This is a genomic window from Micromonospora globbae, assembly GCF_036184225.1.
In the GTDB taxonomy this organism is placed as follows: domain Bacteria; phylum Actinomycetota; class Actinomycetes; order Mycobacteriales; family Micromonosporaceae; genus Micromonospora; species Micromonospora globbae.
The window spans coordinates 6,117,460-6,173,315 of record NZ_CP108084.1 but is presented as its reverse complement, the minus strand read 5'-3'; the positions used below and the strand labels follow the sequence as shown (position 1 = coordinate 6,173,315).

Genomic DNA, 55,856 nt, shown 5'->3' with positions numbered 1-55,856 from the left:
CTGGTGGGTAACCCCGGTCCGCAACCGGGCTCACCACAAGCCCCTCTACTACCTCGTCTTCCTGACTCGCCACCGCGACGGATTCAGCGAGTTCGCCGAAGCACTGTCTCTTGGCCTCGGCCAGTGGCGCAAGGCCGTGTACGACATCGAGAACGTCGACACCCTGTTCGCGGACGAGGCGAGCTTCCTGGCGAGTGAACGGGCGCTAGAGGATGGCTGGATCAACGAGATTGAGGCGAACCTACGTCGACTGCTAGCCCAGGGTAAACCCTTTGTGATCAGCAAGCGGTACGAAGAGGTCTACGGTGAGGCCGCCGGGCAGGCCCGCCAAACCCACCTACGCAAGGCATGGACCCGGCTCTACCCTGAAGCCACCAAGACCAGCCCTAAGGGCAAGAACAAGCTGCTCCAGACACTCATCGAGCCGGCGTAAGTTCCCTCGACGGCATCTCGTCCCACGTCTGGCCGTCCAGCAGCCGGCCACCCGCCTTCGGCGTCCTCCCGCCCCACTGCTTAAAGAAGAAGGCCGTCCCTGCCTTGACGCACTCGTCCCGTAGGCCGCGGACCCAAGCGGGGTCTACAGGACGGGCGCCCTGCCCAGACTCGCCGCCAGCAATCAGCCAATGGATGTCGGTGAGATCGATGCCGTCCAGGGGGCCAAGCAGTGGTTCTGCGGAGATGAATCGGACCGCTGCTGGGACATTGCGGAGGTGATCCACTCTTGGCAGCTCCTGCTCCGTCTCCACACTGACGCCCACCCACACGTTCGGCGGCCAGTCGAGCTGGTCCGCGATCCGCGCCAACCGTGATGCCCGCTTCGTGAGCACCTGGTAGGTGTGGCGTGGGGTGTCAGCCATGACCTGAAACACCCGGCGCACGTAGTCGATCGGCACGCGAGCATGGAACAGGTCGCTCATGGAGTTGACGAACACCGTTCGCGGTTCCCGCCAACGTGTAGGGATAGTCAGCGCGTCTTCGTGGAGCGTGACACCAAAGCCAGGTCCAGAGGTACGTGGGTCGCCGTCGTTCTGATACTTCGCAGACCCCATCGCCTTCAGGCGCTTCGCCAGGCTCAGGGCATAGCAGTTGTCGCAGCCCGCGGAGATCCGGTCGCAGCCTGTCGTGGGGTTCCAGGTCGCTTCGGTCCACTCGATGGCGCTCTTATCTGCCATGACCACTCCCTGGGTAGGCTATGTCAATAATGTCGAACATGCGTACGGATTGAAAGATGCGCAGACGATCTTTCTTGTCGATCAGCCGACGCAGGGGGCAGTTGCCCATGCCTTTCCCAACCAACGGGCGCAGGGCGCAAGTTGACTCGGCCAGGCCGTCGCCAGGCCGTCGGAGGCCGATCGTGAGCGACCAACAACGACCACTGGTGACGATGTCTGCCCAGGTGACGAGGCGTGGTCGGCCCGGTGACCAGGCCGGCCGGAGCCGCATTGCCCGTAGTTGGTGAACCGGCCCTGCGGTGCTTTGAGCGAGGCGTCAGGCTGCGACGGGCCAACGCTCGCGGCGTGCGACCGGGCCGTCAGCGAGGGCCACGCCGGCAATCGGTGGTCCAGGGCCGGGCACAGATCCGGCACAACCGAGCGCGAGTAACGGCGGAAGACGCCGGAAGCCGACGGAAGTCATTTCAGCAGGTCACGAGCCGTGCCGAGGATCGGATGGGAGGTCGGCATCCCGGCGCTCTTACTTCCAGCGGAAGTGCACGAAGAGGCGGCCGAAGTTCTTCGAGTCCTTCTCCACCCGGTGGTAGAGCTGCTTGACGTCCTTCTGGTCGAGGAAGCGCAGCACGCGCTTCTTCAGCTGGCCGGAGCCCTTGCCGGGGATGATCTCCACGAGGGTGGCCTTCTTCGCCACGGCCTCGTCCATGATCCCGCGGAGCGCACGGTCGATGTCGTGGCCCTTGTTGAAGATGTCGTGGAGATCGAGCTTGAGCTTCACCCGTTCATCGTAGGCGCGCGCGAGCGCCGGGCCCGGACACGACGAAGGGCAGCCCCGAGGGCTGCCCTTCGTCCGTTTTCCGCTTCTGATCGTCAGCGGGCGCCGCTGACCCGCGTCTCCACCCGGCGCAGCGCCGTGCGGTAGTCGTCGTTGCCGCTGTGCATGGCGGCGGCGATCCGCAGGTGCCGCAGCGCGTCCGTGTGCCGGTTCATCCGCTCCAGCGTCCGGCCCAGCACGTGGTGCGCGTAGTGGTCGCTCGGGTCCCGGTCGACCAGCTCCCGCAGCTGCTCCTCGGCCCGGTTGAGCTGGGCGGACTGGAAGTACGCCCGGGCCAGCAGCTGCCGCACCGACGCGTTGCCCGGCTCCGCCTCGACGATCGGCTCGAGCAGCCGGGCCGCTCCGGTCGGGTCACCGGCTTCGAAGAACATGGTCGCCCGCCGGTACTCGGCCAGAAGATCCATTCGACCCACCCCCTCGTGTCGCATCGTCCCTGCCCCGACGCTGACACAACACCGCCCCGGCCGCGACTGTTCCCGCGCCCCTCGCGGCCGGTCGGCCCAGACGGCGCGGCCGGTCGGCTCAGGCGGGGCGGGCGGTCGGCTCAGGCGGGGCGGGCGGTCGGCTCAGGCGGGGCGGGCGGCGGCGAGGTCCCAGGCGCGGACGCCGCCGAGGATGCCGGCCGTGTTCGGCACGACGACCACGTCGTCACCCATCCGGGCCAGCTGCTCGGGCCGGATGAGCCGGGAGTTGCCCCCGCCCAGGTAGAGGCGGTCCCAGCGGAACACCGGGCGGAGCCCCTCGACGACCCCGCGGACCCGCCGCGACCAGAACGCGTCGCCGAGCCGCCGCCGTTCCGGCTCGCCGATGTACGTGTCGTAGGTCATCCCCCAGCGCACCGGCGCGTGTGACAGCTCCAGGTGCGGGGCGAGCACCCCACCGTCGAAGAGGGCCGAGCCCAGCCCGGTCCCCAGGGTGAGCACCAGCTCCAGCCCCGTGCCGGCCACGACGCCCGCCCCGTGCACCTCGGCATCGTTGAGGACCAGCACCGGCACGCCGAACGCCTCCGCGAGCGCGGACCGCGCGTCCCAGCCGGACCACTCGGCGAGCAGGTCGGGGTCGACCTTCGTCCGCGGCCCGGCCCGGGTGACGTAGTGCGGAGTGGCCACCACCACGCCGTGCCGGAGCATGCCGGGCATCCCCACCGTCACGCGGTCGGCCGCGGGGAGCTGGGCGCCGAGGTCCAGCAGGGTCTTGACGAAGAGCGAGGTCGGCAACGGGTACGGCGTGGGCACCCGCAGCGGCCGCGTCCGCATCGTGCCCGCCGCGTCGAGGACCGAGGCCTTGATGCCGCCGCCCCCGCAGTCGATCGCCAGAGTGGTCACCACCCGAGCAGTGTGCCTCCTCCTCCGCGCGAAATGCACCGTCGGGGCGGATAGGCTCGCCTCCTCATGAGCGCCACGTTGATCGTCAAGGACCTCGCGGCCGGCCACGGCGACCGTCCGCTCTTCACCGGGCTGGACCTGGTGGTCGCACCCGGCGACGTGGTCGGGCTGGTCGGGGCGAACGGGGCCGGCAAGTCGACGCTGCTGCGTACGCTCGCCGGCCTGCTGCCCGTGGAGGCCGGCAGCGTCACGCTCAACCCGCCCACGGCGAGCGTCGGGCACCTGCCGCAGGAGCCGGAGCGGCGCCCCGGCGAGACGGTGCGCGCCTTCCTGGCCCGCCGCACCGGGGTCGCCGCCGCGCAGGTCGCCCTCGACGCCGCCACCGAGGCGCTCACCGCGGGCCGGGCAGGGGCCGACGACGCGTACGCCGAGGCGTTGGAGCGCTGGCTCGCCCTCGGCGGCGCCGACCTGGACGAGCGGGCCGAGCAGGTCGCCGCGGAGCTGGGGCTCGCGGTCGACCTCGACCAGGAGATGACCGGGCTGTCCGGCGGCCAGGCCGCCCGGGCCGGGCTGGCCTCGCTGCTGCTCAGCCGGTACGACGTCTTCCTGCTCGACGAGCCCACCAACGACCTGGACCTGGCCGGGCTGGAGCGGTTGGAGGAGTTCGTCACCGGGCTGCGGGCGGGCACGGTGCTGGTCAGCCACGACCGGGAGTTCCTGACCCGGACGGTGAACCGGGTCCTCGAACTGGACCTGCCCCAGCAGCAGGTCAACCACTTCGGCGGCGGCTACGCGGCCTACCTGGAGGAGCGCGAGGTCGCGCGCCGCCACGCCCGCGCCGACTACGAGGAGTACGCCGAGACGCGCGCCACGCTGGAGGCCCGTGCGCGAGCGCAGCGGGCCTGGATGGAGAAGGGCGTCCGCAATGCCCGGCGCAAGGCCACCGACAACGACAAGATCGGCCGGAAGTTCCGGGCGGAGGCCACCGAGAAGCAGGCGGCGAAGGCCCGGCAGACCGAACGGCTCATCGAGCGGCTGGAGGTGGTCGAGGAGCCCCGCAAGGAGTGGGAGCTGCGCATGGAGATCGCGGCCGCGCCCCGCGCCGGCGCCGTCGTGGCCGCGCTCCGCGACGCCGTCGTACGCCGGGGCAGCTTCACGCTCGGGCCCGTGAACCTGCAGATCGACTGGGCCGACCGGGTGGCCGTCACCGGCGCCAACGGCTCCGGCAAGTCCACCCTGCTGGCCGCCCTCCTCGGCCGGCTGCCGCTGGACGCCGGCCACGCCACCCTGGGCCCCGGGGTGGTCGTCGGCGAGGTCGACCAGGCGCGGGGGCTCTTCCTCGGCGACGCGCCGCTCATCGACGCGTTCCGGGCCGCCGTGCCCGACATGTCGCCGGCGGACGCGCGGACCCTGCTGGCCAAGTTCGGGCTCCGCGCCGGGCACGTGCTGCGGCCGGCCGCCACCCTCTCCCCCGGCGAGCGGACGCGCGCGGCGCTGGCCCTGTTGCAGGGGCGCGGCGTGAACCTGCTGGTGCTCGACGAGCCGACGAACCACCTGGACCTGCCGGCCATCGAGCAGCTGGAGTCGGCGCTCGCGAGCTACCCGGGAACGCTGCTGCTGGTGACCCACGACCGGCGGATGCTCGACGCGGTGGCCACGAACCGGCGCCTGCGGGTGGACGCGGGGCGGATCGCCGAGGATTGATCCGTGCCGGCACGACGGCGCCGGGTGAGAATGACCGCATGCTCAAGTGGGAGTACGCGCTGCTGGTCCGGCGACGCCAGGCCGCCACGAACGACCTCGGCTGGGAGGTCGTGTTCGTCTGGTACGGCCCGGACGGCTCCATGGTCGACGTCACCGCGTACGGGGACACGGCGCTGGCCCACCTCAACCGGGCGGGTGACCAGGGCTGGGAACTGGTCGCGATGAGCGAGGACCCGTCCCTGCCGGGCAACAACGAGCTGCACCGCTACCACCTCAAGCGACCGAAGCCCGCGGCTCCCCCACCCCGCCAACGCATGCGGACCCGCCCCCGCCGCACGATCACCGGCTGACGCGCCTCCCGTCGCCCGCGTCGCCTCCTGTCGCCCGGGCCGCCTCCCGTCGCCTCCCGTCGCCCCGTCGATCATGGAGTTATTGCCAACCTGCACGGCGTGTCGCGACGACAACTTCATGATCAACCGCGGTCGACCCGGCCCGCGCATGGCGGCACAGGCGCGGCACAGGCGCGGCCCAGGCATATCGGACGGGGATGCGGGTAACGGGCGGCCGGAGGTGACGATGGTCGCGTTGGCACAGACCCCGCCGTCGGCCGAGCGGCTGCGGGCGCTCGACGGCTTCCTCGCCGAGGCGTGGGCGGACCAGAAGGCGCACGACGACCGGCTGCGCGGGCTCGCCGTCGAGGTGCGCTTCGACCGGGGCGTCGGCCACGTGACCGGCGAGGTCGCCGACCCGGAGGAGCTGCGGCTGGTCCGGGACCGGATCGGCCGGCTGGCCGGGGTGTTCGGCGTCTGGTGCCGCGTACGGGTCGGCGGCCGTGACCCGGTCGTGGTGGACCTGGGCTGCGGGGCCACCAAGCAGTGGCCCGGCAACCTGGGACTGGACATCTTCCCGGCCCCGGGGGTGGACGCCGTGGCCGACCTGTCCGGCTCGCTGCCGCTGGCCGACGACTCCGTGGACGTCTTCTTCGCGGTGCACATCCTCGAGCACCTGATCGACTTCCTGCCGCTGCTCGACGAGTGCCACCGCGTGCTGCGGCCGGGCGGCGTGCTGCACGTGATGAGCCCCTGGTGGGGGCACGTGAACGCGGTGGCCGACCCGACGCACGTACGGCTGCTCGACGTACAGACGATCAAGGGGGTCTGCCTGCAGCGACCGCCGGGGACGCCGCGCTGGTACCCGCTGCACGCCGGCTGCGACGGCGCCTCGATCTTCGCGGACCTCACCCCGGTCCCGCCCGACGCCGACCCGCCCCCGCCCAGCCACCTGGCCCGCTTCTTCGACTGACCACCCCGACCACCCCGACCCATCCCAACCGACCCCGACCCACCCACCGCCCCCCGGCTCCCCCGAGCCCGGTGATCATGAGGTTGGCGGGGTCGTTGGAGATCGAAAAGCCCGCTAACCTCATGATCAACGGGGAGGGGCCGGGCCGGGCCGGGCCGGCGGAAGCCGGGTCAGCGGCCCAGGGTGCTTTCGCGGGGTTCCAGTCGGTAGGGGGCGGACAGTTCGCGGGCCGGTGCCGAACGGTCGCCGTCGATCCGGTTCGCCAGCAGTTCGACGGCGAGCCGGGCGATGCGTTCCTTGTCGGGCGCGATCGTCGTGAGGGTCGGCACCGAGAAGCGGCCGTCCTCGATCCCGTCGAAGCCGGCGACGGCCACGTCCTCGGGCACCCGCAGGCCCGCCTCGTACAGCGCCCGCAGCGCCCCGAGCGCAAGGGTGTCGTTGAAGCAGAAGACCGCGTCGGGGCGTACGCCCGAGTCGAGCAGGTGGCGCATGGCGACCGCGCCGTCCGCGCGGTGCCAGACCGGCGCGGGCGCCACGAGGGCCTCGTCGTAGCCGAGGCCGGCCTGCTCCAGCGCGGCCCGGTAGCCGTCCAGCCGAAGGCGGGCGCTGGCGCCCTCGGGGGTGCGCTGCGAACCGATGGCGGCGACGCGGCGCCGGCCGAGGCCGATCAGGTGGGTGGTGATCTCGCGGGCGGCGGCCACGTTGTCGATGACGACGTGGTCGGCGGGGCCGTGGTCGACGCGTTCGCCGAGCAGCACCATGGGCGTGCCGTCGAGGTTGACCAGGTCGTCGGCGGTGAGCGCCAGCGGGCTGAAGATCAGGCCGTCGATGAGGTGGTCGGTGATGCCGGAGGCGACGACCCGTTCCTGCTCCCGGGCGCCGCCGGTCTGGTCGATGAGCACCGTCCAGCCGAGTTCGGCGGCGGCGGTGACGACGTGCCGGGCCAGTTCGGCGAAGTACGGGATGTCGAGTTCCGGCACGGCGAGAGCGATCACCCCCGTACGCCCCTTGCGGAGGTTGCGGGCGGAGAGGTTGGGTCGGTAGTTGAGGGCGGCGATCGCCTCCTCGACCCGGGCCCGGGTGTCCGGCCGGACGTGCGCGTACCCGTTGACCACGTTGGAGACGGTCTTGACCGACACACCGGCCCGTTCAGCAACGTCCTTGAGCCTGTGCCGCACTCCCCAACCTCCCCGCGGTAACCAGGGGCACTGTACCTCTTCACCAACCCTTTACAACGTTGACTACAACGTTGTACAAACCAGGGACACCGGTCGGCGGTGACTCCCGTCACCGGTAACAGAAATGACGAAAGGTGACATTCGTGCGGACCGCGCAGCTCACGATCGACCCCGCTTTCGCGATCGGGCCGGCCGACCGTCGACTCTTCGGCTCCTTCGTCGAGCACATGGGTCGGTGCGTCTACGGCGGGATCTACGAGCCCGGCCACCCGAATGCCGACGCCCGCGGGCTCCGGCGCGACGTGCTGGAGCTGACCCGGGAACTGGGCGTGTCCGTGGTGCGCTACCCGGGCGGGAACTTCGTCTCCGGCTACCGCTGGGAGGACGGCGTCGGCCCGGCCGGCGACCGCCCCCGCCGGCTCGACCTGGCCTGGAAGACCATCGAGACCAACGCCTTCGGCCTCCACGAGTTCATGACCTGGGCGGGCGAGGCCGGCGTCGAGCCCATGATGGCCGTCAACCTCGGCACCCGGGGGGTCCAGGAGGCGCTGGACCTGCTGGAGTACGCCAACCACCCGGGCGGCACCCACCTGTCCGACCTGCGGCGCAAGAACGGCGCGGAGGAGCCGTTCGGCGTACGGCTCTGGTGCCTCGGCAACGAGATGGACGGCCCGTGGCAGGTCGGGCACAAGACCGCCGACGAGTACGGCCGGCTCGCCGCCGAGGCCGCCCGCGCCATGAAGATGATCGACCCCTCGATCAGCCTGGTCGCCTGCGGCAGCTCGAACCGGCGGATGCCGACGTTCGCCTCCTGGGAGGCGACGGTGCTCGAGCACACGTACGAGCACGTCGACTACATCTCCGCGCACACCTACTACGACCCGTCCGACGGCGACCGGGCCAGCATCCTCGCCTCCGCCGTCGACATGGACAACTTCATCAGCGAGGTGGTCGCCACCGCCGACCACGTGGCCGCCAAGCAGCGGCACACGCGGAAGCTGAAGATCTCCTTCGACGAGTGGAACGTCTGGTACGAGTCCCGCCTCCAGGCGGACCTGGACCGGCGCGGCTGGGTCGAGGCGCCCGCGCTCATCGAGGACGACTTCACGGCGGTCGACGCGGTGGTGGTCGGCGACCTGCTGATCACGCTGCTCCGGCACGCCGACCGGGTCGGGGTGGCCTGCCAGGCGCAGCTCGCCAACGTGATCGCCCCGATCCGGACGCGCAACGGCGGTCCGGCCTGGCGGCAGACCATCTTCCACCCGTTCGCGCTGACCGCCCGGTACGCGCGCGGCACGGTCCTGCGGACCGAGCCGGTGTCGCCGCGGTACGAGACGAAGAAGTACGGGGACGTCCCGGTGCTGGACACCGTGGCCGTGCACGACGAGGAGACCGGCGAGCTGACCGTGTTCGCCGTCAACCGCGGCGGCGAGGACCTGCCGCTGGACCTCGACCTGCGCGGGCTGCCCGGTATGTCCGCCCTGTCCCACGTGAGCCTCGCCGCCGGAGACGACCCGGAGGCGACGAACACCGAGGCCGAACCGGACACGGTGACGCCTCGGGAGATGAACACCCCCACCCTCGACGGCGGCCGGTGCTCGGTGCGCCTGCCGGCCGTCTCCTGGAACGTGCTCCGCTTCGGTAACCGGCTCTGACCAGGCACACTTCATCCCGTCCCCCAAGGAGAGATACGCATGATCCACAATGAGATGAGCCGGCGTCGGCTCCTCGGCCTCGGCCTCGGGCTCGGCGCCGCGGCCACGCTGACGCTGGCCGGCTGTGGCGGCGGCGACGACTCGTCCGGCCCGGCGGCGGCCGGCAACGGCGGTAAGGACTACACCGGTCCGAAGGTGGACCTGAAGCTCTGGAACGGGTTCACCGGCGGCGACGGTGAGATCTTCAAGACGCTCGTGAACCAGTTCAACTCCGAGCACCAGAACATCGCGGTGTCGGTGGCCACGTACCAGTGGGAGGACTACTACAACAAGCTCCCCGGCGCGGCCTCCAGCGGCAACGGCCCGGACATCGCCGTCATGCACATGGACCAGCTCGCCACGTTCGCCGCCCGCGGCGTCATCACCGAGCTGGACGACGTGGCCAGCGCCCTGGAGCTGAGCGAGGGCGACTTCGCGCCCACGGTGTGGAAGGGCGGCATCTACAACGACAAGCGGTACGGCATCCCGCTGGACATGCACCCGCTGGGCTTCTACTACAACAAGGCGGTCATGGAGAAGGCGGGCCTGGACCCGAACAAGCCGCCGACGACCCGCGACGAGTACATGGCCGCGCTCACCGAGCTGAAGAAGTCCGGTGTGCAGGGCTTCTGGGTGAGCCCGTTCCAGTTCACCGGCGGCATGACGTTCTACTCGCTGGTCTACCAGTTCGGCGGCAGCCTCTTCGACGCCGAGGTCAACAAGGCCACGTTCAACTCCGACCAGGCCGTCGAGGCGTGCACCTGGCTCGTCGACATGATCAAGCAGGGCTTCTCGCCGGCCAACGTCGGCCAGGACGCCGACTACCTGGCGTTCAAGAGCGGCAAGAACGCCTTCAACTGGAACGGCATCTGGCAGGTCAACGACCTGAAGAAGAGCGCCGACATCCAGTGGGGCGTGGCGCCCCTGCCGCAGATCGGCAGCACCCAGGCGGCCTGGGCCAACTCGCACAACTTCACGATCGTCAAGCAGCGGTCCCAGAACGCCAACAAGGTCTCCGCGTCCAAGGTCTTCATCAACTGGCTCAGCCAGCACTCACTCGACTGGGCCAAGGGCGGCCAGGTGCCGGCCCGCAAGACCGTCCGGGACAGCGCCGAGTTCAAGGCGCTCACCGAGGTGAACGCGCTCGCCCCCGAGCTGGAGTACGCGGCCTTCCCGCCGGCCGCGCCCGGCCTGGGCGAGGTCATGACCACCTTCTACAACGCGTTCAACGAGGCCGCGCTGGGCAAGAAGTCGCCCAAGCAGGCGCTCGACGACGGGGTGGCCAAGGCCAACAAGCAGCTCGAGGACAACCGCAAGAAGTACGGGAGCTGATCCCCCGTGGCGGACGTGATCGAGGTCGGGGCGGCGCGCGGTGACGCGCCGCCCCCGGCGGCCAGCGCTGCCCGCCGCGGCGCCTCGGCGGGCCGGGCGGGTCGGGCGACCCCGTACCTCTTCCTCGCCCCGTACCTGGTCCTGTTCACGGTGTTCGGCCTGCTGCCGATCCTGCTCGGGATCTGGCTGAGCCTGCACCAGTGGGACTTCCAGCTGCCGAACCGTCCGTTCGTCGGCCTGGACAACTACAAGGAGCTGTTCTCCAGCGACTCGGCCGTCTACGGCGACTGGTGGCAGAGCGTCCGCGCCACGGCGATCTTCACGGTCCTCTCGGTGCCGCTGCTCGTGGTGATCCCGCTCGGGCTGGCGCTGCTGCTGAACCGCTCGTTCCCCGGCCGGACGTTCTTCCGCGCGGTCTACTTCGCGCCGTACGTCCTGGGTGTCGCGGTCATCGGCCTGCTCTGGCGCTTCCTGCTCGACGCGAACCTGGGCCTGGTCAACCGCCTGCTCGGCGTGGTCGGCCTGCCCTCGGACACCCCGTGGGTGACGGACGTGCCGTGGGCGTGGATCTCGCTGGTCGGCGTGACGGTGTGGTGGACCTCCGGCTTCAACGCGGTGATCTACCTGGCCGGCCTCCAGGACATCCCGCAGGAGCTGTACGAGGCGGCGAAGGTGGACGGCGCGAGCGCCTGGGAACGGTTCCGCCACGTCACGCTCCCCGGGCTGCGCCCGGTGCTGCTCTTCGTCCTCACCACGACGATCCTCGCCTCGGCGAACGTGTTCGGCCAGTCGTTCCTGATCACCCAGGGCGCTCCGGGCACGGAGACCCGCACGGTGGTCTGGTTCGTCGTCGAGGAGGGGCTGCGCAACAACAACGCCGGCCGGGCGGCCGCGATGAGCATCGTGTTCGCGCTGATGCTGGCCGTCGTGAGCCTCGCCAACTTCCGCCTCTTCCGCTACCGGGAAGACTGAGGGACCGCCATGACGACGACGCCCACGCGTACCCCGCACGTCCCGGCGACCGCTCCCACGCGCGACGGCCGCCCGGGCACGGCGCTGCGGCGCACCGTGCTCTACGCCATCCTGGTGGCCCTCACCCTGGTCTTCCTGACCCCGCTGGTGTGGATGGTCATCACCTCGCTGAAGACCTACGACGGCGCCCAGCGGATCCCACCGACCTGGCTGCCCGACCCGATCTCGGGTTACGGCTACGAGCAGATCCTCGACAACTCGGCCAACCCCGTGCTGCGCTGGTTCCTCAACAGCATGCTGGCGGCCACCCTGCACTCGCTGCTGGTGCTGGTGACCGCGTCGATGGCCGCGTACGCCCTGGCCCGGATGCGGTTCCGCGGCCGTGGGGTGAGCTTCGCGCTCATCGTCGGGACGCTCTTCATCCCGCCGACCTCGCTGATCATCCCGAACTTCCTGATCGTCGACACGCTGAACTGGATCGACACCCTCACCGTGGTGGTGGTGCCCGGCGCGGCCAGCGCGTTCGGCGTGTTCTTCCTGCGGCAGTTCTTCCTCTCCCTGCCCCGGGAGCTGGAGGAGGCCGCGGTGCTGGACGGGGCGAACCAGTGGCAGATCTTCTACCGGGTGGTGCTGCCGCTGTCGAAGCCCGCACTGGCCACGCTGGCGGTGCTGTCGTTCCTCACCAACTGGAACGACTTCCTCTGGCCGATCTTCGTGCTGTTCAGCCCGGAGCAGCTGACCCTGCCGCCGGGCCTCGGCCTGCTCCAGGGCTCCTACGTGACCGACTATCCGGTGATCATGGCGGGGGCGGTGCTGGCCAGCGTGCCGGTGCTGATCCTCTTCGTGCTCGCCCAGCGGCACATCATCCAGGGCGTCTCCCGCAGCGGCCTGAAGGGATGACGGCCGGTACCGTCCGGCGACGCGGCGCGGCGGCGGTCCTCTCCGCCGCGCTGCTCGCCGCCGGCGCGCTCGTCGCCGGCTGCGGGGACGAGGAGGAAGCCACACCGACGAGTACGGGGAGCGACCCGAGCATGTTCACCAACCCGGTCATCCGGACCGATGCCCCCGACCCGCAGGCGATCCGGGTCGGCGACACCTGGTACCTGTTCCACACGAACACGGGCGGCCGGAACGTCCCGGTGCACACGTCACCGGACCTCGTCGACTGGACGCCGGCCGGTGACGCCCTGCCGGAGCTGCCGGACTGGGCGGACGCCGGAAAGACCTGGGCGCCCGAGGCCATCCAGCTCGCCCCCGACCGCTTCGTGCTCTACTACACCGTCGCCGGCCGCGAGTCCGGCCGGCAGTGCGTGGGGCGGGCGGTGGCGACCGCGCCGCAGGGGCCGTACCGGGACGACTCGGACGGGCCGCTGATCTGCCAGGCCGACCTCGGCGGGGCGATCGACGCCAGCCCGTTCCGGGACACCGACGGCACGCTCTGGCTGCTGTGGAAGAACGACGGCAACGCCATCGGCGTGGACACCTGGATCTGGTCGCAGCGTCTCTCGCCGGACGGGCTGAGCCTGGTCGGCGAGCCGACGAAGCTGCTCAGGCAGACCGAGCCGTGGGAGGGAACCCTCATCGAGGGGCCGTTCCTCCACCGGCAGGACGGGAAGCTGTACCTGTTCTTCGCCGCGAACGCGTACGACAGGGCCGAGTACGCCGAGGGGTACGCGGTCTGCGAGTCACCCGCCGGCCCGTGCGTGAAGGCGCCGGAGAACCCGATCCTGAGGACCAACGACGTCGCCTCCGGCCCGGGGCACGCCTCGATGGTCGTGAAGGACGGCCGGACGTGGCTGCTCTACCACGCCTGGCCGCCGGGCCAGGAGGGCAGCGTCGACCCGGGCCGGCAGACGTGGCTCGACGAGGTGGTCTGGTCCGACGGCCGGCCCGTCGTGAAGGGTCCGACGGCCACGCCCCAGCCGCGTCCCTGACCGGGCCGTCGCGTCGCGCGGCGAAGCCCGGCCGTCGCGCGGCACGCGCGCAGAGAGCGGCCACACGCGCGCAGAGAGCGGCTGTCCGGCGCCGGACAGCCGCTCTCTCGTGCGGTACGGGGGTCAGCTCCCGACGGGCTCGCGGGGCTGCGGGGCGCGGGACGCCTCGCGGACGGCGAGGCGGTTGCGGCGGTAGCCGTAGCCGAAGTAGATCAGCCCGCCGACCAGCATCCAGGCCAGGAAGCGCAGCCAGGTCTCGACCGAGAGGTTGAGCATCAGGTAGAGGCAGGCCAGCGCCGAGACGATCGGCAGCACCGGCGAGAACGGCACCCGGAAGGGCCGCTCCAGGTCCGGACGGGTCCGGCGCAGGATCGGCACGGCGACCGACACGAGCACGAACGCGCACAGCGCGCCGATGCTCACCAGGTCGGCGAGGGCGGAGAGCGGGAGCAGGCCGGCCAGCAGGGCGACGCCGATCGTCATGATCCCGGAGATGCGGTACGGGGTGCCCCAGCGCGGATGCACCTTGGCGATCGACGGCGGGATCAGCCCGTCGCGGGAGATGGCGAAGCCGATCCGGCCCATGGCCACGAGGTCGACCAGGATCACGCTGGTCAGGCCGGCGACCGCGGCGATCGAGACGAGCGTCGCGGCCCACCCGGCGCCGACCGACGTGAAGGCCGCGGCGATCGGCGCGCCCCGGTCGATCTCGGTGTACGGCACCATGCCGACGACCACGAGCGAGACGCCGATGTAGAGCACGGTCGAGACCAGCAACGTGCCGAGCAGCCCCAACGGCAGGTCGCGCCGCGGCTTGCGGGTCTCCTCGCCGAGGTTGGCCACGGCCTCGAAGCCGGTGTACGCGAAGAAGACCACCGCGGCGGCGCTGAGCACCCCGACGAACCCGAAGACCGAGGGTTCCAGACCGAAGATGGCCTGGGTGACGGGCTGCCGGATGCCGTCCTCGCCCCCGGAGGCCGGCTCGGCCGGCGGGATGAACGGGGTGAGGTTGGCGGCCTTGACGAAGAAGAGCCCGGCGACCACCACGAACACGCAGATCGCCACCTTGACCAGCACCAGCAGGTTCGTCACCCGGGCGGACTCCCGGATGCCCACGATGCCGATCACGCCGAGGACCAGCACGATGGCGATCGCGCCGAGGTTGACGACGCTGCCCTCCTCACCGAACCAGGCGGTCGGGAGGTTGAAGAGTTCGGCCAGGTAGCCCGACCAGCCCCGGGCGACCACCGCCGCGCCGAGCGCGAACTCCAGCAGCAGGTCCCAGCCGATGATCCAGGCGACGATCTCGCCCATGGTGGCGTACGCGTAGGTGTAGGCGCTGCCGGCCGTCGGGACGCTGGAGGCGAGTTCGGCGTAGCAGAGCGCGGCGAGCAGGGCGACCACGCCGCCGATGGCGAAGGAGATCACCACACCGGGTCCGGCGTTGTCGCGGGCCTCGATCCCGGTCAGCGTGAAGATGCCGGTGCCGATCACGATGCCGATGCCGAAACCCGTGAGGTCGAGGGCGCCGAGCCGTCTCCTCAGCCGGGGCCGCTCGTCGGCACCGTCCGCCTCGCCCTGGGCGAGCACGTCCTTGATCGGTTTCGTACGCAGCACGGACACCGCGCTCTCACCCCTCCCACCGTGCGGCCACCCCCGTGGCGGCCGGTGACCGGCGTTGCTACCCCGTGCGCGTCACCGCCAACCACCGCGCGCCACGCCTGTCGGGGCAGGTCACGGGGCGTGCCGCCGGGACGGGTGAATCCGGCACGATCGGGCGGCCGCTGGGCGGAACGGGACGGCCGGCGGCCGGGGGCGGGCATCGGACGGACGGACAGAACCTGCGCAGACACTTGCGCGGACGCGTACGGTATGAAAATTTCCTACCAGCGGCAAAGGGCCAGCGGCGAATCTTGCCGAAGGCGCCGCGATGAACCCTGCACGGGAGCCCCAACGAAGGGACACACCCATGAAGGCAACTCGGCTCGGCGCGGCCGGGCTGGCCGCGGCGCTGCTCGGCGCGCTCGTCGTCGCCACCCCCGCGTCCGCCACGCCCGACGCGGCGGGTGCCACCACCGCCACCGCTGCCTGCACCACCGATCCCGCCACCCCGAAGCGGCAGTTCCGGGCGCTGTGGATCGCCTCCGTCACCAACATCGACTGGCCGAGCAAGGCGTCCCAGACCGCGCCCGACCAGGTCGCCCGCCAGAAGGCCGAGTACCTCGAATGGCTCGACCTGGCCGAGCGGCTGAACCACAACGCCGTCGTGGTCCAGGTCCGCCCCACCGCCGACGCGTTCTGGCCGTCCCCGCACGAGCCCTGGTCGGAGTACCTGACGGGCGTCCGCGGGCAGGACCCGGGCTGGGACCCGCTGGCGTTCCTCGTGGAGGAGTCGCACAAGCGGAACCTGGAGTTCCACGCCTGGATGAACCCGTACCGCGTCTCGATGCCGGCCCCCGGCGGCGCCGGCGCGGACATCTCGAAGCTGGCCCCGAACCACCCGGCCCGCCAGCACCCGGACTGGGTGTTCGCGTACCCGCCGGCCGGCGTCGCCGGCAGCCGGCTCTACTACAACCCCGGCATCCCCGAGGTCCGCGAGTTCGTCGAGACCGCGATGATGGACGCGGTGAAGCGGTACGACATCGACGCCGTCCACTTCGACGACTACTTCTACCCGTACCCGAGCGGCACCCACCAGTACCCGGACGACGCCACCTTCGCCCAGTACAACCGCGGCTTCACCGACAAGGCCGACTGGCGGCGGGACAACATCAACCTGCTGATCCAGGAGATGAACGCCAAGATCAAGGCTGTCAAGCCCTGGGTGAAGTTCGGCGTCAGCCCGTTCGGCATCTGGCGGAACAAGTCCGCCGACCCGCTCGGCTCGGACACCACCGGCAGCCAGTCGTACGACATCATCTCCGCCGACACCCGCAAGTGGGTCAAGGAGGAGTGGATCGACTACATCGTCCCGCAGCTCTACTGGTACATCGGCCAGTACCCGGCGGCGGACTACGCGCGGCTGGTGCCCTGGTGGGCGGAGACCGTCCGGGGCACCCGGGTGCAGCTCTACATCGGGCAGGCCGACTACAAGAGCGGCGACCCGGCGTACGGGTCGTTCTGGATGAACCCGCGTGAGCTGTCGGACCACCTGACCCTCAACCGGTCGTACCCGGAGGTCCAGGGCAACATCCACTTCTCGGCCGTGCAGGTGCGCGCCAACCGGCTCGGCGCCACCGACATCTACGCGGCCGAGCACTACTCCCGCCCGGCGCTGATCCCGACCATGTCGCACCTGCCGGCGAAGCCGCTGCTGATGCCCGTGGTCACCCGGTCCGTCCGCGAGGACGACGGGGTCCGGCTGAGCTGGCAGCAGCCGGCCGACGGTGTCGGCCCGCTCGGCACCGCCACCTCGTACGCGATCTACCGCCTCGACGGCGTGAAGCTGGCCGGCAAGTGCGACTTCGCCGACGCCACCCACCTGGTCGACACCGTCCGCGCCACCGACGGCCGGGTCCAGTCCTGGGTGGACACGACCGCCGAGCCGGGCAAGCGGTACACGTACTACGTGACCGCGCTCGACCGGCTGGCCAACGAGAGCCCGGCGAGCCCGCCGGCCTTCGTGCTGCGCTGACCGCAACGGTCGGATGCCCCGGGTGCGCCCCGCGCCCGGGGCATTCGTCTGTTTCGACGGATGTCACCAATCGTCGGGCCAGGCGCAAGATCTACGCCTATTCATCGATCGACACTGATGGGCACCCGGTGACCCGCCGGTAACCACCCACCCGCACACCCCCGCGGAGGTACCAGTGCCCAGACGCCTCGCCACGCTCCTCGCCTCGGGCGCGCTCGCGCTGCTCGTCGCGCTGGGAGCCGCCTCCCCCGCCACCGCCGCCGTCACCCCGACACAGAAGCTCACCGTCCTGTCCGGATGGACGCAGACCAGCGCCACCAGCTACGCCGCCTGGAACTCGGCCCGCCTGGACCGGGCGCCCTGGGCCGAGTACGCCTTCGACTGGTCCACCGACTACTGCTCGTCGAGCCCGGACAACCCGCTCGGCTTCCGCTTCGAACTCTCCTGCCACCGGCACGACTTCGGCTACCGCAACTACAAGGCGATGGGCCAGTTCCCGGCCAACAAGCCCCGGCTGGACAGCGCCTTCTACGAGGACCTCAAGCGGGTCTGCGCCACGTACAACTCGGTCGTCCGTCCGGCCTGCCTCAGCCTGGCGTGGACCTACTACCAGGCCGTCAGCCTCTTCGGCTCCCTGGCGGCCGTGGACCCGGCCGACATCGAGCGCGCCGCCGCCATGAAGGCCGACGCCGAGCGCCGGGCCGGGCTGCGCGCCTGACCCGACGGGTCGCACCGTCCACCCTCAGCGACGCGGGCCCGTGCCACCGGGAGAACGGGCGCACGGGCCCGGGTCCGCCACGGGATTCGGCGTCCCGCCTCGGGATTCGTCGTCCGCCTCGTCTCCGGCTGGCGACCCCCGAGCCGGCGCGGTTCGCCGCCGGCGCTGACGTCCCGCCCGCCGTACGGTCAGGCGCGCTCGCTGTGGCCCGCCGGCCGCCGGTCCGGTTCCGACGGCGCGGCCTGGCGGGGCGCGAGGCGGGTCGGCAGCGTGCTGAACCGCGTGGAGTCGGCGGCGAGGTCGGGGTGCTCGACGTCCAGCGCGAGCGCGGCCGCCTCCTCCAGGCTCAGCTCGGCCCCCTCCCCGTACGCGGCGTCGAAGGCCGCGTCGCCCAGCCGGGCGCGCAGCTCCGCCTGCTGCTCGGCCCAGTACGCCCCGTAGATGCCGGTCGTGCAGCGCAGGTTGGCGCCGGTCGCCTGGGCGGCACCGAAGAGCCGAGCCGCGAGGTGCAGGTCTCCCCCGGCCGCGCAGCGCACCGCGATGGCGTTCAGCGTGTCGCACGCCCGGCCGTGGAAGCCGTGGCTCATCCGCGAGCGCAACGCCACCAGCAGGTGCTCGTGCGCCGCGATCAGATCGCCCCGGGCCAGCGCCACCATGCCCAGCAGCATGTCGACCGAGCGCCTCCCCCGTTCGCGCGGCCGGGCCGCCTCCACGGGGCGGGCGGCCCCGAGCAGCTCCGCCGCCTCGTCCAGCGCACCGCGGCGCCAGAGCAGTTCGGCCAGGCTGTAGACGGCGAGCAGCGCGTCGCCCAGCACGTCCTGGCCGTGCGCCCAGTCGATGACCTCGCGGCAGACCCGCTCGGCCTCGACGAACTGTCCCATGTCGACCAGCGGCGCGGCCCGGCCGGCCAGCACCCGGGCCAGCAGGCCGGCGTCGCCCGCCTGCCGGGCCGCGGCCTCGGCACGCTGCGAGTAGCGCAGCTCCTCGGCGAACTCGCCGTCCGCCCCGGCGTGCAGCGAGTGCATGTGGTACGCCGCCGCCAGCTCCGCGTCCGGGATCCGCTCACCCGTCTCGGCGATCCGCCCGTAGAGCCGGAACAGCCACAGCCGCCCCTCCCGGGCCAGTCCCCGTTCGCGCCACCACTGGTCGAGGCCACCCGCGAGACGCAGGCCGGCCGCGGCGCTGCCACCGGTCGCGCACCAGCGCAGCGCGGCCCGCAGCTCGCCGGCGAGCGGGTCGAGCGTGTAGAGGGACAGGGTGACCGGGCGACCGTCCGCGCCCAGGTGCGCCCGCTCCAGGGCGTGCGCCGACCAGGCCACGTGCCGGTCCCGGGCGGCCCGCTCCTCCCCCGCCTCGGCGAGCCGCCGGGCCGCGTACGCCCGGATCGGGTCGAGCATCCGGTAGGTGCTGCCCGAGGCGTGCGGCTCGGCGAGCACCATCGACTTGTCCACCAGCACCGAGAGCGGGTCGAGCGGGTCGTCACCGAGCAACCACTCCACCGTCGCGAGGTCCACCGGACCGGCGAAGACGGACATCCACCGCAGCAGCCGGGCGGCCCGCGGCCCGAGGGTCCGGTACGACCACGTGACGGTGGCCTGCATGGTGAGGTGGCGCTCCGTCGCCGACTTCTGCACGGCCCGGGTCGCCGGGGTCGGCGGGGACGCGCCGGCCGCCGCGGCGACCAGGTCCACCGTGTCCTGCTGGTTGCCCATCCAGCCCCGGTCCACCGGCGGCGGCTCCGGGTCCTCCCGGCCCGCGTCCAGCGTCCCGAGGACGTCGTCGAGGCGTTCGGCGAGCTGGCCGACCGAGAGCACCCGCAGCCGCGCGGCGGCCAGCTCGATGGCGAGCGGCAGCCCGTCCAGGCGTTGCACCACCCGGCGCAGGTCCGCCGACTCGGCCGGGTCCGGCGGCCGGCCGCCCCGCGCCGCCGCGGTGCGGTCCAGCAGCAGCGCCACGGCGTCGCTCTCCGCGCCGTCGTCGCGCGGCTCGACCGAGAGCGGCGGGATCCGCCACACCACCTCCCCCGGCAGGCCGAACGACTCCCGGCTGGTGGCCAGCACCCGCACCCCGCGCCCGCCGGCGAGCAGCCGGGCGATCACCTCGGCGCAGGCCGCCGGCTGCGCGTCGCAGGTGTCCAGCAGGATCAGCATCCGGCGGGCGGCCGCGTACTCCACGAGGGTGTCCACCACCGGCCGGCCCGGCTCCGGCCGCAGGCCGAGCACGGCCGCCACCTCGAACGCCACCAGCCCCGGGTCGGTCACCGCGGCGATGTCGACGAACCAGACCCCGTCCGGGTACGCCTCGACCACGCCGGAGGCCAGCTCGACGGCGAGCCGGGTCTTGCCGGCGCCGCCCGCACCGAGCACGGTCACCAGCCGGTGCTCCTCCACGAGGCGGCGCAGCTCGGCGCGTTCGGTCTCCCGACCGATGAACGAGGTGACCTGGGTGGGCAGGTTGTGCGCCACCGCGTCGGCGGTGCGCGGGCGTGGGAACTGCCGCTCCAACCCCGGAGCGACCAGCTGGAAGAGGCGTTCCCGGTCGTCGAACCCGCGCAGCCGGTGCAGGCCGAGGTCGAGCAGGGAGGCGCCCGCGGGCAACGGGTCGGCGCGGCGGGCCGTCGACGCCGAGCAGAGCACCTGGCCGCCGTGCGCGGCCGCGGCGATCCGGGCCGCGCGGTGCACCTCCGGGCTCGCGTACTCGCCGTCGCGCGGTTCCGCGTAGCCGGTGTGCAGACCCATCCGTACGCGCGGCGCGGCCTCGGGCGTGGGCCAGTCGTGGCTGGCCAGGGCCCGCTGGGCGGTGAGGCAGGCGGTCAGCGCGGCCGTCGCGTCGGGGAAGGCGAGGAAGAACGAGTCGCCCTCGGTGAGCAGCTCCGCGCCGCCCGTCCCGGCGAGCGTCCGGCGCAGCAGCCGGCGGTGTTCGCTGAGCACCGGGCGGTAGTCCGGACCGAGCAGCTGCGCCAGCCGGGTCGAGCCCTCGATGTCGGTGAACACGAAGGTCACCCACCCGGTCGGGAGCTGGATCCGTGCCGCCATGCGTCGAACCTCCGCCCGTGACGTCGGATTCATGCTGCCCGAAGCCGGGCGGTGACGCATCGTGAGAACGGCCGGCCGGGCACGGACTCAAGGTGCCACTCGGCCTCGGCTGGGGCAAGGTCCGCCCGCCGCTCGGTGGGTGCGGGTGGTCCCGCGTTCGCGTCTCAGCAGCCGCAGGCGCCGCCGCAGCAGCCACCGCCGGACGACGGTGCGCCACCGGAGGCGCCACCGCGGCCGGTGACCGCCACGGTGGAGAGCAGCTTGACGGTGTCCAGGTGACCCTGGGGGCACGCGGCCGGCTCACCGGCCCGGTCCATGGTGCGGTTGACCTCGAACGTGTCGCCGCAGGCGCGGCAGCGGAACTCGTACCGGGGCATGAGATCAGGGTACGCGCGGACCTGACGTGTCGCGGAGCATGGGTGATACTCGACGGGTGGTGGACGGCGAGGACAGATCGAAACTTCGGCCCCTGCGCCCGGCCGCGCCGCTCGACGGGCCACTCGCCGAGTCCGGCGCGGCACCCGATCCGGCTCCCGGACGGCTGCCCCGGCCGCGCCGCCCCTGGCTGAGAGCGGGCACCCCCGCCGGGCCCGGGTCCGAGGGCGGCCCGGACGGCGAGCGGCAGGCCCCGACCGAGGAAGCGTCCACACCCGACGCCGCAGGCGGCACCACGGGCGAGGCCGCGTCGGCGACCGGCGGGGTGGGGCCTGCCGAGCCGAGGACGGACGCCGAGCCGGCTCCGAGCACTGTCGCGGGCTCGGCGACCGACCCGACCGCCGGCCCGGACACCGCCTCGCACACCGACGCGGGCGGGGCCACGGACCCTGCCCCGGCGAGCGACGCCGGCGCGGACGCGCGGAGCGACGCAGACCCGAAGGCCGACGCGGACACCCCGGACACCAGGACGGACCCGGTCCCGAAGGCCGGCGCGGACACCACCGTGGACACCGGCGCGGGCACGACTACCGACCCGGCCCCGAAGGCCGACGCGACGACCGCACCGTCCCCGACGAGCGACGCGGCCTCCGCACCGAAGTCCGACGCCGACTCCACGATCGGCTCCGCGGGCGCGTCGCCGACCGACCCGGCGACGGACGGCCCGGGCTCCGCGCCCGCGCGGAGGACCCGCGGCTACCGGGTGCCGTTCGCGCACGCCGTACGCCTGGGCCCACGCCGCGCCGCGACGGCCGCCGCCCGGGCCACCCGCTCCTGGTCGCGGCGGCCCAGCGGCCGGCTCACGCTCACCGGCGTGGTCCTGCTCGCCCTGGTGGCGGCGACGGCGGCGGCCGGCGCGCTGGTGGTGCCGGCGACGATCCGCGCGCCCCGGCCGGTCGCGGCGGACGCCACCGCCGCACCCACCGCTCCGGCTCCCGGGCTGGCGCCGTCGGTGCCGGCGTCGGGGCTGCCCGACGGTACGTTGCCCACCACGGCACCGCCCACCGGCGGGCTTCCGGCCAGCCCGGCCGGGGGCCGCCCGGCGGACGCGCTGGCCGGCTGGGCGCAGCAGATCGGCCCCAAGGTCGGCATCTCCCCGACGGCCATGCAGGCGTACGGCTACGCCGAGCTGGTGCTCGCCCAGACCAACCGCAGCTGTGCGCTGAGCTGGACGACCCTGGCGGCCATCGGGTTCGTCGAGTCCTCGCACGGGCAGGCCAACGGCGCCACGCTCGGCGCGGACGGGCGGGCCACGCCGGAGATCATCGGCCTGCCGCTCGACGGCCGGGACGGCCGCATGCGCATCATCGACACCGATCGGGGCCAGCTCGACCGGGACACCACCTACGACCGCGCGATCGGCCCCATGCAGTTCATCCCGACCACCTGGCAGGAGGTCGGCGTCGACGCGGACAACGACGGCCGCAAGGATCCGCACGACATCGACGACGCCGCCCTGGCCGCCGCGAACTACCTGTGCCGCAACGGCCGCAACCTGAGCATCCCCGCGGACTGGTGGAACGCCATCCTGTCGTACAACGACGTACGCCGCTACGCGCAGGACGTCTTCGACACCGCCAACCGTTACGGGCGGGCCAGCCGTACGTGAAGTGATCGTCCGCCTACATTTGGAGAACTGGGCACTTCCCCCGGGCTGCGGTTAGCGGCAAGCTAGACGGGTGATGGTGCGCGAGTGGGACGCGCGGACCGCGTCGTCCGCCGAGATCGCATCGCTGCTGGACACGCTCAACGCGGTCCTCGCGGCGGACCTGCCGCAGGATCCGCCGTGGCGGGAGAGTTCCCTGCGGGAATACCTCACCGAGGTGATGCCGGGCCAGCGGCGGATCTCGTGGGTCGCGCAGGGGGAGCCGGCCGCGGACGGGTCGCCGGGGGCCATCCTGGGCCAGGTGCACGTGCTCCTGCTCGGTGACATCGGGGTGCTGGAGGTGTTGGTGCACCCCTCGGTGCGGCGCACCGGCCTCGGGCGCGAGCTGGTGCGGGTCGCGGCGCGCCGGGTCTACCAGGAGGGCTTCTCCTCCATCGGCGCCGAGGTCGTCGGCGACACCCCGGCCGTGGGCTTCTACGAGGCGCTCGGCTTCACGAGGGAGTACGTCGAGACCCGCAGTGTCCTCGACCTCTCCACGGTGGACTGGGCCGAGTTGGCCGAGATGGCCGGCGGCATCGGGGCGGGCTACCACCTGGAGTTCCACCCGGGCGGACCGCCCGACGAGCTCATCGAGGCGTACGCGCGGGCCAAGGCCGAGGTCCGCGACATCGAGGACGGGGAACTGCGCCCCAGCTCCTACGACGCGCAGCGGCTGCGGGACAGCCTGGACTGCCTGCACCGGCGCGGCATGAAGCCGTACATCGTGCTGGCCCTGCACGAGCAGACCGGCGAGGTGGCCGGGCTGACCGAGGTCGTGGTGCCGGCGCAGCACCCCACCCGGGCCGACCAGTACGACACGATCGTCGTGCAGGACCACCGCGGCTACGGCATCGACCGGGCCATCAAGGCGCGGATGCTGATCGAACTGCGTTCGGCCGAGCCGGAACTGGCCGAGGTGCAGACCTGGAACGCCCAGGCCAACGAGGCGATGTTGAAGGTGAACGCCGAGCTGGGTTACCGGCCCGACCGCGACTGGTGCGAGTACAGCGTCGACGTGGCCGAGCTGGTGCACCGCCTCGACGCGGCCCGCTGACCGCCCGATCGGGGCGGACGCGGGGTCAGAGCTCGCAGAGCTTGCGACCGGAGCGGATGTCGTCGAGGGCGGCGTGCAGCTCACGGATCCGCTGCTCCGCCTCGGCGGTCAGCCGCTCGTGCAGTGCCTGCCAGTCGGCCGGCTCCGGGTCCGGCGGCAGGGCGGCGAGCAGCTCCCGGATCTCACCGACGCTCAGGCCGATCCGCTGCGCGACGCGGGCGACCCGGACCCGGCACGCCGCCTCCGGCCCGAACCGCCGCTGGTTGCCGCTGGTGCGGCCGGCCGTGATGAGCCCCTGCCGCTCGTAGAACCGCACCGCCGAGCCGCTGACGCCGCTCTCTCGGGCCACGTCGCTGACTGTGAGCGTGCTCACTCGCGCCCTCCGTTGGTCACCCTTGACTTAAACATTTGTTTCAGTTTTAGCGTCGGGTGCATGACGACGCAAGCAGCCAGTTCACCGCCCACCGTCGCCGTGCTCGTCGGCAGCGTGCGCCGGCCGCGGATCGGCCGCCTCGTCGCCGACTGGTTCGTCGGCCGGGCCGCCGAACGCGACGACCTCCGTACCGACCTGATCGATCTCGCCGAGGTGGCCCTTCCCCTCACCGACACCCCGCCCGGCGGCAACCCGGCCAGCCCGATCGCCGGCCGGCTCGCCGAGGCGGACGGCTTCGTGGTGGTCACCCCGGAGTACAACCACAGCTTCCCGGCGGCACTGAAGAACGCCATCGACTGGCACCACCGGGAGTGGATGGGCAAGCCGGTCGCCTTCGTCTCGTACGGCGCCGGCTCCGGCGGCGTCCGCGCCGTCGAACAGTTGCGCCTGGTCTTCGCCGAACTGCACGCGGCCACCACCCGCACGGGCGTGGTGCTCACCGCTCCGTGGGAGCGGATCGACGCGGCCGGCCGGTTCGTCGACGACGGGCCGACGCGCCGGGCCGCCGACGCGACCCTGACCGAGCTGGTGTGGTGGGCCGAGGCGCTGCGCGCCGCCCGGCGGACCCGACCGTACGGGAGCTGACGTGGACGGCAGAACACGACGCCTCGGTTGGTACCTGACCCTCGGCGGCCTGCTCGCGGTGATCGACACCACGGTCACCGTCGTGGCGCTGCCTCGCCTTGTCGAGGACCTCGACACGAACCTGACCACGGTCGGCTGGGTGACCAGCGCGTACGCCCTCGCGCTGGTCGCCGTCATGCCGACGGCCGCCTGGGTCATCGGGCGGTACGGCCCCCGCGCCGCCTACCTCGGCGCGCTCCTGCTGTTCACGGCCGGCTCGGTGCTGGCCGGGCTGGCGTGGGACATCGGCTCGCTGATCGTCTTCCGGGCCGTGCAGGGTCTCGGCGGCGGGCTGCTCAACCCCGTCGGCATGACGATCGCCCTGGCCGCGGTGCCGCCGCACCGGCGGGGCCGGATGATGAGCCTGCTGGGACTGCCGGTCCTGGTCGGCCCGCTGATCGGGCCGGTGCTCGGCGGGGTGCTGCTCGACCACGCGTCCTGGCGGTGGATCTTCTGGATCAACCTCCCGGTCGGCGCGGCGGCGCTGCTGCTCGGCCGGCGGCTCCTGCCGCCGCCCGAGGCCCGCCGCGAACCGGCTCCCCTGGACGTCACCGGGCTCCTGCTGCTCTGCCCGGGCCTCACCCTGGCCGTGCTGGCGCTCAGCCTCACCGGAGAGAGCGGCGGTGTGGTCAGCGGCCCGGTGCTGGTCCCGCTGGCGCTCGGCGCCGTGCTGGTGGCCGCGTTCGTCCGCCGGGCCGGCCGCGTCCGGCACCCGCTGCTGCGGCTGTCCGTGCTCCGCGCGCCCGGCATGGCCGGGGGAGCCGGCACGGTCGCGCTGTTCGCCGCCGGCTACTTCGGCGCCTTCCTGACCATCCCGGCGTACGTCCAGATCGTGCGCGGCGACAGCGCCACCCTCGCCGGGGTGATCGGGATCCCGCAGGCGCTGACGACCGGGCTCATGCTCCAGGTGGCAACCCGGCTCGTGGACCGGGTGTCCGCCCGCCGGCTGGTCGGTCTCGGCATCGCGACGGCGACGGCCGGCACCGTGGCGCGGGCCCTGGTGCTGGACGCCGACACGTCGTACGCGCTGATCGCCGTGCTCGGCGCGGTCATCGGGCTGGGCATGGGCGCCACCCTCATGCCGACCATGACGGCGGCCAGCCGGTCTCTGCCACCGGCGGACCTGCCCTCCGGCACGACGCTGCTCACCACCGTGTCGCACACCTCCGTGGCAGCCGGCACGGCGCTGATCGCCGCGGCGCTCTCCTGGGCCGCCGGCCGGTCCGCACCGGCACTCGCCGGGGAGGGCATCGCCGCCGTCGCGCGGCTCGACCCGGTCACCCGCGCCGGACTCGTGCCCGAGCTGGCGTGGTCCGTGCAGTTCGCGGTGGCGGTCTCCGCGGTGCTGCTCGGGCTGGCCTGGTTCACCAGCCGGCGGCTACCCGGCCGGCCGGTCCCGCCGCCCGCCGGCGGCGACCCGGCGGTCAGTAACGCTCGCGGAGCAGCCGGGCCGCCTCCACGGCCCAGTACGTGAGGATGATCTGGGCGCCGGCGCGCCGGATCGACGTGAGCGTCTCCAGCATCACCCGCTCCCGGTCGATCCAGCCGTTCGCGGCGGCCGCCTCGACCATCGCGTACTCGCCCGAGACCTGGTACGCGGCGACCGGCACGTCCACCGCGTCGCGTACCGCGGAGACCACGTCCAGGTACGGCAGCGCCGGCTTCACCATCACCATGTCGGCGCCCTCGGCCACGTCGAGCGCGACCTCCCGCAGCGACTCCCGCAGGTTCGCCGGGTCCTGCTGGTACGCCCGGCGGTCGCCCTCCAGCGCGGACTCCACGGCGTCCCGGAAGGGGCCGAAGAAGGCCGAGGCGTACTTCACGGCGTAGGCCAGCACCGCCACGTCCTGATGGCCGGCGGCGTCGAGCGCCCGGCGCACCGCGCCGACCTGGCCGTCCATCATCCCGGACGGCCCGACCACGTGGACGCCGGCCTCGGCCTGGGCCACCGCCATCTCGGCGTACGCGCCCAGGGTGGCGTCGTTGTCGACCTCGCCGTCGGGGGTGAGCAGACCGCAGTGCCCGTGCGAGGTGAACTCGTCCAGGCAGAGGTCGCTCATCACCACGGTGGCGTCGCCCACCTCGGAGACGACGTCGCGGATCGCCACGTTGAGGATGCCGTCCGGATCGATCCCGCCGGAACCGGCCGGGTCCCGCTCCGCGGGCACGCCGAAGAGCATGATCCCGCCGATGCCCGCCTGCACCGCCTCCACGGCGGCCTTCCGCAGCGAGTCCCGGGAGTGCTGGAGCACCCCCGGGAGCGACGCGATCGCACGCGGCTCGGTGAGGCCCTCCTTGACGAACATCGGCACGATCAGCTCGGCCGGGTCGAGGCGGGTCTCGGAGACCAGCCGCCGCAGCGCCGGGGTGCGGCGCAGCCGGCGGGGCCGGATCTCGGGGTACGGCACGGGTGCCTCCTGGACGACTACCGGAACCTCAGGGCGGTCGGCCCCTGCACCTTCGAGCCGCGACGCTGCTTCGCCGGCATGGCGGCGAGCTTCTCCCGCAGTTCGACGGCGTAGGCGGCGAGCGCCTCCACCAGATCGGGCACCGAGGCGTGCTGCGGCTGGACGTCGACCCGCAGGCCGAACTCCGTCGCCGTCTCCGCCGTCTTCGGGCCGATGACCGCCACAACTGTACGCGCGTGCGGCTTCCCGGCGATGCCGACGAGGTTCCGGACCGTCGAGGACGAGGTGAAGAGCACCGCGTCAAACCCGCCCGACTTGATCGCGTCGCGGATCTCGGCCGGCGGCGGCGCCGCCCGGACCGTCCGGTACGCGGTCACGTCGTCGACCTCCCAGCCGCGCTCCGTGAGCCCGGCGGCGAGCGTCTCGGTGGCGATGTCGGCGCGCGGCAGCAGCACCCGGCCGACCGGGTCGAGCACCTCGTCGTGCGGCGAGAACTCGGCCAGCAGGCCCTCGGAGGACTGCTCGCCCGACGGGATCAGCTCCGGCTGGATGCCGAACGCGCGCACCGCGTCGGCCGTCGCGTCGCCGATGCAGGCGATCTTGACGCCGCCGAAGTGCCGGGCGTCGAGCCCGTGCTCGGCGAACTTCTCCCAGACCGCGCGGACCGCGTTCACCGAGGTGAAGATCACCCAGGCGTACCGGCCGTCGACCAGTCCCTTGACCGCCCGCTCCATCTGCGCCGGGGTGCGCGGCGGCTCCACGGCGATGGTCGGCACCTCGCACGGGATCGCCCCGTACGCGCGCAGCCGGGCGCTCATCACGCCGGCCTGCTCCTTCGTACGCGGCACGAGCACCTTCCAGCCGTACAGCGGCCGGTTCTCCCACCAGCTGAGCTTGTCCCGCTCGCCGACGCCCTCACCGAGGGTGAGCACCACCCGGCCGGTGAAGCCGAGCGCGGCGGCCACGAAGCTGTCCACCGTCGACGTGGTCGTGTACTGCGTCTCGCCGGTGCCGTCCCCGGTCACGCCGACCGCCGTGGCGCCGTCCACGCCCGCCGCGAGCAGCCCGTCCCGGACCGCCGCGAGGTCACCGGCGTCCACGGCGAGCGCCAGCGAGCCCCGGGCGGCGGCCGCGGCCAGCGCCTCGAAGTCCAGCGCGCCGACGTCCTCGACGTCCGCCGCCGTGCGTACGCCCGGCAGCGGCACGCCCGCGTACGTGGCGACGCCCTCGGCCTGACCCACGCCCGGCACCACCTCGAACTGGGCGGCGGTGCGGGCGACCGCCTGCACCTCCTTGACCACCGAGTCGTGGCCGAACGGGTCCCCGGCGACGAGGTGCACGGCGTTCTGCCCGGCGCGGGCCGCGGAGATGAGCACCTTGGCCACGTCACCCGGCGCCCCTTCGGCCGGGGTGAACTCGGCGTCGGCACGGGCCTCGGCGCGCACGGCCGCGAGCAGCGACTCGGGGACTCCCCGGTCGTACACCACCTGGTCCGCGTCGACCAGGGCGTCGTGCGCCCGGCGGGTCAGCAGGCCCGGGTCGCCGGGACCGGCCCCGACGAACGCGATGCGGCCTACGGGCTTACGGGTGCGGGTCATTCTGTGCTCCCAAATTGCTGGGTCCCCGGACCGGTGTGTCCTTCGTGGCCGAGGATCGTGTCGGCGCCGAGGTCGAGGAGTTCGGCGGCGAGTGCCTTGCCGATCTCCGCCGCGTCGGCGGGCGTTCCGGTGCGGGACAGCCGGAGGTCACGGGTGCCGTCCGGACTGATCACCGCCCCGCGCAGGTAGATCTCCTCACCGGCGGCCTCGGCGTCCGAGCCCGAGGGCTCGCCCTCGGCGACGACGGCGTAGGCGGCGACCGGAGCGGAGCATCCGGCCTCGAGAGTGGCCAGCAACGCCCGCTCCGCGGTGACCGCGGCGCGGGTCGGTGCGTGATCGAGCACGGCGAGCAGCTCGATCATGTCGGTGTCGTCGGCCCGGCACTCCACCGCGAGCGCGCCCTGGGCGGGCGCGGGCAGCATCAGCATCGGGTCGAGCGTCTCGGTGATCTCGCCGGCCCGACCGAGCCGGCTGAGCCCGGCCCGGGCCAGGACGATCGCGTCGAGGTCGGCGTCCGGGCCGAGCACCCGCGCCAGGCGGGTGTCCACGTTGCCCCGGATCGGGGTGACGTCCAGCTGCATCCCGAGGGCGTGCAGCTGGGCCGTTCGGCGCAGCGAGCCGGTGCCGACCCGCGCGCCCGGCGGCAGCTCCGCGAGCGTACGGCCGTCCCGGGCGACCAGCGCGTCACGCGGGTCCTCCCGGGGCGGCACCGCCGCGATGTGCAGCCCGGCGGTCTGCGCGGTCGGCAGGTCCTTGTAGGAGTGGACCGCGAAGTCGATGGTGCGGGCGGCCAACGCGTCGCGCAGGGCCGAGACGAAGACGCCGACGCCGAGACGGTGCACCGGCGCGTGCGAGCGGTCACCGGCGGTGACGATCTCGACCAGTTCGACGGGGCGTCCGGTGGCCGCGGTCAGCGCGTCGGCGACGTGCCCGGACTGGGCCATCGCGAGCGCGCTGCCCCGGGTACCGAGGCGCAGGGGGGTCATCGCTCACCTCCGGTGGGCGGGGTGGGGTCGGTCTCCACGACGTCGGGGACGGTGTCGACCGGCGAGGTCTGCGGCACCTGGAGGTCGAACAGCTCCCGCAGCAGGGCCGCGTACTGGTCGCCGCCGGGCTCCGCGGCGAGCTGGCGGACGCGCACCGTCGGCTGGTGCAGCAGGCGCTGCACCACCCGGTGCACCGTCCGGGCCACCTCGGCGCGCTGGTCGTCGGTGAGGTCGGGCCGCCGCTGGGCGAGCCGGCGCAGCTCGGCGCTGACCACGTCGTCGGCGCGCCCGCGCAGGGCGGCGACCGTGGGAGCGACGTCGGCCCCGCGCAGCCAGGTGAGGAAGGCATCGACCTCCGTGCTGACGATGCGCTCGACGGCGGCGGCGTCGCCCGCGGCCTCGCCGTCGGCCAGCAGGGCGGCCATGCGCTCGATGTCGATGACCTCGACCCCGGGCAGCTCGGCGACCCCGGCCTCCACGTCACGCGGCACGGCGAGGTCGAGCAGGACCAGTGGGCCGCGGTCGGGGGCGCGTTCGGCCAGCGCGGCGGTCACCACCGCGCGGGTGAGGACCGGTTCGATGGCCGCGGTGGCGGCCACTACGATGTCCACTGTGGAGAGCGCGGCGGACAGCTCGGCCATCGGGACGGCGGTGGCCCCGTACGACTCGGCCAGCCGGACCGCCCGGTCGATCCCGCGGTTGGTGACCGTGAGCGGCGCGGCGCCGAGCCGCGAGAGCGTCGCGACGCCCAGCGAGCCCATCGCGCCGGCCCCGACCACCAGGGCCGGCCGGCCGGCGAGGTCGCCGTCGAGATGATCGGCGGCCAGTCCCAGGGCGGCCGTGACCACGCTCTGGCCGGCCCGGTCGATGCCGGTCTCGGCGTGCGCGCGCTTGCCCACCCGCAGGGCCTGCTGCATCAGCTCGTGCAGCAGGCGGCCGGCCGAGTCGGCGTCGGTGGCCCAGTGGTAGGCGTCGCGCAGCTGGCCGAGGATCTGGGCCTCGCCGACCACCATCGAGTCCAGTCCGGTGGCGACCCGGAAGACGTGGTCGACCGCCGCGGCGTCGTAGTGCACGTAGAGGTGGTTGGCGAGCGCGCCCGGGGCGCAGTGGGCGTGCTCGGCCAGGACGGCGCAGATGTCGCCGAGGCCGCCGTGGAAACCGGACACGGAGGCGTAGACCTCCACCCGGTTGCAGGTGGAGACGAGCACGGCTTCGCTCACGTACGGCTGGGCGACCAGCCGGTCCAGGATGCGGCCCAGCTCCGCCGGGGGCACCGCCAGCTGTTCGAGCGTGGCGACCGGGGCGGTGCGGTAGGACGCGCCGACGACGAGGAGTTTCACGTGCCGATCGCCTCCTGGGAGTCGGTGGCCGCGAGCCCACCGGGCAGGGCCGTGAGGGCGGAGCCGCCGGTGGCGGGCAATCCGGTCAGCGACGCCTTGCGGTGCTCGTGGAAGGACAGGATCTGCAGCTCGATGGCGAGATCGACCTTGCGCACGTCGACCCCCTCCGGGACCGAGAGTACGCAGGGTGCGAAGTTCAGGATGCTCGTCACGCCGACCGCGACCAGCTCGTCGGCCACCTGCTGGGCGGCGGCGGCCGGGGTGGCGATCACGCCGATGGCGATGGACTCCTCGGCGGCGACCCGGGGCAGCTCGTCGATGTGGCGTACGACCAGGCCGTTGATCTCCTCGCCCACGCGCGCCGGGTCGGCGTCGAAGAGCGCGGCGATGCGGAAGCCGCGGCTCGCGAAGCCGTCGTAGCCGGCCAGGGCGTGACCGAGGTTACCCACGCCGACCAGGGCGACCGCCCGGTTCTGGGTCAGCCCGAGCACCGACTCGATCTGACCGATCAGCACGGCGACGTCGTAGCCGACCCCGCGGGTGCCGTACGAGCCCAGGTGGGAGAGGTCCTTGCGGAGCTTGGCGGAGTTGACCCCGGCGGCGGTGGCCAGGCCCTCGCTGGAGACCGTCTCGTGGCCGGTGTCAGCGAGGTTGTGCAGGGCGCGGAGATACTCCGGGAGCCGCGCGACGGTCGCCTCGGGCAGGTCCGGAAGCGCCGGTACGGCACCGGCGCTACCGGGCGCGCCAGGGTGACGGTGCTGACTCATGAGACTCCGTGCGGTGCGGTCGTCGGCCGACTCCGGCGGTCGGCCGCTTCGGAACTCCCGCTGGCCACCGAGGGTGCCGGCTGTGCTAGCAGGGCGCGTCGGAATTACAGAGTAGGCGCTTGTGAAGACGTGCACAAATCGCGATCTTGTCAGCTCGCGACGCGGCTTCACCTGGCCCTCCATCCCACAAGATCGATCCGGCAGCCCCCGCCGGCGCCGCCTGGCGATTATTGCTCAATCCCGACTTCTCTGACCAATCGCGCGCCGTCGCCGTGTCCCTCCCACCCCGCGATCTTGCACTTCCTGCCCCGACATTCCGGGCGAGAGCCACGAAACGAGGGCCGAAACTGCAAGATCGGCGCGAGGAGGGGGTGGGGTAGGGACAGCCCTACGGCGGGGACGCCGGGCTGCGGGATGGGGTGGCGGGGCCGGCCCTGCCTAGCCTTTTGAGCATGACCGCCGTTCCCGCCACCGCAGACCAGCCGAGGCTCGCGCCGACCGTCTCCCGACAACTCCTGCTCGACTCCGGGTACGTGCTGCTCGGCTTCCCGCTGGCGCTGGCCAGCTTCGTCGTACTCGTGGTCGGCACGGCCCTCGGCGTCGGCCTCGTGGTGACCGTGATCGGCCTGCCGGTCCTCGCCGGCACCCTGTACGCCGCCCGGACCTTCGCCGACATCGAACGGCTCCGGCTCCCGACAGTGCTGCACCAGCCCCGGGTACGGCCGCGCTATCGGGCGACGGAGCCGGGCGCGAGCGCCTGGCGGCGCATCCTCGTCCCGATCGGGGACCCGCAGTCCTGGCTCGACCTCGCGCACGGCATCGTGAAGCTGGCCGTGTCGACCGCCACGTTCGTGGTGACCGTGAGCTGGTGGGCGGGTGCGATCGGCGGTCTCCTCTACTGGACGTACGACTGGGCGCTGCCCCGGGGAGAGGGCGACACCGACGCCGCGGAGCTGCTCGGCCTGGGGGACTCCACCCTGGCCCGGGTCGGTCTCTACACGGCCGCCGGGATCTTCTTCCTCATCACGCTGCCGATCGTGGTCCGCGGCTGCGCCCTGCTGCAGGCGCGCTTCGGCCGGGCGATGCTCACCGGGGTGGCCGAGATGCGCGACCGGATCACCGCGCTGGAGGAGCAGAAGCGGGCCGCCGTGTCCGCCGAGGCGGCCGCGTTGCGCCGGTTGGAGCGGGACATCCACGACGGCCCGCAGCAGCGGCTCGTCCGGCTGGCCATGGACCTGAGCCGGGCCCGGCAGCAGCTCGCGTCGGATCCGGACGCGGCCGGTCGCACGCTCGACGAGGCCGTCGCGCAGACCCGCGACACGCTGGCCGAACTGCGCGCCCTCTCGCGGGGGATCGCGCCGCCGATCCTCGTCGACCGCGGCCTGCCCAGCGCCCTGGCGGCGCTGGCCGGCCGGGGGCTGATCCCGATCGAGCTGCGGATCGACTCCGGCCTCGGCACCCCGGACGGCCGGCTCGACCCGGCGGTGGAGAGCACCGCGTACTTCGTCGTCGCGGAGGCGCTCACCAACGTGGCCAAGCACAGCCGGGCGACCGAGTGCCACGTGAGCGTGTCCCGCTCGGACCGGCGACTCATCGTGAGCGTGGGCGACGACGGGCAGGGCGGCGCACACGTCGCGAAGGGGCACGGGCTGGCCGGAATCGCCGACCGGGTCCGCGCCGCGGGCGGCGAGCTGATGGTGGTCAGCCCGCCCGGCGGACCCACCGAGATCCGCGCCGACCTGCCGCTGTGAGGATGTCCTGATGGACAACACCACCATGCGGGTCGTGATCGCCGACGACGCCGTCCTGCTCCGCGAAGGACTGGTACGGCTGCTCACCGAACACGGGCACGAGGTCGTGGCCGTGGTCGGCGACGGCGAGGCGCTTGTCGAGGCGGTGGTGGCCCACCGGCCGGACGTGTCGATCGTCGACGTGCGGATGCCGCCGTCGCACACCGACGAGGGGCTGCGGGCGGCCGTACGGGCCCGGCACCTGGTGCCGCGCAGCCCCGTCCTGGTCCTCTCCCAGTACGTCGAGGTGTCGTACGCCGACGACCTGCTCGCCACCACCGGCGGCGCCGGCGGTGGCGGCGTCGGCTACCTGCTCAAGGACCGGGTGGCCGCCATCGACGAGTTCCTGGACGCGCTGCGCCGCGTGGCGGCCGGCGGCACGGTGCTCGACCCCGAGGTGGTGGGCCAGCTCTTCGCCCGGCGCCGCCGGGACGACCCCCTGCGCGAGCTGACCCCGCGCGAGCGGGAGGTGCTCGGCCTCATGGCCGAGGGGCGCTCGAACACCGCGATCGCCCGCACCCTCGTGGTCAGCGACGGCGCCGTGGAGAAGCACGTCCGGAACATCTTCACGAAGCTCAACCTGCCGCCCGACACCGAGCAGCACCGCCGCGTCCTGGCCGTCCTGACCTACCTCCGCAACTGACCCCCGACCTGGTCCCGCCGGGCCTGACCCCGGGCCCGGGGGCCGGGGCCGGGCTTCAGGGCAGGGTGCGGGCCAGGGTTACGGCTTCGGTGAGGGTGTCGGCCACCGGGTGGCCGGAGGCGCGCAGCCGGGCCGGGTCGGTGAACCCGCCCGTGTAGAGCACCGCACGCGCTCCCACCGCCGTGGCGGCGTCCGCGTCGTCGATCGAGTCGCCGATCAGCACCACGGAGCCGCCGTCCACGCCCAGTTCGGCGAGGTGCTTCTGGAGCGACTCCGCCTTGCGGTCGCCGCCGACCGTGCCGCGCAGCCCGTCCACCCGCCGGAAGTGCCCGGTCAGGCCGAAGCGGTGCACCGCCGGCACCAGTTCGTCGTGGAACCACATGGAGAGCAGCGACTGGTCACCGGGCCAGGCCCGCATCGCCGTCCGCGCGTCGGCCGCCAGCTCGCAGGTGGTCAGCCCGCTGCGGTACGCGTCGTGGAAGATCCGGTCCAACTGGCCGAACTGCTCCGCGTCGACCGCCCGGCCGAGCACGTCGGCGTAGTACTCGGCGACCGGCCGGCGGAACCGCACCCGGTGCTCGTCCTCGGTCACGGTGGGGCCACCGACGCTGGTGAACGCGGCGTTCGTGCAGGCCACCACGAGGCTGAGGTCGTTCAGCAGGGTGCCGTTCCAGTCCCACACCAGGTGGGTGCGTGCAGGGCTCATGCCGCCGAAGGCTACCCGTCCGGCGCTCACAGCTGGGGCGTGGTGAGGTCGCGCAGCAGCCGCTCCTCCTCGACCCGCCAGTAGCCGTGCTCCCGGCCGTCGAGCAGGACGACCGGCAGCCGGTCGCCGTAGTCGCGCTCCAGTTCGATGTTGCCGGTGACGTCCCACTCGACCCACCGGTCGCCGGTGACCGCCACCACCCGCTCCAGGGCGGCACGGGCCTCGTCGCAGAGGTGGCAGCCGGGCCGGGTGATCAGGGTGAGCCGGGCGTCACTGGCCATCGGGCACCTCCGTACGCGGGTCGGCCGGGGCCGACGGGTGGTGGACCGGCGCCGCCTGCGCCGGCACCGGCGGGGCCGGGGCCGTCGGGGCGGTCGCCGACCGGAGCTGTGTCTTACGGACCTTACCGATCACCGAGTGCGGCAGGGCGTCGACGAACTCGACGCCGGTCGGGCACTTGAACCGGGCCAGGTTCCGCGCGCAGTGGTCGAGCAGTTCCTCGGCGGTCGGCGCCGCCCCGGGCGCCCGCACCACGTACGCCCGGACAGTCTCGCCGGTACGCGGGTGCGGCACACCGAGTACCGCCGACTCGACCACCCCGGGATGGGCGTCGAGCACCGACTCGACCTCGTGCGGGTAGACGTTGAAGCCGTTGACCAGGATCAACTCGCCGAGCCGGTCGACCAGGAACAGGTCGCCGTCCTCGTCGGCGTACGCGACGTCGCCGGTCGGCCACCACCCGTCGGCGTCCGGGCCGCCCCGCCCGTCGGGCCAGTAGCCGGCGAAGACGTTCGGGCCGCGGACGACGATCTGGCCCGGATCGGTGCCCGGCGCGGCGTCGACGAGGTCCGGCCCGTCGGGGTCGTCCTCCGGCACGGCCGTGCCGTCGCGCCACAGGTCGGTGCCGTCTGCGCCCACCAGGCGCAGCTCGACGCCGGGCAGCGGCCGGCCGATCGAACCGGTCTTCGGCACCCCACCGACCAGGGTGGAGGTGAGCACCGGGGCCGTCTCGGTGAGGCCGTAGCCGACGTGCACCGGGCGCCCGGTGACCGCGGTGAAGCGGGCCGCCACGGCGGGGTCCAGCGGCGCGGCCCCGCAGACCACCGCGCGGACCGACGCCGTCGCCGCGGCGAGGGTGTCGCCGTCCGCCGTGGACCAGCTCAGGACCATCGACGGTACGCCGACCAGCACGGTGACCCGGTGCCGCGCGACCTCGTCGAGCGCGGTGTCCGGGCCGAGGTCGTCCACGAGCACGCCGGTGGCGCCGTGGTGGATCACCGCGCCGAGCCCGGCGTTGAGCCCGTACGCGTGGAACAGCGGCAGGGCCAGCAGGACGACGTCGTCGGCCCCGACGACCGGCGGCTCGATCCGGCCGACCTGGTCGAGGTTCGCCAGCAGCGCGCCGTGCGTGAGCATCGCGCCCTTGGGTCGCCCCTCGGTGCCGGAGGTGTAGAGCAGCACGGCGAGGTCGTCGCCGCCGCGCGACGGGAAGGTGTCGGATCCACCGTCGGCGACCGGGGGACGCGTGTGCACGGCGGTGAGCGCCGGCAGCTCGGCGGCGACCGGGGCGACCAGGTCGCGGACCCGCTCGGTGGCGATCAGCACCGACGCGCCCGAGTCGGCGAGCACGTGGCGCAGTTCCGGGGTGGTGAGGCCGGGGTTGACGGGCACCACCACGAGGCCCGCGCGCAGGGCGGCCAGGTAGCTGACGACGAAGTCGGGCGTGTTGGGCAGCGCGACGGCCACCCGGGCGGGGTGCCCGGTCCGGTCGGGTACGGCGGCGGCGAGCGCCCGGGCCACGGCGGTAACGGAGGCGTCCAGTTCGGACCAGCGGACCGTCGAGTCCCGCCAGTGCAGCACGGGCCGGTCGCCGTGGACGGTGGCCGCCCGGCGCAGCCGGTCGGCGAGGTTCGGCGCGGGGCTGCTCGCTGCGTCCTGCACGGTGGCTGAGTCTGGCACAGCGGCGGTCGGTCGGCCATGCCCGGACGCGCGGCCGCGGCACACCGTCCGCCCGTCCCGCGGTCCCGTCGGCGGGACGCCTCCCTGTGCCGTGGACGCGCCAGCTGCGTCCCGTCGACGGGACGCGCGACACGCCGGGAGCCGGCACGCGGATCGTGTGTCAACTAGCTGACCAAATGGGTCGGACGGTGGCCGGCGAAGCGGGCTTGAGCAGGTCTTCCACTCCGGACCATGGCAACCGGCCAAAGTCAACCGCACACGACGGACAACCGGTCCGCCATCTGTGCGACACGGCGGGAAATACTTCGGCCCTGTGTAACGGACTTGCCACGCGCGGGTGACGTTGGCCCTATCATCACTCGGGTCGGCTCACCCCATTTGCCGTGAGTCGACACCCCTCAGCCCGAGGAGGCCCCCGTGCCCGTCAGCGCATTGGACCAGCACCTCAAGGGGAACTGCCGCCCGCCGGCACACCCCGCATCCGCTCTGCCCTCCCGCGGTGCACCCGCCGGGCGCGCGGCGCGACCGGCACGGCCGACGGCCGGCGGGACGGGGGTGGCGCGATGACGACCTTCGGCTACACGGAGCGGCCGCTCGGCCTGACCGGCCCGGCGCGGAACACCGTGAACGAGCGGGCCACGCCCGTCCAGGGTGGCCACGACGACAACGGCGCCCTGGCCGTCCGGGGTGAGAGCACGGCGAAACGGATCCGCAACCGGCCCCACCACAACGAGGCGCCGGCCCGCCCGGCCGTGCCCGGCGGCAACGCCAAGCCGGCCGGCGGGCGGGTCGCGGCACCCGCCCGGCCCACCATGCCCGCGCAGAGCCGGCGGGTCGACGACACGCCCGCGACGACCGACCCGTCCGCGGGCGAGACAGCGGTGCTGCCGGCCGTGCCGGCGGCCGCCGCACCCGCCGGGAGCGGGAGCACCACCGGCTTCCCGAGCCGTCCCGACCCGTCCGACCCGGCGACCGAGGTCTGGGCGCTGGTCGAACGCGCCCAGGCCGGGGAGGCCGAGGCGTTCGGTCTGATCTACGACCGGTACGTCGACACCGTCTTCCGCTTCGTCTACTTCCGCGTCGGCAACCGCCAACTGGCCGAGGACCTCACCTCTGACACGTTCCTGCGCGCGCTCAAACGCATCGGCAGCTTCACCTGGCAGGGGCGTGACCTCGGCGCCTGGCTCGTCACCATCGCCCGGAACCTGGTGGCCGACCACTTCAAGTCCGGCCGCTACCGTCTCGAGGTCACGACCGGCGACGTGCTCGACGCCGACCGCGAGGACCGCGGCCCGGAGGGGAGCCCGGAGGCGGCGGTCGTCGAGCACATCACCAACGTCGCCCTGCTCAGCGCCGTGAAGCAGCTGAACCCGGAGCAGCAGGAGTGCATCGTGCTCCGCTTCCTGCAGGGCTTCTCGGTGGCCGAGACGGCCCGTGCGATGGGCAAGAACGAGGGCGCGATCAAGGCGTTGCAGTACCGCGCGGTCCGGGCGCTGGCCCGGCTCCTGCCCGACGGCTTCCAACCGTAGTCCCGTCAGCGGGACCGCCGCGGGATCCGACGCGGGACCGCCACGGCACCGGCGGGGGACCCCCACCGGCACCGGCGCGGGAGCGCCACGGAACGGGCACGGAATCGGCGCGGAAGCGGGCCAGGAAGCGCATCGGGAACCGCCTGACACTCGCCGACGCGGCCACGGTCGCGGCACCCGTGACCCCATGGCCGCCACGTGACGTCGATCACTTTCTGTGATTTCCGCTCCGCCAGGCCCGTAACCCGTGCCCGGCGCGTTCCGTTTCTCCGGGTGCGACCGGTGGTTGCCCCGGTTCATCCCCCCGGGCCCCCGAGGTCGGCGGCACAGCGCCAACGACCTCACCTCCGCGGTGCCATGCTGCCGCCGGTCGTCGGCCACACGGCGGCCGACCGGCCGTGACCAGCGAGAGGAGGTGCCTGCGGTGGACGACATCCTCTTCTCCCGCCGGCGCGCCGAGCGCTTCGCGCAGCTTCTCGACGAGGCCAACGGCGGCCGGCGCCACCACACCCGGTCCCGGGTCGACGACCAGCTCGCCCCACTCGTGGCGGTCGGTCAGCGGCTCACCGCCGAACGCCCGACGGTCGAGGTCGACCCGAAGTTCCGCACCAGCCTGCGGGCCATGCTGGTCGCGACCGCGGAGCGGGAAGGCGTGGGCGTGCCGGCGACGGGCGCCGCGACCGAACCGGCCGGCGAACGCACCTCCGGCACCCGTTCCCTGCTGCCCGCGGTCACCGCCCGGCGGGCGCGCGCCCGAGGCGCGATCCTGATCGGCGTGGCGTCCGGCGCGATCGCCGTGTCCGGCATCTCGGCCGCGAGCGAGAACGCCGTGCCGGGCGACGCGCTCTACGGCATGAAGCGCTCGACGGAACGCGCCCAGCTCGCCCTGGCCAGCTCGGACATGAGCCGCGGCCAGCTCTTCCTCGACTTCGCGCGTACGCGGCTCGGCGAGGCCGCCGAGCTGCGGGGCGACCACGCCGGGTTCAGCGCCGTGCTCGACGACATGGACGCCGACACCCGCCAGGGCGTCCGGCTGCTCACCACCGCCGCCGTGCAGCGCTCCGACATGGCCGGCCTGGACGCCGTGAACGCGTTCGTCGACGGCCAGCGGCGCGCGGTGAGCGACCTGCTCGACGGCGCCGCCCGGGCCGACCGGGAGCGCACCCACCAGTCGCTGGCGCTGCTCGACACGGTCCGCGAACGCTCGGACGCCCTGCGCGCCGCCATCGGCTGCAACCTGCCCGCGCCGGTGGCGAGCGACGCCCTCGGCCCGGCGCCGACCGCCTGCCCCGGCGCCCGCTGACCGACGCAGCACAGTTCACCGCGCGGATGCCCGTCCGTCGGGTCGATGCGGCTACCCTCGCTGGAGGCGCACGCCGTACCGGTCGAGGGAGGGAGGTCGCGTGGCCCGCACCCGGAAGGTGACGGTCAGCACCGACGTCCACGGTCACACGGCCGGCTGGGCCGAGGCCGAGCCGGCTCCCGCCCCCGACCCGACCGCGGCGGCCTTCTTCGACGTCGACAACACGATGATGCAGGGCGCCTCGATCTACTGGTTCGCCCGTGGGCTCGCCGCCCGCAACTACTTCACGACGGCCGACCTGGCCCGCTTCGCCTGGCAGCAGCTCCGGTTCCGGTTGCTCGCCCGCGAGCACGCCGGGGACATGTCGCAGGCCAAGGAGGCGGCCCTCGCCTTCATCGAGGGCTGGCGGGTGGACGACGTGGAGCGGCTCGCCGAGGAGATCTTCGACGAGCTGATGGCGCCGCGCATCTGGGCCGGCACGCGCCGGCTCGCCCAGCGCCACCTGGACGCCGGGCAGCGGGTCTGGCTGGTGAGCGCCGCGCCCGTGGAGATCGGCCGGGTGATCGCCTCCCGGCTGGGTCTCACCGGCGCGATCGGCACGGTCGCGGAGATCGTCGACGGCGCGTACACCGGGCGGCTGGTCGGTGATCTCATGCACGGGCCGGCGAAGGCGGAGGCGGTGGCCCAGCTCGCCGCCGTCGAAGGGCTCGACCTGGCCCGCTGCACCGCGTACAGCGACTCGGCCAACGATCTGCCCCTGCTCACCACGGTCGGCCGGGCGGTCGCCGTGAACCCCGACGGGACGCTGCTGCGGCGTGCCCGGGAGCACGGGTGGGAGGTCCGCGACTTCCGGACCGGCCGGCGGGCGGTGCGGATCGCCGTGCCGTCCACGGCCGCGGCCGGCGTCCTCGTCGGTGCGGTCAGCGCCGGTCTCGCGTTGCACCGCCGCCGCCGCGTCGGCTGACCTCGGGCCGCACCGGCCGGACGCGCACCGCCCGGCCCGGTCACGGGCCGAACGGGTCCGGGCGCCGTTCGAGCAGCTTGTGCAGGGTCTGCTGGATGGTCTCGCGGACCTGGTCGGCGAGGTTGAAGACCACCAGCGGATCGTCCGCCGAGTCGGTCAGGTGCGCCGTCGGGATCGGCGGGCAGAACTCGATCAACCACTTGCTCGGCAGCGGGATCATCCCCAGCGGACCGAGCCACGGAAAGGTCGGGGTGACCGGGAAGTACGGCAGCTTGAGCAGCCGGGCGAGAGGCTTGATGTCGGCGAGCATCGGGTAGATCTCCTCGCCCCCGACGATGGCCACGGGCACGATGGGGGTGCCGGTGCGCAGCGCCGCCGAGACGAACCCGCCCCGGCCGAAGCGTTGCAGCTTGTAGCGGTCGGAGTAGAGCTTGCCGACGCCCTTGAAGCCCTCCGGGAAGACCCCGACCAGTTCACCGGCGCGCAGCAGCCGCTCGGCATCCGGGTTGCAGGCCACCGTGCCGCCCGACTTGCGCGCCAGCTCGGAGACCACCGGCATCCGGAACACCAGGTCGGCGCCGAGCAGGCGGAGGAAGCGGTGTGCGGGGTGGTGGTCGTGCAGGGCGGTCGCGAGGATCAGCGCGTCGAGCGCCACCGTGCCGGAGTGGTTGCCCACCACGAGGCCCGCGCCGTCGGCGGGGACGTGCTCGACGCCGGTCACCTCGGTGCGGAACCAGTCCCGGTAGAGCACGCGCAGCGGCGGGTGGAGGACGGCCTTGGTCAGCTCCGGGTCGAAGCCGAACTCGTCGACCTCGTAGTCACCGGACAGCCGCCGGCGCAGGAACGCCAGCGCGCCGGCCACCTTCCGGTCCCAGGGATCTCCCGGCCGGTCGGCCACCGCCGGTCCGTTCCGCCCCGGAGTCTCCGGGCGCGCGCCCGCCGGCCCGGCGTCGTCCGCGCGCCCGGCGCGTCGCGGCGCCTCCGTGCGTGGTGCCTCCGGCCCCGCCGACCTCCCCGCGGTCCCCGACCGTCCCTGGGCCTCCGACTTCCCCGGAAACCCCCCTGAAGACTCCGGCCCGGCGGGCGGGCTCGCGGGTCGGTGGCCGTTGCGCCGCGCCGGCTCCGCGTCCGGGTCGGGCGCCGCCGGCGGTACGCCGAACCGGCCCCGCGCCCCGGCGTCGTCGCGCTCCTGACCCGTCACGACCCCTCCCGGACGGCCGCCCGCACCTGCCGGATCCCGTCCAGCACGAGCCGCTCGGCGGCGGCCAACTGGTCGCGGGTCACCACCACCCCACCGTGGTGGGCACGGATGAAGTCGTCGAAGGCCGCGGCCGTCGACCGCGGGGTGAAGCCGTACTCCTGCTCCAACCGGGTGGTGTCCACGACCCGGCCGTGCACGAAGAGGTCGACCTGGTCCAGGCCGTACCGGCCGAAGCCGAGGGTGCGGGCGAGCGCGGCGGCGCCGGAGAGGCCGGGTTCCAGCACCGGCACGGCCACCCGACCGGCCCGGCGGATGGCCTGGGTGAGGGAGAGCACGCCCGGACCGGCCACGTTGTAGGTGCCGGGATGGTCCTCGACGACCGAGCGGTGCAGCACCTCGAGCGCGTCGTCGAAGTGCAGGAACTGGAGCCGAGGATCGCGGCCCAGGACGGTCGGCACCACCGGCTGGGAGAAGTAGCGCGTCAACGTGGTGTCGGCGGTGGAGCCGATGAAGGGCGCGAAGCGCAGCACGGTCGCGGTGACGTCGGGCCGGCGGCGGCGGAAGCCGCGGACGTACCCCTCGATGTCGAGGATGTCGCGGCCGAACCCGCCGCGCGGCACCTCGCGCGGCTCGGTCTCCTCGGTGAAGACCGCCGGGTCCCGGAAGGACGCTCCGTACGCGGCCGTGGAGGAGCGGACCACGAGCTTGCGCAGCCGCGGCGCCCGCTGGCAGGCGGCGAGCAGCTGCATCGTGCCGATGACGTTCTGTTCCTTCATGGCCGACCGGCCGCCCTGCTGCCGGTCCGGCGCGGTGATCAGCGCGAGGTGCACCACCGCGTCGACGTCGAGGTCGGCCAGGAGGCCGCCGAGGGACTCGAAGTCGACGCGGATCCGCTCCACGCCGTCGAGCAGGTCGGCGAACTCGCCGGGCGACTCGGGCGGATCGATGCCGATGACCCGCTCGATCCGGGGGTCGGCGGCGAGCCGGGCCGCCACGTGGGCGCCGAGGTAGCGGCCCACCCCGGTCACGACGACGACCCCCGGAGCACCGGGGGTGCCACCGGGGGTCATCTTCCGCACCTTCCCCGGCAGGCGGGATCGAGCCGGGACATCCACGGCCTGATCACCTGAGCCTCCGAGGGTCGACAGAGGGCATGTGACGGCGTTGCCGGGCCGCGGGCCCGGCAACGGTCACTTGCCGAGACGGCGACGCTGGACGCGGGTCTTGCGCAGCAGCTTGCGGTGCTTCTTCTTAGCCATGCGCTTGCGGCGCTTCTTGACCACCGAGCCCATACGACAGCCTTTCGATGCAACGTGCGGGGCGGACCGGCTGCCACCACCACGCGGGTGGGCGTCGGCGACCGCTTGCGGACAACGGACCGGACCAGCTCGGGCGGTAGGGCGCACCGGGGTGCGGTCACGGTCGGGGTCCAGGGTAGCGGGAGAGCGTCAGCAGGACCAACGCGACCCCGGCGTCGAGGCTTCGCGGACGTGGCGCGCGCCCGCCGGCGACTCACTCCTCGTGCCCGCCGTGCCCGGGGCTTCCGGGCGGCCGCGGGCGGCCCGGTGGTTCAGGCGGTCTCCTGAAAGGCGCCCCGCAGATACTCGTGCACCGCGTGTTCCGGAACCCGGAACGACCGGCCGACCCGTACCGCGGTGAGTTCACCGCTGTGCACCAGGCGGTAGACCGTCATCTTCGACACCCGCATGACCGTCGCCACCTCGGCGACGGTGAGGAACTTGACCTCCGACAGCCGACCGTCGGACTGCGACCCGGCCATGGCTCACCCGACCCCATCCCATGCCCGGCGCGTGCCCACGCCGGCGGGATGCTCCCGCCCGGGCCGGCAACGCGCGTGTTACCAGTACGGTAGCGGTGCCGCTGTGACCGGCGCGATCCCTTCCTACAACTGATCATGATTCGGACCCGGGTTTCACCCGTCCTGACCTGGCGGTATGCGCCCTGCTGCGCCGCCCGTCCCGTTGCCGGGACCGAACGGCCCGCAACCGACCGGTCACCACGCGCGACCGTTCCGCGGGACCGGCCGGGAACCGGCGGGAGGGCGGAGGCACCCGGTGGCTCCGGCGGCGCCACCGGAGCCACCGGGCGGGCGCCCCGGGCCGCTTCCGGACGCGGAATCCCGAGGCTCCGCACTGGGAGCGGGCACCAGTGTCGCAGGTGCGCCGGGAGCGCCGGACACCGGTGGATCATGAATCTCCGGGGGCCGCGCCGACCGGGCGCGCCGGTCGGCCGTCAGGAGATCAGGGTGCGGACGTACGCCACGCACTGCTCGTGCAGCACGGACCAGGACTCGCCGAACACCTGGGCGGAGGCGCGTTCCACGGCCGTACGGTCGTGGACGACGGCGTCGAAGAAGGCGAGCAGCCGCTGCTCGCCGAAGCGGTCGACGAGGTGCCGGACGGCCAGGTAGCCGAGACCGTAGCTGCCGGCCACCCGCTCGGCCGGGGCGTCGTCGGCGGGGGCGAGTTCCTCCAGGCGGCCGTTCCAGCCACTCTGGATGAGCCGCCGCACCTGGCTCAGCCCCTCGTACCGGTTCGTCGCCTGGCCGTTGGCGGCGACGTACTCCGCCAGCCCCTCCACGAGCCACCAGGTGGTCTTGCCCGGGTAGCCCCCGTCGGGCAGCGAGGCCGCGTGGGTCAGCTCGTGCCGGAGCAGGTCGTCGATGCCGTCGTCGGTGGTGCCTTCCGCGTTGAGCACGATCTCGTGGTGGCCGCCGCCGACGGTCACCGCGTACCCGCCGGTCCAGGTCGGCCGGCCCCCGCCGTACCAGCGTTCCCACTCGGTGCGGCCGGCGTAGAAGATCCGGTAGCGGTCCGGCGGGGAACCGTCCAGCGTGTACCGGTCGGCGATCTTCGCGGCCGCCTCGGCCTGGGCCAGCAGGGCGGGCAGCCTCCCGCGCAACGCCGGCGTGGTGGCGACGAGCGTCCGCGCACCGGTCGCCGCGACCAGCTCGCTGATCTCCCACGGCCGGGTGCCGGTCTCGGCCGACTTGGACTCCTCGACGGCGACCAGTCGCGGCTGCTGCCCGTCCTCGCGCCAGCGGGTGCCGGCGAGCACCGGGCTCGGTCGGCAGCCGGGCGCCACGAAGCAGTACTGGTAGCGCACGAGCATCCGCCACTCGCCGGGACGGTCGGTGACCGGTGTGGGCAGCCCCGTCACCTCGGCCCGCCACGTGGTCACCCCCAGCGCCCGCAGGGCGGTGAACCGGCGGCGCAGGTCGGCGTGGGCGGCCGGGTCGGCCACGGCCAGGAATCCGGCCTGGTCGCCGGCGAGCAGCGCCGCGGACTGCCGTCTCAGCGCGTCGGCGATGCGCCCGGCGAGTTCGCGCTCGGCCCGGGTCGCGTCGTCGGCGGCCGTGGTGCCGGCGCGCTTCAGGACCGTCCGGGTGCCGCGCTCGCCGACCACACCGACCACCAGGACGGCCGGCACGCCGCAGCCCAGCAGCAGCAGTACGACCACCGTGAGCACCGTCCACACCGGTCGGACCCGGCGGGGCGCTGGCTCGTCGAGACCGTCCATCACCCGGCGAAGGGTAACGACCGGAAGCCCGTTCCGGCGAGACCGGTGCCGTCCGTTCCGGCGAGACCGGTGCCGGCGGGTCGGCCGCCGCGAGCCCGGCCGGGGCGGGTCAGGCGGGCCGCCCTCCGAGGCGGAGCAGGGTGACGGTCGCCGCCCAGACCACCACCAGCGCGACGCCGAGCAACGGTCGACCGAGCGACGCGAGCATGGCGCCGCCCGCCACGAACCAGGCGGCCTGGAAGGCGTGCTTGCCGGCGGCCGGCAGCACCACCCGCGCCTTGGGGGAACCGAAGACGCCCCAGAGCGCGGCGAGCACCACGGGCACGGCGACGGCGGCCAACAGCCGGATCGCCGGGCCGGCATCGCGGGCCCAGCCCCACCGGGCGCCCACGACCAGGACGGCCAGTTCGAGCAGGAAGAGCAGGAGGAGCCCGAGCGCGCGGATCACGACGGCCGCCCACCGGGCCAGGAACGCAGCGCGACGTCCAACGCCTCGATCAGGTGGTCGTAGGAGCGGCCGACGTCGCGGGGCAGGCCGAAACCGCCGGCCGCCTCCAGCGAGACGAACCCGTGCAGGGCGCTGCGGACTCCCCGGGCGGCGTCGACCGCGTCGTCGCCGGTGATGCCGTAGCCGTGCAGGATCGCGTAGATGGCCCCGACCGCCCGCTCCCCCGCCGTCACGTGCTCCGGGTCGGCCGGATCCGGCACCTGCTGTGTGGCGGGGTAGCGGCCGGGGTGCCGGAGCGCGTACGACCGGTAGGCGGCGGCGACGGCGCGCAGCGCGTCGGTCCCGGCGCGGCCGGCGGCGGCCGTCGTCAGCTCGGCGGCCAGTTCGGCGGTGGCCAGCGCCGAGACCTTCTGGGCGAGCGCGTCCGCGTTCCGGACGTGCTTGTAGAGGCTGGGCAGCGCCACGCCGAGCCGCGCGGCCAGCGCGGCGAGGGTGAGCCGCGGCCAGCCGACCTCGTCGGCCAGCCGGGCCGCCTCGCGTACGACGATCTGCTGGTTGAGCCCCGCCCTAGGCACCGGTGCACACCGCCAGGAACGCCGTCAGCTGCTCGGCCATGCGCGCCGGCTGGTCGGCGTGCGGGTAGTGGCCCGAATCCTCGATCATGCGGGCCTCGGCGGTGGCGAAGAGCCGCCGCGCCGCCCGCGCCTCGGCGCCCGGGTCGGGGAAGTCGGGGTCGCGGGTGCCCATGAGCACGAGGACCGGCTGCCGGACGTCGCGGGCCCGGGTGGTCCAGTGCGGCTCGACGGGCGCGTTCACGCCCCGCACCGCCGCCATGCGGCCGGGCTCGCGCAGCTTGGAGACCATCGCCCGGCGGAAGGCGGCGTCGTCGGCCGGACGGGTCACCGGGAACAGCGTCCGGTGGAACATCCCGAACAGACGCGGGCTGCGCAGCACCAGGGCCACGGCGGCCCGCATGAACGGGTTCATCCTGGGCGGGTTGACGAACGCGCCGACCAGCACGATCCCGGCGACCTGCGCGGGGGCGTCGGCGGCGGCGAAGGTGACCGCCGCGGCGCTCGACGAGTTGCCGACGAGGACCGCGGGACCGCCGTCGAGGGCCCGGACCACGGCCACCAGGTCGGCGCCCACCTCGGCCGGCGCGTACGTCGGCCAGCCGACGCTGGAGTCGCCGTGGCCCCGCACGTCCACCGAGGCCACCCGGTAGCCGGCCTCGACGAGCAGCGGGATCAGGTGCCGGTAGGACGCGCGGTTCTCGCCCATCCCGTGGGAGAGGACCACCAGCGGGCCTTCGCCGTGCACCTCGTACGCGATCCGTCCGCCCGGGCGCTCGACATAGCTAATATTCATAACGCAAAGGCTAATGTCATTAGCCAACGGCGTCAAGGGGTTGACCTCACCTCGGCTTCACCTCGCACGATCGGTGCATGTCGAACATCCGCACCGGCGTACCGCACCTGCGCATCGCCCGCCCGAGCCGCGACCTGGCCGCGGCCGAACGTTTCTGGGTCGGCGGTCTCACCCTCGACGTGCTCTGGCGCGCCACGGCCGCCGGACCGGGCGGGCACGACCTGCTGATGCTGGGCTGGCCGGACGCCCACTGGCACCTGGAGCTGGTGGCCGGCGACGTGCCCGACCCGACCCCCACCGCCGAGGACCTGCTGGTCCTCTACCTCGACGGCCCCGTCGACGAGGACCTGGTCCGGGAACTGGAACGGGCCGGCGGGACGAGGGTCTCCGCCGGCCCGTACTGGGACCGCTGGGGGGTGACGGTGCGCGATCCGGACGGCTACCGCCTGGTGCTCAGCACCCGGGCGTGGTCGAACCGCTGAACCCGCCCCGGGCTACTTCTTCGAGACCAGGGCGCGGGCGAAGAAGGCCAGGTTGGCCGGGCGCTCCGCGAGCCGGCGCATGAGGTAGCCGTACCACTGGTCGCCGTACGGGACGTACGTGCGCACCGTGTAGCCCTCGCTCACGAGCCGGGCCTGCTCCTCCGGGCGGATGCCGTACAGCATCTGGAACTCGAACCGGTCCGGCCCCCGGTCGAACCAGCGCGCCCGGTCCTCGCCGATGGCGATGAGCCGCGGGTCGTGCGTGGCCAGCATGGGGTAGCCGTCGCCGGACATCAGGATGTTCATGCACCGCACGTACGACTTGTCCACCTCGTGCGCCGACTGGTAGGCCACCGACTCCGGCTCCCGGTAGGCCCCCTTGCAGAGCCGCACGCGCGAGCCGGCCGTGGCGAGCTCGCGGCAGTCGGACTCGGTGCGCCGCAGGTACGCCTGGAGCACCGCGCCGGTCCCGGGGTGGTCCTTGCGCAGCTTGGCCAGGATGTCCAGCGTCGAGTCGGTGGTGGTGTGGTCCTCCATGTCCAGCGTCACCGTGGTGCCCGCCGCGTCCGCCGCCGCGCAGATCGCCCGCGCGTTGTCGTACGCGAGCTGCTCGTCGAACATCTGGCCGAGCGCGGAGAGCTTCACGCTCACCTCGGCCGCGGGGGTGAGGCCGGCCTCGTTCAGCAGCCGCAGGAGCCGCAGGTACTCGTCCCGGGTGGCGTTGGCCTGCTCGGGGGTGACGGTGTCCTCGCCGAGGAAGTCGAGGGTGACCGCGAGGCCGTCGGCGACGAGAGCGCGGGTCGCGCGCAACGCGTCGTCGGTCTGGGCGCCGGCCACGAACCGGCGCACGACGTCCCGCGTGTACGGGGCCGTCGCGACGAGCCGCTCGACCTGGGATGACCGGGAGGCGGCGAGGATGACGGAACGGAGCATGAGCCGAGCGTAACGCCCGCGCGGGCGCGCGCGCCGGGGGGCGGCCGGGGCCACGGTGGTGGCACCGATCGGTTACAACGATGCCGTGGAACGCAACCCCCGTCGCCGGCTGCGGTCGGCCTCCGTTCAGCTCGGCGCGCTCACGGCGCTCGCCCTCGCCCTCTCCGGCTGCAACCTGACCTCCGACGACGACGATGACGACTGCGCCCTCGGCCCGGAGGGCGGCGGCGACACGGTGGCGCTGGCCATGCGCGTACCCGCCCCGTCCGCCGAGCGGACCGGGTCGGACCCGGCGCCCGCGGCGGTGCCCGAGCGCGGCGGTTTCGGCACCCACCTCGCCTCCTGCGGCGGCTGACGTGCGCCGGGAGCGGGTGACCCCCCGCCCGGACTGGGACGCCACCATCCGGGAGCAGGGGCTGGTGTACGTCGACACGGAGCTGCCCGACGGCGGCGTCATGTCGTACTGGGACGAGTCCGCCGCGTACGCCTTCGAGCTGGACGAGGTGCTGCGGCTGGAGGAGGCGACCGAGGAGCTGCACCGCATGGCGGTGGCCGCCGCGGAGCACGTCGTGGCCCGCGGGCGGTACGCCGAGTTCGGCATCCCGGCCTGGGCGGCCGACGCGGTGGCGCGGTCCCTGCGGGAGCGGCCGCCGACCCTCTACGGCCGCTTCGACCTGTGGTACGACGGCAGCTGGCCGCCGAAGCTGCTGGAGTACAACGCCGACACGCCGACCGCGCTGGTCGAGGCGGCGATCGTCCAGTGGTACTGGCTGGAGCACACCCGGCCCGAGCTGGACCAGTGGAACAGCCTGCACGAGCGCCTGGTCGGCGCCTGGGCGAAGATCGGCGCGGGTCTGCACGACCGGCGGGTGCACGTGGTCTGGTCCAGCGAGGAGGAGACGGGCGAGGACCACATGACCGCCGGCTACCTGGCCGAGACGGCCCGTCAGGCCGGTCTGGACGTCGAGCTGCTGCCGATCCAGGAGATCGGCTGGGACGGGCGGCGTTTCGTCGACGCGGCGGACGCCCCGGTCACCACCTGCTTCAAGCTCTACCCCTGGGAGTGGATGCTCGCCGAACCGTACGGGCGGCTGGCGCTGGAACCGGGCACCCCCACCACCTGGATCGAGCCGGCCTGGAAGCTCCTGCTGTCGAACAAGGCGCTGCTCGCGGTGCTCTGGGAGCTGTACCCGGGCCACGACTACCTGCTCCCGGCGTACCTCGACACACCGCGCGGCATGTCCGAGTACGTGGCCAAGCCGCTGCTCGGCCGGGAGGGCGGTTCGGTGCGGATCGTCACACCCGCCGAGGAGATCGTCAATCCGGGCATCTACGGCGACGAGGGCTGGTGCTACCAGGAGTTCCGCCCGCTGCCGTCGTTCGACGGCAACCGGACGGTGCTGGGGAGCTGGATCGTCGACGGCGAGTCGGCCGGCGCGGGCCTCCGCGAGAGCACGAGCCTCATCACCGACGGGTACGCACGGTTCCTGCCGCACTACATCGACGCGCCGCGTCCCGGCTGAGTCGTCTACCGTTGGGGGCGTGAACTTCGACGCGTACGCCCGGACCGGGGTTGACCTCGTCAACGCCCGTCTGGACGACCTCGACGACCTGCGGGCACTCTTCCCCGACTCCAGCGCCTGGATGCGCGAGGAGGTCGCGGAACGGGACCTGGCGATCTTCCGGCGGGCGCAGAAGCGCCTGCGTGACGTCTTCGAGTACGGCACCTCGGGGCGGGACGCCGACGCGGTGGCCGAACTCAACGCGCTGCTCGAGGCGTACCCGGTGCAGCCCCGCATCTCGGGGCACGACTCCAGCGACTGGCACATGCACGTGACCAGCCGCGGCGCCTCGGTGAGCGCCGAGTACCTCGCTGGCGCCGTCTGGGGCCTCTCCGTCTGGCTCTGCGAGTACGGCAGTGCCCGGTTCGGGGTCTGCGCCGACGAACGCTGCGGCAACGTCTACCTGGACACGTCGTCCAACTGCTGCCGCCGGTTCTGCTCGGAGCGCTGCGCGACCCGCTCCCACGTGGCCGCGCACCGGGCGCGCAAGCGGGCCGCCATCGGCGAGCAGGCCACCGTGGCGGCCCGGCCGGCCGCCGCCGAGTCGCTCACCCCGGTCAGCTGAGTCGCCGTCGCGGCGTCCGGCGGAGACGTCGGGCGCCGCGACCGGCCGCGACGTCCGCTGCGGCACGGTGCGGGCGCCGGCGCCCGACGAGGCGCCGGCGCCGGGTGGTGTGCGCGTCAGGCGTCGACCGGCGACGGCGTGCTCAGGTGCTGGCGCGCGAAGTCCAGCGCGGCGCGCAGGTCGTTCTCGCGCACCTCACGGCTGCGCGCGCCCCGGGTCGACACCTCCACCGCGACCGACCCCGTGAAGCCCCGCCCGGCCAGCGACCGCAGCAGCTCCGCGCAGGGCTGGGTGCCCCGTCCGGGGACCAGGTGCTCGTCGCGCCCCTCACCCGTGCCGTCGCCGAGGTGCACGTGCGCGAGCGCGTCGCCCATCCGGTCGGCCATCGCCATGGCGTCGGTGTGCGACGCGGCGCAGTGCGACAGGTCGAGGGTGTAGGCGGGGTAGCCCGTCTCGGTCGGGTCCCAACCCGGGACGTACGGGACGAACTGCCGGCCGGCCATCCGCACCGGGTACATGTTCTCCACGGCGAAACGCAGGTCCGGGTGGCGGGTGGCGACGGCGTCGAGACCCTCGCGGAAGTTGCGGGCGTAGTCGCGCTGCCAGGTGAACGGCGGGTGCACCACCACCGTCGGCGCCTCCAGCGCCTCGGCGAGCTGCGCCGAGCGGCGCAGCCGCTCCCAGGGGTCGGGACTCCACACGCGCTGGGTGACCAGCAGGCAGGGGGCGTGCACGGAGAGCACGGGCACGCCGTAGTGCCGGGCCAGGCCGTCCAGCGCGCCCGCGTCCTGGCTCACCGCGTCCGTCCACACCATCACCTCGATCCCGTCGTAGCCGAGGGCCGCGGCCATCTGGAAGGCCGCCGCGGTCCGCTCCGGGAAGACCGAGGAGGTGGACAGGAGCACCGGGACTCGGGACGTCACTCCGCCAGGGTAGCCCGGACCCGCCCGCCGCATCGTGACGAGCGACCGCAAAGCGGTCGGACCACCACGCCGGCTCAGCCCGGTCCGAGCTGGTCGAGCCGGCGCAGGATCACCCCCTCACGCAGCGCCCAGGGGCAGATGCTCAGCTTGTCGACGTCCAACCGGCGCATGACCGTCTCCGCCACGATCGCGCCCGCGAGCAGCTGGTGCGCCCGGCCCACGCTGACCCCCTCCAGCTCGGCGAGCTGCCGGGGCGCGATGTGCCGGATGAAGCCGATCACCTGGCCCAGCCCGGTGCGGGTGAGGCTGCGCTTGGCCCACAGGCCCGCCCCCGAGGGGGCCGCCCCGGCCAGCCGGGCCAGGGTGCGGAACGTCTTCGAGGTGCCGACGGGCCGGTCCCAGCCCACGTCGACGATCTCCTTGACCACCGGGTCGAGCAGTCCGTCCACGTACTCCCGCAGCTCCTCGACCGCCGCGGCCGGCGGCGGCCCGTCGTCGTCCGGCGTCACCCCCAGCCGCTCCCGCGTGAGCCGGCCCGCGCCGAGCGGCAGCGAGACCGCGGCCGCCGGATCCTCGTCGATCCCCGCGGCCAGCTCCAGCGAGCCGCCGCCGATGTCCAGCACCAGCAGCCGCCCCGCCGACCAGCCGAACCACCGCCGCACCGCGAGGAACGTCATCCGTGCCTCGTCCGCGCCGGTGAGCACCTCCAGGCGTACGCCGGTCTCGTCCCGGACCCGGGCCAGCACCTCGGGCGCGTTGGTGGCGTCGCGCACCGCGGAGGTGGCGAACGCGATCAGGTCGTCGGTGTCCAGGCCGGCGGCCGCCGCCTTGGCCATGCTCACCGCCTTGACCAGGGCGTCGGCGCCCGCCGCGGTCAACGCGCCGTCCGGGCCGATCTGCTCGGCCAGCCGCAGCACCACCTTCTCCGAGTGCGCCGGCCACGGGTGTGCGCCGTGGTGCGCGTCCACCACCAGCAGGTGCACCGTGTTGGAACCGACGTCGAGGACCCCCAGTCGCATGCCTCGACCCTAGGGGCAACACGTTTCGCCGGCTCGCGGGCCGGCACGGTCCACCGGGCGTACGCTGGGCCGGGTGACGACGGAGCTCCGTGTACTGGTGGACGACCCGGGTGACCCGCGCAGCCGCGAGGTGCCCCTGGACTTTCCCCGGGAGTGGATCGAGTTCACCGACCCCGCCGACGACGACCACCTGATCCGGGCGGACCTCACCTGGCTGCTCTCCCGCTGGACCTGCGTCTTCGGACGCGGCTGTCACGGCATCATCGCCGGCCGCGCGGCCGAGGGGTGCTGCTCACACGGCGCGTTCTTCACCGACGCGGACGACGAGAAGCGGGTACGCGCCGCCGTCAAGCGGCTCACGCCGCAGACGTGGCAGCACTTCCGCCGGGGCTTCAAGAGCTGGACCGCGAACGACACGATCGACGGCAAGAACCCGGCGCGTCGGACCGCCACGCGCGACGCGGACGGTCCGTGCGTCTTCCTCAACGACGTCGACTTCGCGGGCGGCGGCGGGTGCGCCCTGCACGCGCAGGCGCTGCGCGACGGCGTGCACCCGCTGGAGTACAAGCCGGACGTCTGCTGGCAGCTGCCCATCCGCCGGGACCAGGAGTGGGTCAAGCGGGCGGACAACACGAAGGTGCTGGTGTCCACGCTGTCCGAGTTCGACCGGCGCGGCTGGGGCGCGGGCGGGCACGACCTGGACTGGTGGTGCACCTCCTCGACGGACGCCCACGTGGGCACCGAGCCGATGTACGTCTCCTACGGGCCGGAGCTGACCGCGCTCATCGGCGCGCCGGCGTACGCCAGGCTGGCCGAGCTGTGTGCGGCCCGTTCCCGTCAGGGCCTGGTCGCCCCGCACCCGGCCGACGCGTCCTGACGGGGCGGCCGGGGCGCGGGCGCCGCACCGGCGCGCCGGTGGGCGACGACCCGACCCGGCCGCCGGCGCTCGGCGCGGACGTCGCCGGCGGGGCCGGTCAGGGCTCGAACTTGTAGCCCAGGCCGCGCACCGTGACGATGTAGCGGGGCGCCGAGGGCTCCGGTTCGATCTTGGAGCGGAGACGCTTCACGTGGACGTCCAGGGTCTTCGTGTCGCCCACGTAGTCGGCGCCCCAGACCCGGTCGATGAGCTGCCCCCGGGTGAGCACCCGGCCGGCGTTGCGCAGCAGCAGCTCCAGCAGCTCGAACTCCTTCAGCGGCAGCTGCACGGGGGCGCCGTCGACGGTCACCACGTGCCGCTCGATGTCCATCCGCACGGGGCCGGCCGCCAGCGTGGGGGCGCCCGACTCGGTCGCCTCCGGGCTCTGCCGGCGCAGCACGGCCCGGATCCGGGCCACCAGCTCGCGCGGCGAGTACGGCTTCGTCACGTAGTCGTCGGCCCCGATCTCCAGGCCGACCACCTTGTCGATCTCGCTGTCCCGCGCGGTGACCATGATGATCGGCACGTGCGAGCGCTGACGGAGCTGGCGGCACACCTCCGTGCCGGACATCTCGGGCAGCATCAGGTCGAGCAGCACGATGTCGGCGCCCGTCCGGTCGAACTCGGTCAGGGCCGACGGACCCGTCGCGGCCACCGAGACCTCGAAGCCCTCCTTGCGGAGCATGTACGACAGGGCGTCGGAGAACGACTCCTCGTCCTCCACCACCAGAACGCGGCTCAACGGGGTTTCCTTTCCATTGCTGTCAGACCTGCCGAAGCTCGGCCGGACCGGGCTCGATCCCAGCCGCCGGCAGTGTCGTCAGGAGGTCTTCCGGGGGACGGGCGGGCAGCCGGAGGGTGAACGTCGATCCACCACCAAGAGTGCTCGACACGTCGACCCGTCCGCCATGGTTGCTCGCGATGTGTTTCACGATGGCCAGCCCCAGCCCGGTGCCGCCGGTCGCCCGGGAACGCGCCTGGTCGGCCCGGTAGAAGCGCTCGAAGATGCGGTCGACGTCGGAGGGGGCGATGCCGATGCCCTGGTCGGCGACCGCGATCTCGACGTACTCCTCGCCGCCGCGCGCGGTGATCCGTACCGTGGTGCCGTCGCCCGAGTAGTTCACGGCGTTCTCGACCAGGTTGGCCACGGCCGTGGCGAGTTGGCTGTCGCTGCCGTACACGGTGAGGCCGCGCTCGCCCTCGACCAGCACCTCGATGTCCCGTGCCGCCGCGGTGGTGCGGGTCCGGTCGACGACCTCGGCGATCACCCAGTCCACCGAGACCGGCTCGGGGGCCGGCTGCGGCTCGGCGCCCTGGAGCCGGGTCAGTTCGAGCAGTTCCTGCACGAGCCGGCCCAACCGGGTGGACTCGTGCTGGATGCGTTCGGCGAAGCGACGGGCCGCCACCATGTCCTCCGACAGGTCCGGCGCGGCGCCGGACGGCTCGGTGGCGTCCAGCAGCGCCTCGGCGAGCAGTTGGAGGGCGCCGATGGGCGTCTTCAGCTCGTGGCTGACGTTCGCCACGAAGTCACGCCGTACCCGGGTCAGCCGGTGCGACTCGGTCACGTCCGCCGCCTCGACGGCGATGTAGCCTCCGCCGACCCCCATGGCCCGCAGGTGCACGCCGAGCGGGTTGTCGCCGCCGGTGTCGCGGCCCCGGGGCAGGTCGAGCTCGACCTCGCGGCGGATGCCCGTCCGGCGGACCTGGCCGGCGAGCGTACGGATCAGCGGGTGCGGCGCGATCGAGCCCGGGCTGGCGCCGGTGCGCAGCAGACCCATGGCCCGGGCCGCGGGATTGACCAGCACCGGGACGTCGTCCGGGTCCAGCACCACGACACCGGCCCGGAGCGAGTCGATCGTGCGGCGGCCCAGCCCGACCTGTGG

The 55,856-nt window shown here is 73.5% G+C and carries 55 protein-coding genes and 1 pseudogene (2 of these 56 only partly in view); 25 read left to right on the top strand and 31 right to left on the bottom strand.

Going from position 1 to position 55,856, the window contains the following annotated elements; all coding sequences use genetic code 11:
* On the top strand, nt 1–433 hold the final stretch of the coding sequence (gene tcmP, locus OG994_RS28210) for a three-Cys-motif partner protein TcmP (protein ID WP_328851514.1). The gene continues 695 nt to the left of window position 1, outside the view; 433 of the gene's 1,128 nt are visible here — the last part of the coding sequence; the start codon falls outside the window, past its left edge; its stop codon occupies nt 431–433.
* Here tcmP and OG994_RS28205 read toward each other — a convergent pair.
* From OG994_RS28205 to OG994_RS28190, 4 genes are all read right to left on the bottom strand, one after another.
* Nucleotides 417–1,172, bottom strand: coding sequence for a DUF5131 family protein (locus tag OG994_RS28205; protein ID WP_328851513.1), 756 nt, complete (start codon nt 1,170–1,172; stop codon nt 417–419). The genes tcmP and OG994_RS28205 overlap by 17 nt on opposite strands.
* A gap of 520 nt (nt 1,173–1,692) precedes the next feature.
* Nucleotides 1,693–1,947 carry a Smr/MutS family protein gene (locus OG994_RS28200; protein ID WP_013736060.1) on the bottom strand — a complete coding sequence of 85 codons (255 nt, stop codon included), beginning with the start codon at nt 1,945–1,947 and terminating at the stop codon, nt 1,693–1,695.
* A 92-nt stretch (nt 1,948–2,039) separates the two neighbouring features.
* Nucleotides 2,040–2,408 (bottom strand): tetratricopeptide repeat protein, encoded by a 369-nt coding sequence (locus OG994_RS28195; RefSeq protein ID WP_120329725.1) that lies wholly within the window; start codon nt 2,406–2,408, stop codon nt 2,040–2,042.
* A 162-nt stretch (nt 2,409–2,570) separates the two neighbouring features.
* Nucleotides 2,571–3,332 carry an ROK family protein gene (locus OG994_RS28190; protein WP_120329724.1) on the bottom strand — a complete coding sequence of 254 codons (762 nt, stop codon included), beginning with the start codon at nt 3,330–3,332 and terminating at the stop codon, nt 2,571–2,573.
* Nucleotides 3,333–3,395: 63 nt separating this feature from the next.
* Here OG994_RS28190 and OG994_RS28185 point away from each other — a divergent pair, with 63 nt between their 5' ends.
* The 3 genes from OG994_RS28185 to OG994_RS28175 all read left to right on the top strand — a co-directional run bounded on the left by OG994_RS28185 (nt 3,396) and on the right by OG994_RS28175 (nt 6,335).
* Nucleotides 3,396–5,033, top strand: coding sequence for an ABC-F family ATP-binding cassette domain-containing protein (locus OG994_RS28185; protein WP_328851512.1), 1,638 nt, complete (start codon nt 3,396–3,398; stop codon nt 5,031–5,033).
* A 38-nt stretch (nt 5,034–5,071) separates the two neighbouring features.
* The gene (locus OG994_RS28180) at nt 5,072–5,383 is read left to right on the top strand and encodes a hypothetical protein (RefSeq protein WP_120329722.1); all 312 of its coding nucleotides are present in this window, start codon (nt 5,072–5,074) and stop codon (nt 5,381–5,383) included.
* Between the two features lie 226 nt (nt 5,384–5,609).
* Entirely contained in the window at nt 5,610–6,335 is a 726-nt protein-coding gene (locus tag OG994_RS28175) for a class I SAM-dependent methyltransferase (protein ID WP_120329721.1), read from the top strand.
* A gap of 170 nt (nt 6,336–6,505) precedes the next feature.
* Here OG994_RS28175 and OG994_RS28170 read toward each other — a convergent pair whose 3' ends face one another.
* Nucleotides 6,506–7,513: a LacI family DNA-binding transcriptional regulator gene (locus tag OG994_RS28170; RefSeq protein ID WP_328851511.1), complete on the bottom strand. Its 1,008-nt coding sequence runs from the start codon at nt 7,511–7,513 to the stop codon at nt 6,506–6,508.
* Nucleotides 7,514–7,656: 143 nt separating this feature from the next.
* On the opposite strand from OG994_RS28170, the gene arfA reads away from it, so the two are divergent.
* From arfA to OG994_RS28145, 5 genes are read left to right on the top strand one after another with little or no spacing between them, the layout of a single operon-like run.
* Entirely contained in the window at nt 7,657–9,168 is a 1,512-nt protein-coding gene (arfA, locus tag OG994_RS28165; RefSeq protein WP_328851510.1) for an arabinosylfuranosidase ArfA, read from the top strand.
* 39 nt (nt 9,169–9,207) lie between these two features.
* Nucleotides 9,208–10,539, top strand: coding sequence for an ABC transporter substrate-binding protein (locus OG994_RS28160; protein WP_120329718.1), 1,332 nt, complete (start codon nt 9,208–9,210; stop codon nt 10,537–10,539).
* 6 nt (nt 10,540–10,545) lie between these two features.
* Nucleotides 10,546–11,511: a carbohydrate ABC transporter permease gene (locus OG994_RS28155; RefSeq protein WP_120329717.1), complete on the top strand. Its 966-nt coding sequence runs from the start codon at nt 10,546–10,548 to the stop codon at nt 11,509–11,511.
* Between the two features lie 9 nt (nt 11,512–11,520).
* The gene (locus tag OG994_RS28150; RefSeq protein ID WP_240033021.1) at nt 11,521–12,411 is read left to right on the top strand and encodes a carbohydrate ABC transporter permease; all 891 of its coding nucleotides are present in this window, start codon (nt 11,521–11,523) and stop codon (nt 12,409–12,411) included.
* Nucleotides 12,408–13,445 carry a glycoside hydrolase family 43 protein gene (locus OG994_RS28145; protein WP_328851509.1) on the top strand — a complete coding sequence of 346 codons (1,038 nt, stop codon included), beginning with the start codon at nt 12,408–12,410 and terminating at the stop codon, nt 13,443–13,445. The genes OG994_RS28150 and OG994_RS28145 overlap by 4 nt, the downstream gene beginning before the upstream one ends.
* Nucleotides 13,446–13,568: 123 nt before the next feature.
* On the opposite strand, the gene OG994_RS28140 is transcribed toward OG994_RS28145, so the two are convergent.
* The gene (locus OG994_RS28140) at nt 13,569–15,068 is read right to left on the bottom strand and encodes an amino acid permease (protein ID WP_328851508.1); all 1,500 of its coding nucleotides are present in this window, start codon (nt 15,066–15,068) and stop codon (nt 13,569–13,571) included.
* Between the two features lie 346 nt (nt 15,069–15,414).
* Between OG994_RS28140 and OG994_RS28135 the strand changes: the two genes are divergently transcribed.
* Complete coding sequence (locus OG994_RS28135; protein ID WP_328851507.1) at nt 15,415–17,079, top strand: glycoside hydrolase family 10 protein; 1,665 nt, start codon at nt 15,415–15,417, stop codon at nt 17,077–17,079.
* A gap of 175 nt (nt 17,080–17,254) precedes the next feature.
* Nucleotides 17,255–17,797, top strand: a complete 543-nt coding sequence (locus tag OG994_RS28130) for a phospholipase (RefSeq protein ID WP_328851506.1) — start codon at nt 17,255–17,257, stop codon at nt 17,795–17,797.
* Between the two features lie 188 nt (nt 17,798–17,985).
* Here the strand turns inward: OG994_RS28130 and OG994_RS28125 are convergent, their stop codons facing one another.
* Both OG994_RS28125 and OG994_RS28120 read right to left on the bottom strand, forming a co-directional pair.
* Entirely contained in the window at nt 17,986–20,865 is a 2,880-nt protein-coding gene (locus OG994_RS28125; protein WP_328851505.1) for an ATP-binding protein, read from the bottom strand.
* A 131-nt stretch (nt 20,866–20,996) separates the two neighbouring features.
* Nucleotides 20,997–21,209, bottom strand: coding sequence for an FmdB family zinc ribbon protein (locus tag OG994_RS28120; RefSeq protein WP_328851504.1), 213 nt, complete (start codon nt 21,207–21,209; stop codon nt 20,997–20,999).
* Nucleotides 21,210–21,532: 323 nt separating this feature from the next.
* Here OG994_RS28120 and OG994_RS28115 point away from each other — a divergent pair, with 323 nt between their 5' ends.
* Nucleotides 21,533–22,876, top strand: a complete 1,344-nt coding sequence (locus tag OG994_RS28115) for a lytic transglycosylase domain-containing protein (RefSeq protein ID WP_407942620.1) — start codon at nt 21,533–21,535, stop codon at nt 22,874–22,876.
* A gap of 73 nt (nt 22,877–22,949) precedes the next feature.
* Complete coding sequence (locus tag OG994_RS28110) at nt 22,950–23,966, top strand: GNAT family N-acetyltransferase (protein ID WP_328853814.1); 1,017 nt, start codon at nt 22,950–22,952, stop codon at nt 23,964–23,966.
* A gap of 25 nt (nt 23,967–23,991) precedes the next feature.
* Here OG994_RS28110 and OG994_RS28105 read toward each other — a convergent pair whose 3' ends face one another.
* Nucleotides 23,992–24,339: a MerR family transcriptional regulator gene (locus OG994_RS28105; protein ID WP_120329709.1), complete on the bottom strand. Its 348-nt coding sequence runs from the start codon at nt 24,337–24,339 to the stop codon at nt 23,992–23,994.
* 60 nt (nt 24,340–24,399) lie between these two features.
* On the opposite strand from OG994_RS28105, the gene OG994_RS28100 reads away from it, so the two are divergent.
* Nucleotides 24,400–24,984: an NADPH-dependent FMN reductase gene (locus OG994_RS28100; RefSeq protein ID WP_120329708.1), complete on the top strand. Its 585-nt coding sequence runs from the start codon at nt 24,400–24,402 to the stop codon at nt 24,982–24,984.
* Nucleotide 24,985: 1 nt separating this feature from the next.
* Nucleotides 24,986–26,497: a DHA2 family efflux MFS transporter permease subunit gene (locus tag OG994_RS28095; RefSeq protein ID WP_120329707.1), complete on the top strand. Its 1,512-nt coding sequence runs from the start codon at nt 24,986–24,988 to the stop codon at nt 26,495–26,497.
* Here OG994_RS28095 and hemB read toward each other — a convergent pair.
* From hemB to OG994_RS28070, 5 genes are read right to left on the bottom strand one after another with little or no spacing between them, the layout of a single operon-like run.
* Complete coding sequence (hemB, locus tag OG994_RS28090; RefSeq protein ID WP_328851502.1) at nt 26,448–27,431, bottom strand: porphobilinogen synthase; 984 nt, start codon at nt 27,429–27,431, stop codon at nt 26,448–26,450. The genes OG994_RS28095 and hemB overlap by 50 nt on opposite strands.
* Before the next feature lie 17 nt (nt 27,432–27,448).
* Nucleotides 27,449–29,029 (bottom strand): bifunctional uroporphyrinogen-III C-methyltransferase/uroporphyrinogen-III synthase, encoded by a 1,581-nt coding sequence (locus OG994_RS28085; protein WP_328851501.1) that lies wholly within the window; start codon nt 29,027–29,029, stop codon nt 27,449–27,451.
* Nucleotides 29,026–30,015, bottom strand: a complete 990-nt coding sequence (gene hemC / locus OG994_RS28080; RefSeq protein ID WP_120329704.1) for a hydroxymethylbilane synthase — start codon at nt 30,013–30,015, stop codon at nt 29,026–29,028. Before hemC ends, OG994_RS28085 begins: the two co-directional genes overlap by 4 nt.
* Nucleotides 30,012–31,355 (bottom strand): glutamyl-tRNA reductase, encoded by a 1,344-nt coding sequence (locus OG994_RS28075; RefSeq protein WP_120329703.1) that lies wholly within the window; start codon nt 31,353–31,355, stop codon nt 30,012–30,014. Before OG994_RS28075 ends, hemC begins: the two co-directional genes overlap by 4 nt.
* Nucleotides 31,352–32,122: a redox-sensing transcriptional repressor Rex gene (locus tag OG994_RS28070; RefSeq protein ID WP_120329702.1), complete on the bottom strand. Its 771-nt coding sequence runs from the start codon at nt 32,120–32,122 to the stop codon at nt 31,352–31,354. The genes OG994_RS28075 and OG994_RS28070 overlap by 4 nt, the downstream gene beginning before the upstream one ends.
* A gap of 452 nt (nt 32,123–32,574) precedes the next feature.
* Between OG994_RS28070 and OG994_RS28065 the strand changes: the two genes are divergently transcribed.
* Nucleotides 32,575–33,873, top strand: a complete 1,299-nt coding sequence (locus tag OG994_RS28065) for a sensor histidine kinase (RefSeq protein ID WP_120329701.1) — start codon at nt 32,575–32,577, stop codon at nt 33,871–33,873.
* A gap of 25 nt (nt 33,874–33,898) precedes the next feature.
* Complete coding sequence (locus tag OG994_RS28060; RefSeq protein ID WP_120329756.1) at nt 33,899–34,555, top strand: LuxR C-terminal-related transcriptional regulator; 657 nt, start codon at nt 33,899–33,901, stop codon at nt 34,553–34,555.
* A gap of 55 nt (nt 34,556–34,610) precedes the next feature.
* Here OG994_RS28060 and OG994_RS28055 read toward each other — a convergent pair whose 3' ends face one another.
* Genes OG994_RS28055 through OG994_RS28045 form a run of 3 tightly spaced genes read right to left on the bottom strand, consistent with a single transcriptional unit; the run spans nt 34,611 to nt 37,202 of the window.
* Nucleotides 34,611–35,261, bottom strand: a complete 651-nt coding sequence (locus tag OG994_RS28055; protein ID WP_120329757.1) for an HAD family hydrolase — start codon at nt 35,259–35,261, stop codon at nt 34,611–34,613.
* 26 nt (nt 35,262–35,287) lie between these two features.
* Nucleotides 35,288–35,542 carry a glutaredoxin family protein gene (locus OG994_RS28050; protein WP_120329700.1) on the bottom strand — a complete coding sequence of 85 codons (255 nt, stop codon included), beginning with the start codon at nt 35,540–35,542 and terminating at the stop codon, nt 35,288–35,290.
* On the bottom strand, nt 35,532–37,202 hold the full coding sequence (locus OG994_RS28045; RefSeq protein WP_328851500.1) for an AMP-binding protein: 1,671 nt from the start codon (nt 37,200–37,202) through the stop codon (nt 35,532–35,534). The genes OG994_RS28050 and OG994_RS28045 overlap by 11 nt, the downstream gene beginning before the upstream one ends.
* 581 nt (nt 37,203–37,783) lie before the next feature.
* Here OG994_RS28045 and OG994_RS28040 point away from each other — a divergent pair.
* The 3 genes from OG994_RS28040 to OG994_RS28030 all read left to right on the top strand — a co-directional run bounded on the left by OG994_RS28040 (nt 37,784) and on the right by OG994_RS28030 (nt 41,016).
* Nucleotides 37,784–38,749: an ECF subfamily RNA polymerase sigma factor, BldN family gene (locus OG994_RS28040; RefSeq protein ID WP_328851499.1), complete on the top strand. Its 966-nt coding sequence runs from the start codon at nt 37,784–37,786 to the stop codon at nt 38,747–38,749.
* 415 nt (nt 38,750–39,164) lie between these two features.
* Entirely contained in the window at nt 39,165–40,052 is an 888-nt protein-coding gene (locus OG994_RS28035) for a DUF5667 domain-containing protein (protein WP_328851498.1), read from the top strand.
* 100 nt (nt 40,053–40,152) lie between these two features.
* Nucleotides 40,153–41,016 (top strand): HAD family hydrolase, encoded by an 864-nt coding sequence (locus tag OG994_RS28030; RefSeq protein ID WP_120329696.1) that lies wholly within the window; start codon nt 40,153–40,155, stop codon nt 41,014–41,016.
* Between the two features lie 40 nt (nt 41,017–41,056).
* Here the strand turns inward: OG994_RS28030 and OG994_RS28025 are convergent, their stop codons facing one another.
* From OG994_RS28025 to OG994_RS27985, 9 genes and pseudogenes are all read right to left on the bottom strand, one after another.
* Complete coding sequence (locus tag OG994_RS28025; protein ID WP_120329695.1) at nt 41,057–41,914, bottom strand: lysophospholipid acyltransferase family protein; 858 nt, start codon at nt 41,912–41,914, stop codon at nt 41,057–41,059.
* Nucleotides 41,915–42,213: 299 nt separating this feature from the next.
* The gene (locus OG994_RS28020) at nt 42,214–43,287 is read right to left on the bottom strand and encodes an NAD-dependent epimerase/dehydratase family protein (protein ID WP_120329694.1); all 1,074 of its coding nucleotides are present in this window, start codon (nt 43,285–43,287) and stop codon (nt 42,214–42,216) included.
* Between the two features lie 120 nt (nt 43,288–43,407).
* A complete protein-coding gene (locus OG994_RS28015) occupies nt 43,408–43,509 on the bottom strand; it encodes a 30S ribosomal protein bS22 (protein ID WP_007465623.1) in 102 nt (33 codons plus the stop codon).
* Between the two features lie 278 nt (nt 43,510–43,787).
* Nucleotides 43,788–43,997: a helix-turn-helix domain-containing protein gene (locus OG994_RS28010; RefSeq protein WP_007465625.1), complete on the bottom strand. Its 210-nt coding sequence runs from the start codon at nt 43,995–43,997 to the stop codon at nt 43,788–43,790.
* Between the two features lie 234 nt (nt 43,998–44,231).
* A pseudogene (locus tag OG994_RS28005) lies at nt 44,232–44,429 on the bottom strand (hypothetical protein); the annotation flags it as partial.
* Nucleotides 44,430–44,470: 41 nt separating this feature from the next.
* Nucleotides 44,471–45,757, bottom strand: coding sequence for a hypothetical protein (locus tag OG994_RS28000; RefSeq protein WP_328853813.1), 1,287 nt, complete (start codon nt 45,755–45,757; stop codon nt 44,471–44,473).
* Nucleotides 45,758–45,866: 109 nt separating this feature from the next.
* On the bottom strand, nt 45,867–46,205 hold the full coding sequence (locus OG994_RS27995) for a YrdB family protein (RefSeq protein ID WP_328851497.1): 339 nt from the start codon (nt 46,203–46,205) through the stop codon (nt 45,867–45,869).
* Nucleotides 46,202–46,780, bottom strand: a complete 579-nt coding sequence (locus tag OG994_RS27990) for a TetR-like C-terminal domain-containing protein (RefSeq protein WP_120329691.1) — start codon at nt 46,778–46,780, stop codon at nt 46,202–46,204. Before OG994_RS27990 ends, OG994_RS27995 begins: the two co-directional genes overlap by 4 nt.
* Entirely contained in the window at nt 46,773–47,573 is an 801-nt protein-coding gene (locus tag OG994_RS27985) for an alpha/beta fold hydrolase (protein WP_328851496.1), read from the bottom strand. The genes OG994_RS27990 and OG994_RS27985 overlap by 8 nt, the downstream gene beginning before the upstream one ends.
* A gap of 77 nt (nt 47,574–47,650) precedes the next feature.
* Here OG994_RS27985 and OG994_RS27980 point away from each other — a divergent pair, with 77 nt between their 5' ends.
* Entirely contained in the window at nt 47,651–48,055 is a 405-nt protein-coding gene (locus OG994_RS27980) for a VOC family protein (RefSeq protein WP_328851495.1), read from the top strand.
* A gap of 12 nt (nt 48,056–48,067) precedes the next feature.
* Here OG994_RS27980 and OG994_RS27975 read toward each other — a convergent pair whose 3' ends face one another.
* Nucleotides 48,068–48,988, bottom strand: coding sequence for a proline dehydrogenase family protein (locus tag OG994_RS27975; RefSeq protein ID WP_120329688.1), 921 nt, complete (start codon nt 48,986–48,988; stop codon nt 48,068–48,070).
* Nucleotides 48,989–49,073: 85 nt separating this feature from the next.
* Between OG994_RS27975 and OG994_RS27970 the strand changes: the two genes are divergently transcribed.
* Genes OG994_RS27970 through OG994_RS27960 form a run of 3 tightly spaced genes read left to right on the top strand, consistent with a single transcriptional unit; the run spans nt 49,074 to nt 51,115 of the window.
* Nucleotides 49,074–49,343 (top strand): hypothetical protein, encoded by a 270-nt coding sequence (locus tag OG994_RS27970; RefSeq protein ID WP_240033019.1) that lies wholly within the window; start codon nt 49,074–49,076, stop codon nt 49,341–49,343.
* A gap of 1 nt (nt 49,344) precedes the next feature.
* The gene (locus OG994_RS27965; RefSeq protein ID WP_328851494.1) at nt 49,345–50,511 is read left to right on the top strand and encodes a glutathionylspermidine synthase family protein; all 1,167 of its coding nucleotides are present in this window, start codon (nt 49,345–49,347) and stop codon (nt 50,509–50,511) included.
* Between the two features lie 19 nt (nt 50,512–50,530).
* On the top strand, nt 50,531–51,115 hold the full coding sequence (locus OG994_RS27960) for a CGNR zinc finger domain-containing protein (RefSeq protein WP_120329686.1): 585 nt from the start codon (nt 50,531–50,533) through the stop codon (nt 51,113–51,115).
* A gap of 116 nt (nt 51,116–51,231) precedes the next feature.
* On the opposite strand, the gene OG994_RS27955 is transcribed toward OG994_RS27960, so the two are convergent.
* Together OG994_RS27955 and OG994_RS27950 are read right to left on the bottom strand one after the other, a co-directional pair.
* The gene (locus OG994_RS27955; RefSeq protein WP_328851493.1) at nt 51,232–52,038 is read right to left on the bottom strand and encodes a sugar phosphate isomerase/epimerase family protein; all 807 of its coding nucleotides are present in this window, start codon (nt 52,036–52,038) and stop codon (nt 51,232–51,234) included.
* 74 nt (nt 52,039–52,112) lie between these two features.
* On the bottom strand, nt 52,113–53,057 hold the full coding sequence (locus OG994_RS27950) for a Ppx/GppA phosphatase family protein (RefSeq protein WP_328851492.1): 945 nt from the start codon (nt 53,055–53,057) through the stop codon (nt 52,113–52,115).
* Nucleotides 53,058–53,130: 73 nt separating this feature from the next.
* On the opposite strand from OG994_RS27950, the gene OG994_RS27945 reads away from it, so the two are divergent.
* Nucleotides 53,131–53,934, top strand: a complete 804-nt coding sequence (locus tag OG994_RS27945; RefSeq protein ID WP_328851491.1) for a hypothetical protein — start codon at nt 53,131–53,133, stop codon at nt 53,932–53,934.
* 97 nt (nt 53,935–54,031) lie between these two features.
* Here the strand turns inward: OG994_RS27945 and OG994_RS27940 are convergent, their stop codons facing one another.
* A complete protein-coding gene (locus OG994_RS27940; RefSeq protein ID WP_120329682.1) occupies nt 54,032–54,715 on the bottom strand; it encodes a response regulator transcription factor in 684 nt (227 codons plus the stop codon).
* A 22-nt stretch (nt 54,716–54,737) separates the two neighbouring features.
* Nucleotides 54,738–55,856 carry the 3' portion of a sensor histidine kinase gene (locus tag OG994_RS27935; RefSeq protein ID WP_328851490.1) on the bottom strand. Its footprint extends 162 nt past the window's final position, so 1,119 of the gene's 1,281 nt are visible here — the last part of the coding sequence; the start codon falls outside the window, past its right edge; it ends in the stop codon at nt 54,738–54,740.

Excerpts from the sequence above, each read along its gene's own strand:
- OG994_RS28145 (WP_328851509.1), top strand. The coding sequence starts at position 12,408 with ATGACGGCCGGTACCGTCCGGCGACGCGGCGCGGCGGCGGTCCTCTCC.
- OG994_RS28000 (WP_328853813.1), bottom strand. The coding sequence starts at position 45,757 with ATGGACGGTCTCGACGAGCCAGCGCCCCGCCGGGTCCGACCGGTGTGG.
- OG994_RS27950 (WP_328851492.1), bottom strand. The coding sequence starts at position 53,057 with ATGCGACTGGGGGTCCTCGACGTCGGTTCCAACACGGTGCACCTGCTG.
- OG994_RS28070 (WP_120329702.1), bottom strand. The coding sequence starts at position 32,122 with ATGAGTCAGCACCGTCACCCTGGCGCGCCCGGTAGCGCCGGTGCCGTA.
- OG994_RS28195 (WP_120329725.1), bottom strand. The coding sequence starts at position 2,408 with ATGGATCTTCTGGCCGAGTACCGGCGGGCGACCATGTTCTTCGAAGCC.
- OG994_RS28175 (WP_120329721.1), top strand. The coding sequence starts at position 5,610 with ATGGTCGCGTTGGCACAGACCCCGCCGTCGGCCGAGCGGCTGCGGGCG.
- OG994_RS28020 (WP_120329694.1), bottom strand. The coding sequence starts at position 43,287 with ATGACCCCCGGTGGCACCCCCGGTGCTCCGGGGGTCGTCGTCGTGACC.
- OG994_RS28055 (WP_120329757.1), bottom strand. The coding sequence starts at position 35,261 with ATGAGCCCTGCACGCACCCACCTGGTGTGGGACTGGAACGGCACCCTG.
- OG994_RS28050 (WP_120329700.1), bottom strand. The coding sequence starts at position 35,542 with ATGGCCAGTGACGCCCGGCTCACCCTGATCACCCGGCCCGGCTGCCAC.
- OG994_RS28110 (WP_328853814.1), top strand. The coding sequence starts at position 22,950 with ATGGTGCGCGAGTGGGACGCGCGGACCGCGTCGTCCGCCGAGATCGCA.
- OG994_RS28120 (WP_328851504.1), bottom strand. The coding sequence starts at position 21,209 with ATGCCCCGGTACGAGTTCCGCTGCCGCGCCTGCGGCGACACGTTCGAG.
- OG994_RS28135 (WP_328851507.1), top strand. The coding sequence starts at position 15,415 with ATGAAGGCAACTCGGCTCGGCGCGGCCGGGCTGGCCGCGGCGCTGCTC.
- OG994_RS27985 (WP_328851496.1), bottom strand. The coding sequence starts at position 47,573 with ATGAATATTAGCTATGTCGAGCGCCCGGGCGGACGGATCGCGTACGAG.
- OG994_RS27980 (WP_328851495.1), top strand. The coding sequence starts at position 47,651 with ATGTCGAACATCCGCACCGGCGTACCGCACCTGCGCATCGCCCGCCCG.
- OG994_RS27975 (WP_120329688.1), bottom strand. The coding sequence starts at position 48,988 with ATGCTCCGTTCCGTCATCCTCGCCGCCTCCCGGTCATCCCAGGTCGAG.
- OG994_RS28185 (WP_328851512.1), top strand. The coding sequence starts at position 3,396 with ATGAGCGCCACGTTGATCGTCAAGGACCTCGCGGCCGGCCACGGCGAC.
- OG994_RS28065 (WP_120329701.1), top strand. The coding sequence starts at position 32,575 with ATGACCGCCGTTCCCGCCACCGCAGACCAGCCGAGGCTCGCGCCGACC.
- OG994_RS28180 (WP_120329722.1), top strand. The coding sequence starts at position 5,072 with ATGCTCAAGTGGGAGTACGCGCTGCTGGTCCGGCGACGCCAGGCCGCC.
- OG994_RS28010 (WP_007465625.1), bottom strand. The coding sequence starts at position 43,997 with ATGGCCGGGTCGCAGTCCGACGGTCGGCTGTCGGAGGTCAAGTTCCTC.
- OG994_RS28205 (WP_328851513.1), bottom strand. The coding sequence starts at position 1,172 with ATGGCAGATAAGAGCGCCATCGAGTGGACCGAAGCGACCTGGAACCCC.
- OG994_RS28015 (WP_007465623.1), bottom strand. The coding sequence starts at position 43,509 with ATGGGCTCGGTGGTCAAGAAGCGCCGCAAGCGCATGGCTAAGAAGAAG.
- OG994_RS28150 (WP_240033021.1), top strand. The coding sequence starts at position 11,521 with ATGACGACGACGCCCACGCGTACCCCGCACGTCCCGGCGACCGCTCCC.
- hemC (WP_120329704.1), bottom strand. The coding sequence starts at position 30,015 with ATGACCCCCCTGCGCCTCGGTACCCGGGGCAGCGCGCTCGCGATGGCC.
- OG994_RS28060 (WP_120329756.1), top strand. The coding sequence starts at position 33,899 with ATGCGGGTCGTGATCGCCGACGACGCCGTCCTGCTCCGCGAAGGACTG.
- OG994_RS28160 (WP_120329718.1), top strand. The coding sequence starts at position 9,208 with ATGATCCACAATGAGATGAGCCGGCGTCGGCTCCTCGGCCTCGGCCTC.
- OG994_RS28085 (WP_328851501.1), bottom strand. The coding sequence starts at position 29,029 with ATGACCCGCACCCGTAAGCCCGTAGGCCGCATCGCGTTCGTCGGGGCC.
- OG994_RS28100 (WP_120329708.1), top strand. The coding sequence starts at position 24,400 with ATGACGACGCAAGCAGCCAGTTCACCGCCCACCGTCGCCGTGCTCGTC.
- OG994_RS28125 (WP_328851505.1), bottom strand. The coding sequence starts at position 20,865 with ATGAATCCGACGTCACGGGCGGAGGTTCGACGCATGGCGGCACGGATC.
- OG994_RS28040 (WP_328851499.1), top strand. The coding sequence starts at position 37,784 with ATGACGACCTTCGGCTACACGGAGCGGCCGCTCGGCCTGACCGGCCCG.